At 69.3% G+C, this 54,946-nt stretch carries 58 protein-coding genes and 1 riboswitch (1 of these 59 cut by a window edge); of the genes, 13 read left to right on the top strand and 45 right to left on the bottom strand.

Annotation, left to right across the window (positions count from 1 at the left end):
- The first annotated feature begins 478 nt into the window (after positions 1–478).
- Positions 479–1,789: a CoA transferase gene (locus tag ACIOVG_RS14510; RefSeq protein ID WP_400874836.1), complete on the top strand. Its 1,311-nt coding sequence runs from the start codon at positions 479–481 to the stop codon at positions 1,787–1,789.
- Here ACIOVG_RS14510 and ACIOVG_RS14515 read toward each other — a convergent pair.
- From ACIOVG_RS14515 to ACIOVG_RS14530, 4 genes are read right to left on the bottom strand one after another with little or no spacing between them, the layout of a single operon-like run.
- On the bottom strand, positions 1,774–2,568 hold the full coding sequence (locus tag ACIOVG_RS14515; protein WP_400874838.1) for a DUF4184 family protein: 795 nt from the start codon (positions 2,566–2,568) through the stop codon (positions 1,774–1,776). The genes ACIOVG_RS14510 and ACIOVG_RS14515 overlap by 16 nt on opposite strands.
- A 57-nt stretch (positions 2,569–2,625) precedes the next feature.
- The gene (tyrS, locus tag ACIOVG_RS14520; RefSeq protein WP_400874841.1) at positions 2,626–3,927 is read right to left on the bottom strand and encodes a tyrosine--tRNA ligase; all 1,302 of its coding nucleotides are present in this window, start codon (positions 3,925–3,927) and stop codon (positions 2,626–2,628) included.
- 28 nt (positions 3,928–3,955) lie between these two features.
- Complete coding sequence (locus ACIOVG_RS14525; RefSeq protein WP_400874843.1) at positions 3,956–4,810, bottom strand: hypothetical protein; 855 nt, start codon at positions 4,808–4,810, stop codon at positions 3,956–3,958.
- Positions 4,807–5,451 carry a SatD family protein gene (locus ACIOVG_RS14530; RefSeq protein ID WP_400874846.1) on the bottom strand — a complete coding sequence of 215 codons (645 nt, stop codon included), beginning with the start codon at positions 5,449–5,451 and terminating at the stop codon, positions 4,807–4,809. The genes ACIOVG_RS14525 and ACIOVG_RS14530 overlap by 4 nt, the downstream gene beginning before the upstream one ends.
- A gap of 60 nt (positions 5,452–5,511) precedes the next feature.
- Between ACIOVG_RS14530 and ACIOVG_RS14535 the strand changes: the two genes are divergently transcribed.
- The gene (locus ACIOVG_RS14535; protein ID WP_400874849.1) at positions 5,512–6,102 is read left to right on the top strand and encodes a DUF1349 domain-containing protein; all 591 of its coding nucleotides are present in this window, start codon (positions 5,512–5,514) and stop codon (positions 6,100–6,102) included.
- A 199-nt stretch (positions 6,103–6,301) separates the two neighbouring features.
- Complete coding sequence (locus ACIOVG_RS14540; RefSeq protein WP_400874851.1) at positions 6,302–7,147, top strand: DUF559 domain-containing protein; 846 nt, start codon at positions 6,302–6,304, stop codon at positions 7,145–7,147.
- 176 nt (positions 7,148–7,323) lie between these two features.
- Here ACIOVG_RS14540 and argH read toward each other — a convergent pair whose 3' ends face one another.
- The 20 genes from argH to ACIOVG_RS14640 all read right to left on the bottom strand — a co-directional run bounded on the left by argH (position 7,324) and on the right by ACIOVG_RS14640 (position 30,303).
- Positions 7,324–8,754 carry an argininosuccinate lyase gene (gene argH / locus ACIOVG_RS14545; RefSeq protein WP_400874854.1) on the bottom strand — a complete coding sequence of 477 codons (1,431 nt, stop codon included), beginning with the start codon at positions 8,752–8,754 and terminating at the stop codon, positions 7,324–7,326.
- Positions 8,754–9,683 (bottom strand): ornithine carbamoyltransferase, encoded by a 930-nt coding sequence (argF, locus tag ACIOVG_RS14550; protein WP_400874857.1) that lies wholly within the window; start codon positions 9,681–9,683, stop codon positions 8,754–8,756. Before argF ends, argH begins: the two co-directional genes overlap by 1 nt.
- Positions 9,680–10,885, bottom strand: a complete 1,206-nt coding sequence (locus ACIOVG_RS14555; protein WP_400874860.1) for an acetylornithine transaminase — start codon at positions 10,883–10,885, stop codon at positions 9,680–9,682. Before ACIOVG_RS14555 ends, argF begins: the two co-directional genes overlap by 4 nt.
- Positions 10,882–11,781 (bottom strand): acetylglutamate kinase, encoded by a 900-nt coding sequence (argB, locus tag ACIOVG_RS14560; RefSeq protein ID WP_400874863.1) that lies wholly within the window; start codon positions 11,779–11,781, stop codon positions 10,882–10,884. The genes ACIOVG_RS14555 and argB overlap by 4 nt, the downstream gene beginning before the upstream one ends.
- Entirely contained in the window at positions 11,778–12,935 is a 1,158-nt protein-coding gene (gene argJ / locus ACIOVG_RS14565) for a bifunctional glutamate N-acetyltransferase/amino-acid acetyltransferase ArgJ (protein ID WP_400874865.1), read from the bottom strand. Before argJ ends, argB begins: the two co-directional genes overlap by 4 nt.
- A gap of 31 nt (positions 12,936–12,966) precedes the next feature.
- Positions 12,967–14,019 (bottom strand): N-acetyl-gamma-glutamyl-phosphate reductase, encoded by a 1,053-nt coding sequence (argC, locus tag ACIOVG_RS14570; RefSeq protein ID WP_400874868.1) that lies wholly within the window; start codon positions 14,017–14,019, stop codon positions 12,967–12,969.
- A 213-nt stretch (positions 14,020–14,232) separates the two neighbouring features.
- Positions 14,233–16,383 (bottom strand): bifunctional hydroxymethylpyrimidine kinase/phosphomethylpyrimidine kinase, encoded by a 2,151-nt coding sequence (locus tag ACIOVG_RS14575; protein WP_400874870.1) that lies wholly within the window; start codon positions 16,381–16,383, stop codon positions 14,233–14,235.
- A complete protein-coding gene (gene thiM, locus ACIOVG_RS14580) occupies positions 16,380–17,228 on the bottom strand; it encodes a hydroxyethylthiazole kinase (RefSeq protein ID WP_400874873.1) in 849 nt (282 codons plus the stop codon). Before thiM ends, ACIOVG_RS14575 begins: the two co-directional genes overlap by 4 nt.
- A riboswitch (TPP riboswitch) is annotated at positions 17,219–17,312 on the bottom strand. (Overlaps the previous gene by 10 nt.)
- 6 nt (positions 17,313–17,318) lie before the next feature.
- Positions 17,319–18,311: an NAD-dependent epimerase/dehydratase family protein gene (locus ACIOVG_RS14585; protein ID WP_400874876.1), complete on the bottom strand. Its 993-nt coding sequence runs from the start codon at positions 18,309–18,311 to the stop codon at positions 17,319–17,321.
- A 62-nt stretch (positions 18,312–18,373) separates the two neighbouring features.
- Positions 18,374–19,093, bottom strand: a complete 720-nt coding sequence (locus ACIOVG_RS14590) for a DUF402 domain-containing protein (RefSeq protein WP_400874878.1) — start codon at positions 19,091–19,093, stop codon at positions 18,374–18,376.
- A 65-nt stretch (positions 19,094–19,158) separates the two neighbouring features.
- On the bottom strand, positions 19,159–21,663 hold the full coding sequence (gene pheT / locus ACIOVG_RS14595; RefSeq protein ID WP_400874880.1) for a phenylalanine--tRNA ligase subunit beta: 2,505 nt from the start codon (positions 21,661–21,663) through the stop codon (positions 19,159–19,161).
- Positions 21,663–22,703 (bottom strand): phenylalanine--tRNA ligase subunit alpha, encoded by a 1,041-nt coding sequence (gene pheS / locus ACIOVG_RS14600; RefSeq protein ID WP_141871369.1) that lies wholly within the window; start codon positions 22,701–22,703, stop codon positions 21,663–21,665. Before pheS ends, pheT begins: the two co-directional genes overlap by 1 nt.
- 50 nt (positions 22,704–22,753) lie before the next feature.
- A complete protein-coding gene (locus tag ACIOVG_RS14605; RefSeq protein ID WP_247630678.1) occupies positions 22,754–23,674 on the bottom strand; it encodes an amino acid ABC transporter permease in 921 nt (306 codons plus the stop codon).
- Positions 23,671–24,327, bottom strand: coding sequence for an amino acid ABC transporter permease (locus tag ACIOVG_RS14610; protein WP_400874884.1), 657 nt, complete (start codon positions 24,325–24,327; stop codon positions 23,671–23,673). The genes ACIOVG_RS14605 and ACIOVG_RS14610 overlap by 4 nt, the downstream gene beginning before the upstream one ends.
- Positions 24,328–24,391: 64 nt before the next feature.
- Entirely contained in the window at positions 24,392–25,300 is a 909-nt protein-coding gene (locus ACIOVG_RS14615) for a glutamate ABC transporter substrate-binding protein (protein ID WP_247630680.1), read from the bottom strand.
- A gap of 46 nt (positions 25,301–25,346) precedes the next feature.
- Positions 25,347–26,096 carry an amino acid ABC transporter ATP-binding protein gene (locus ACIOVG_RS14620; RefSeq protein ID WP_400874887.1) on the bottom strand — a complete coding sequence of 250 codons (750 nt, stop codon included), beginning with the start codon at positions 26,094–26,096 and terminating at the stop codon, positions 25,347–25,349.
- Between the two features lie 362 nt (positions 26,097–26,458).
- Positions 26,459–27,421 carry a TAXI family TRAP transporter solute-binding subunit gene (locus ACIOVG_RS14625; protein ID WP_400874890.1) on the bottom strand — a complete coding sequence of 321 codons (963 nt, stop codon included), beginning with the start codon at positions 27,419–27,421 and terminating at the stop codon, positions 26,459–26,461.
- Positions 27,418–28,794: an ATP-binding protein gene (locus tag ACIOVG_RS14630; protein WP_400874892.1), complete on the bottom strand. Its 1,377-nt coding sequence runs from the start codon at positions 28,792–28,794 to the stop codon at positions 27,418–27,420. The genes ACIOVG_RS14625 and ACIOVG_RS14630 overlap by 4 nt, the downstream gene beginning before the upstream one ends.
- A gap of 3 nt (positions 28,795–28,797) precedes the next feature.
- The gene (locus ACIOVG_RS14635; RefSeq protein WP_400874895.1) at positions 28,798–29,469 is read right to left on the bottom strand and encodes a response regulator transcription factor; all 672 of its coding nucleotides are present in this window, start codon (positions 29,467–29,469) and stop codon (positions 28,798–28,800) included.
- A 24-nt stretch (positions 29,470–29,493) separates the two neighbouring features.
- Entirely contained in the window at positions 29,494–30,303 is an 810-nt protein-coding gene (locus tag ACIOVG_RS14640; protein ID WP_400874898.1) for a TrmH family RNA methyltransferase, read from the bottom strand.
- A gap of 57 nt (positions 30,304–30,360) precedes the next feature.
- Between ACIOVG_RS14640 and ACIOVG_RS14645 the strand changes: the two genes are divergently transcribed.
- Entirely contained in the window at positions 30,361–30,813 is a 453-nt protein-coding gene (locus ACIOVG_RS14645) for a DUF2809 domain-containing protein (RefSeq protein WP_400874900.1), read from the top strand.
- A gap of 8 nt (positions 30,814–30,821) precedes the next feature.
- On the opposite strand, the gene rplT is transcribed toward ACIOVG_RS14645, so the two are convergent.
- The 3 genes from rplT to infC form a co-directional block, all read right to left on the bottom strand.
- On the bottom strand, positions 30,822–31,208 hold the full coding sequence (rplT, locus tag ACIOVG_RS14650) for a 50S ribosomal protein L20 (RefSeq protein ID WP_247630686.1): 387 nt from the start codon (positions 31,206–31,208) through the stop codon (positions 30,822–30,824).
- A gap of 32 nt (positions 31,209–31,240) precedes the next feature.
- Positions 31,241–31,435 (bottom strand): 50S ribosomal protein L35, encoded by a 195-nt coding sequence (gene rpmI / locus ACIOVG_RS14655; RefSeq protein WP_017828564.1) that lies wholly within the window; start codon positions 31,433–31,435, stop codon positions 31,241–31,243.
- A gap of 73 nt (positions 31,436–31,508) precedes the next feature.
- The gene (gene infC / locus ACIOVG_RS14660) at positions 31,509–32,135 is read right to left on the bottom strand and encodes a translation initiation factor IF-3 (RefSeq protein WP_400876405.1); all 627 of its coding nucleotides are present in this window, start codon (positions 32,133–32,135) and stop codon (positions 31,509–31,511) included.
- 256 nt (positions 32,136–32,391) lie between these two features.
- Here infC and ACIOVG_RS14665 point away from each other — a divergent pair, with 256 nt between their 5' ends.
- The gene (locus ACIOVG_RS14665) at positions 32,392–32,787 is read left to right on the top strand and encodes a DUF1844 domain-containing protein (protein ID WP_247630687.1); all 396 of its coding nucleotides are present in this window, start codon (positions 32,392–32,394) and stop codon (positions 32,785–32,787) included.
- 180 nt (positions 32,788–32,967) lie between these two features.
- Here the strand turns inward: ACIOVG_RS14665 and ACIOVG_RS14670 are convergent, their stop codons facing one another.
- The 3 genes from ACIOVG_RS14670 to ACIOVG_RS14680 form a co-directional block, all read right to left on the bottom strand.
- Entirely contained in the window at positions 32,968–33,792 is an 825-nt protein-coding gene (locus ACIOVG_RS14670; protein WP_400874904.1) for an SseB family protein, read from the bottom strand.
- Complete coding sequence (priA, locus tag ACIOVG_RS14675; RefSeq protein WP_400874907.1) at positions 33,776–34,522, bottom strand: bifunctional 1-(5-phosphoribosyl)-5-((5-phosphoribosylamino)methylideneamino)imidazole-4-carboxamide isomerase/phosphoribosylanthranilate isomerase PriA; 747 nt, start codon at positions 34,520–34,522, stop codon at positions 33,776–33,778. Before priA ends, ACIOVG_RS14670 begins: the two co-directional genes overlap by 17 nt.
- 334 nt (positions 34,523–34,856) lie before the next feature.
- Positions 34,857–35,204: a hypothetical protein gene (locus ACIOVG_RS14680; RefSeq protein WP_400874909.1), complete on the bottom strand. Its 348-nt coding sequence runs from the start codon at positions 35,202–35,204 to the stop codon at positions 34,857–34,859.
- Here ACIOVG_RS14680 and ACIOVG_RS14685 point away from each other — a divergent pair.
- Complete coding sequence (locus ACIOVG_RS14685; protein ID WP_400874911.1) at positions 35,203–36,153, top strand: AAA family ATPase; 951 nt, start codon at positions 35,203–35,205, stop codon at positions 36,151–36,153. The genes ACIOVG_RS14680 and ACIOVG_RS14685 overlap by 2 nt on opposite strands.
- A 21-nt stretch (positions 36,154–36,174) precedes the next feature.
- Here the strand turns inward: ACIOVG_RS14685 and hisH are convergent, their stop codons facing one another.
- The 4 genes from hisH to ACIOVG_RS14705 form a co-directional block, all read right to left on the bottom strand.
- Positions 36,175–36,813 carry an imidazole glycerol phosphate synthase subunit HisH gene (hisH, locus tag ACIOVG_RS14690; protein WP_400874914.1) on the bottom strand — a complete coding sequence of 213 codons (639 nt, stop codon included), beginning with the start codon at positions 36,811–36,813 and terminating at the stop codon, positions 36,175–36,177.
- Positions 36,810–37,427 (bottom strand): imidazoleglycerol-phosphate dehydratase HisB, encoded by a 618-nt coding sequence (hisB, locus tag ACIOVG_RS14695; RefSeq protein WP_400874917.1) that lies wholly within the window; start codon positions 37,425–37,427, stop codon positions 36,810–36,812. The genes hisH and hisB overlap by 4 nt, the downstream gene beginning before the upstream one ends.
- Positions 37,424–38,518, bottom strand: coding sequence for a histidinol-phosphate transaminase (locus ACIOVG_RS14700; RefSeq protein WP_400874920.1), 1,095 nt, complete (start codon positions 38,516–38,518; stop codon positions 37,424–37,426). Before ACIOVG_RS14700 ends, hisB begins: the two co-directional genes overlap by 4 nt.
- 62 nt (positions 38,519–38,580) lie before the next feature.
- A complete protein-coding gene (locus ACIOVG_RS14705; protein ID WP_400874922.1) occupies positions 38,581–38,943 on the bottom strand; it encodes a LysM peptidoglycan-binding domain-containing protein in 363 nt (120 codons plus the stop codon).
- A 311-nt stretch (positions 38,944–39,254) separates the two neighbouring features.
- On the opposite strand from ACIOVG_RS14705, the gene lexA reads away from it, so the two are divergent.
- The 3 genes from lexA (at position 39,255) to ACIOVG_RS14720 (ending at position 42,894) form a co-directional block, all read left to right on the top strand.
- The gene (gene lexA / locus ACIOVG_RS14710; protein WP_400874925.1) at positions 39,255–39,941 is read left to right on the top strand and encodes a transcriptional repressor LexA; all 687 of its coding nucleotides are present in this window, start codon (positions 39,255–39,257) and stop codon (positions 39,939–39,941) included.
- A 71-nt stretch (positions 39,942–40,012) separates the two neighbouring features.
- On the top strand, positions 40,013–40,978 hold the full coding sequence (locus ACIOVG_RS14715; protein WP_400874928.1) for an arsenic resistance protein: 966 nt from the start codon (positions 40,013–40,015) through the stop codon (positions 40,976–40,978).
- A 50-nt stretch (positions 40,979–41,028) separates the two neighbouring features.
- Positions 41,029–42,894 carry a prolyl oligopeptidase family serine peptidase gene (locus ACIOVG_RS14720; protein WP_400874930.1) on the top strand — a complete coding sequence of 622 codons (1,866 nt, stop codon included), beginning with the start codon at positions 41,029–41,031 and terminating at the stop codon, positions 42,892–42,894.
- Positions 42,895–42,911: 17 nt separating this feature from the next.
- Here the strand turns inward: ACIOVG_RS14720 and smpB are convergent, their stop codons facing one another.
- From smpB to ftsE, 3 genes are all read right to left on the bottom strand, one after another.
- Positions 42,912–43,388 (bottom strand): SsrA-binding protein SmpB, encoded by a 477-nt coding sequence (gene smpB / locus ACIOVG_RS14725; RefSeq protein WP_247630698.1) that lies wholly within the window; start codon positions 43,386–43,388, stop codon positions 42,912–42,914.
- Positions 43,389–43,485: 97 nt separating this feature from the next.
- Complete coding sequence (ftsX, locus tag ACIOVG_RS14730) at positions 43,486–44,400, bottom strand: permease-like cell division protein FtsX (RefSeq protein WP_400874934.1); 915 nt, start codon at positions 44,398–44,400, stop codon at positions 43,486–43,488.
- Positions 44,397–45,476 (bottom strand): cell division ATP-binding protein FtsE, encoded by a 1,080-nt coding sequence (gene ftsE, locus ACIOVG_RS14735; protein ID WP_400874937.1) that lies wholly within the window; start codon positions 45,474–45,476, stop codon positions 44,397–44,399. The genes ftsX and ftsE overlap by 4 nt, the downstream gene beginning before the upstream one ends.
- Before the next feature lie 183 nt (positions 45,477–45,659).
- Between ftsE and ACIOVG_RS14740 the strand changes: the two genes are divergently transcribed.
- On the top strand, positions 45,660–46,775 hold the full coding sequence (locus tag ACIOVG_RS14740; protein ID WP_400874940.1) for a DUF2510 domain-containing protein: 1,116 nt from the start codon (positions 45,660–45,662) through the stop codon (positions 46,773–46,775).
- 192 nt (positions 46,776–46,967) lie between these two features.
- Positions 46,968–47,966 (top strand): DUF2510 domain-containing protein, encoded by a 999-nt coding sequence (locus ACIOVG_RS14745; protein ID WP_400874943.1) that lies wholly within the window; start codon positions 46,968–46,970, stop codon positions 47,964–47,966.
- Between the two features lie 55 nt (positions 47,967–48,021).
- Here ACIOVG_RS14745 and prfB read toward each other — a convergent pair whose 3' ends face one another.
- The 3 genes from prfB to ACIOVG_RS14760 form a co-directional block, all read right to left on the bottom strand.
- Positions 48,022–49,131, bottom strand: a complete 1,110-nt coding sequence (gene prfB / locus ACIOVG_RS14750) for a peptide chain release factor 2 (RefSeq protein WP_400874946.1) — start codon at positions 49,129–49,131, stop codon at positions 48,022–48,024.
- 64 nt (positions 49,132–49,195) lie between these two features.
- Positions 49,196–50,179 (bottom strand): hypothetical protein, encoded by a 984-nt coding sequence (locus ACIOVG_RS14755; RefSeq protein ID WP_400874949.1) that lies wholly within the window; start codon positions 50,177–50,179, stop codon positions 49,196–49,198.
- Positions 50,167–51,330: a sensor histidine kinase gene (locus tag ACIOVG_RS14760; protein ID WP_400874952.1), complete on the bottom strand. Its 1,164-nt coding sequence runs from the start codon at positions 51,328–51,330 to the stop codon at positions 50,167–50,169. The genes ACIOVG_RS14755 and ACIOVG_RS14760 overlap by 13 nt, the downstream gene beginning before the upstream one ends.
- A gap of 185 nt (positions 51,331–51,515) precedes the next feature.
- Here ACIOVG_RS14760 and ACIOVG_RS14765 point away from each other — a divergent pair, with 185 nt between their 5' ends.
- Both ACIOVG_RS14765 and ACIOVG_RS14770 read left to right on the top strand, forming a co-directional pair.
- Entirely contained in the window at positions 51,516–52,754 is a 1,239-nt protein-coding gene (locus ACIOVG_RS14765; protein ID WP_400876407.1) for an MFS transporter, read from the top strand.
- A 72-nt stretch (positions 52,755–52,826) separates the two neighbouring features.
- Positions 52,827–53,015: a hypothetical protein gene (locus ACIOVG_RS14770; RefSeq protein ID WP_141871340.1), complete on the top strand. Its 189-nt coding sequence runs from the start codon at positions 52,827–52,829 to the stop codon at positions 53,013–53,015.
- A 28-nt stretch (positions 53,016–53,043) separates the two neighbouring features.
- Here the strand turns inward: ACIOVG_RS14770 and ACIOVG_RS14775 are convergent, their stop codons facing one another.
- The 5 genes in view from ACIOVG_RS14775 to ACIOVG_RS14795 are tightly spaced (at most 47 nt apart) and all read right to left on the bottom strand, a layout consistent with a single transcriptional unit that may run on beyond the window.
- Positions 53,044–53,427 (bottom strand): hypothetical protein, encoded by a 384-nt coding sequence (locus ACIOVG_RS14775; RefSeq protein WP_400874955.1) that lies wholly within the window; start codon positions 53,425–53,427, stop codon positions 53,044–53,046.
- Between the two features lie 47 nt (positions 53,428–53,474).
- Complete coding sequence (locus tag ACIOVG_RS14780; RefSeq protein WP_400874958.1) at positions 53,475–53,930, bottom strand: TadE family protein; 456 nt, start codon at positions 53,928–53,930, stop codon at positions 53,475–53,477.
- Positions 53,899–54,300: a TadE/TadG family type IV pilus assembly protein gene (locus ACIOVG_RS14785; RefSeq protein WP_400874961.1), complete on the bottom strand. Its 402-nt coding sequence runs from the start codon at positions 54,298–54,300 to the stop codon at positions 53,899–53,901. Before ACIOVG_RS14785 ends, ACIOVG_RS14780 begins: the two co-directional genes overlap by 32 nt.
- 1 nt (position 54,301) lies before the next feature.
- On the bottom strand, positions 54,302–54,499 hold the full coding sequence (locus ACIOVG_RS14790; RefSeq protein WP_247630709.1) for a hypothetical protein: 198 nt from the start codon (positions 54,497–54,499) through the stop codon (positions 54,302–54,304).
- Between the two features lie 21 nt (positions 54,500–54,520).
- On the bottom strand, positions 54,521–54,946 hold the end of the coding sequence (locus tag ACIOVG_RS14795; RefSeq protein WP_400874965.1) for a type II secretion system F family protein. It continues 513 nt past the right edge of the window; the window shows 426 of its 939 coding nt (coding positions 514–939); the start codon falls outside the window, past its right edge — the gene reads right to left on this strand; it ends in the stop codon at positions 54,521–54,523.

Genomic DNA, 54,946 nt, shown 5'->3' on the forward strand with positions numbered 1-54,946 from the left:
CATTTGACAAGTGCACGCTGTTGAGTTCTCAAGGATCGGATGCTCCCACGACCCAGTCATCACAACCAGGCCCGAAGGGCAACTTCTCTATCTTACCCACCCGGCTCCGCATGTCAAATCGACGCGCCGTCCGGATCTGAAGATCCGAAGCGCAGTCAGAACGACCGCAGATGGGGTGGACCTCCCATTCTAGACGCAAGCGTCCGAACCTCTCAAGAGAGGATCTGAATCGGGAGTGGTTCTGCCACTTGAGGGGGGTGAGGCTCTCGGCCTCTCCGCTTCCCTGTGGGGCGAACAAGTAATAAGTTACGCGGATCCCGGGGTTCTGGCAAATCCGGGCGCACCCCCCGGGCGTGTCGTGCGTGAGCCCGCGACGGTTTCCCCGGATCAGGCGCGTTTTTCCGCCAGAACGCCGCCAGGAGTACGATCGCGCCATGCTCGCTCTCCCTCCTCAGCGCCTCCCCGAGACCGTCGCCCCATGACCGCCGGACGCCGCCTCCTCAGCCGTATCTGGAACGAGCTCGGCGCAGAACCGCACCTCATCCACGGTGCGCATCCGTCTCCCCTGCCGGTCCCGCTCCCATCCCGGCTCTCGGTCGGTGATCTCGCCTGGGCGAGCGTCGCGGCGGCAACCTGTGCCGCACGCCTCGATGCCGCGGCTCTCGACCCGCAGCGCATCGCCGCCGCGTACCGGAGCGACCGCGTCCTCACCATCGACGGTGCGGCTCCCCCCGTGTGGTCGCCCTTCTCCGGTTTCTGGCGCACTCTCGACGGATGGGTGCGCACGCACGGCAACTACCCGCACCACGCCGCCGGACTCCGCTCCGCCCTGGGATTGCCGGAGAGCGCGGGGGCGGATGAGGTCCGCGACGCGCTGGCGCTTCGCACGTCGTCGGATGCCGTCTCCGCGATCACGGCTGCGGGTGGCCTCGCCGTCCCCGTCGGGACGGAGGACCCCGCCCTCGATGCGGTCCTCCGATCCCGGCCGCTCCTCGACATGCGAAGAGTCGAGACTCCTGCGGCTCCCCCGCGGCGACGCACATCCCTGTCGCCGGTTCCCCCTCTCGACGGCATCCGTGTGCTCGACCTCACGCGCGTCATCGCCGGACCGGTGTGCACGCGCACGCTCGCTCTGCTGGGCGCGGACGTGCTGCGTATCGATCCGCCGCACCTGGCCGAACCGGAATGGCAACACCTCGACACCGGGCACGGCAAGCGCACGGCGCTCCTTGATGCGCGCTCCGCGATGATCCGCGAACTGCTCGCGGACGCGGATGTCGTGGTGCTCGGCTATCGGCCCGACGCACTCGATCGGCTCGGCCTCGCACCCGACGATCTGACCGAGCGGTATCCCGGCCTGGTGGTCGCACGGCTGAGCGCCTGGGGCGCCGAGCATCCCCGGCGCGCAGGATTCGACAGCCTCGTGCAGGCGGAGTCCGGGATCGCGTGGATCGAATCACCCGACGGCCACAGCCCCGGCGCACTTCCCGCGCAGGCGCTGGATCACAGCGCCGGCTATCTGCTGGCCGCCGCCGTGGTGACCCTGCTCCGACGTCGCGCGGACGAGGGCGGCTCCTGGCAGGTGCAGACCTCGCTGCGACGTGTGGCCGCCGAACTGCTCGGGATGCCGCGCCGAACGGAACCGGCGGAGGAGATCACGGTCGACCTCGCTCCCCACACGGCCCGATTCGAGGTGGCCGGCCGCGCGGTGGTCACGTCTGCCCCCGCGATCCCCGGGTTCGACTTCGCCGCACCGCGCCCGTGGGGCCAGGATCAGCCCCGCTGGTGAGGCCGCGATGACAGCGACAGGATCACGCACAGCACCAGCGTGATCGCTCCCCACAGCGCACAGGCAGGCGGGAGCACTCGGTACGCGAGGTGCTGCAGGGTGAACGCCTCGGTGAGCGGGCCGTAGACGGCGAGACCGATGAACCAGGCGGCGACGAGGATCACCGGAAGCGACACCCACCATGCGACGCGGACCGCGCTCGGCACGCGCTGCGCGGTGTCGGCACGAACGGCACTGCGCCGCAACCAGAACACCGCCCAGAGGCCGATGCCCGCGAGACCCAGCACGCTGGACCCGTACTGCAGCCACTTGTACCCGAGCAGCGAACCCCACATCTGGTCCAGGCCAGGGAGGATCTCCACACCCCAGCGCCCCTCATGCGTGAAGAGATCCCACAGGATATGCGACAGCACCCCGAGGACCAGCGATACCGCCAGCAGCAGCGGATACACGCGTGACTGCCCGATGCCGACCGCACGCCCGGCCGCCACCAGGCCGGAGTCGCTCCAGTCCGCGGGCAGGCGGCGAGCGATCCAGAGCGGGGTGAGCTCCGGAACCGCAGGGCGCATCACCACGCGCCAGACCAGGAAGAGCGCGAACGCCAGCACCGCGGTCCACACGACGTTCCCCGGGGTGTGGGTGAACGTGTAGTTCAGACCCACACCCCGGAGGAACAGCGGCAGATCCGGCGTCATCGCGCCGATCGCGATCGCGGCCGGCACCAGAGGCGTGCGGATGAACGGCAACGCGACGATCGCATGACTCGGGGTGAACGGCATCCGCTCTCCTCAGGGGTCGTCGCGCCGCAGCGCGCGGGAACAGCTACGCGGAGCGTGTCAGGCGAGGAAGACGCCGGCGAGGGTCTTCTTGCCTCGCCGCAGCACCGAGACTCCGCCGGGCAGGCTCCCCTGCACCGTGGCGGCTTCGTCTTCGACGCGCACGCCGTCGAGCGAGACGCCGCCCTGCGAGATCGCGCGCCGCGCCTCCGAGAGGCTCGACACGAGGGTGGTCGCCACCAGCGCTTCGACGACAGGAGTCCCCGCAGCGACGGTGGCGTTCGGCAACTCCTCCAGCGCCGTGCGCAGCGTCGCGGCGTCGAGCGCGGTCAGGTCACCCTGTCCGAACAGCGCCTCGGACGCAGCGATCACGGCAGCCGTAGCGTCGGCACCGTGAACGGTGACACACACCTCGAGCGCGAGACGCTTCTGCGCCGCACGCCGGAACGGCTCGGACTCGACCAGCGCCGCGTACTCCTCGATCTCGGCACGGCTCAGGAACGTGAAGACCTTGAGCCGGTCGATCACGTCGGCATCCGTCGTGCTGAGCCAGAACTGGTACATGCGGTACGGGCTGCACATCTCGGCGTCGAGCCAGATCGCGTTGCCCTCGCTCTTGCCGAACTTCGTGCCGTCGCTGTTCGTGATCAGCGGTGTGCCGATCGCGTGCGCCGAGACGCCCTCGGCCCGACGGATGAGGTCAGTGCCGCTGGTCAGGTTGCCCCACTGATCGGATCCACCGGTCTGGAGCACGCAGTCGTACTGGCGGTACAGCTCGAGGAAGTCCATGCCCTGCAGGATCTGGTAGCTGAACTCGGTGTAGCTGATGCCCTCGTCGGAGTTCAGACGCGCAGCGACCGCATCCTTCTTCAGCATCGTGCCGACGCGGTAGTGCTTGCCGATCTCCCGCAGGAAGTCGATCGCCGACATCGGCGCGGTCCAGTCGAGGTTGTTCACGATGCGCGCCGCGTTGTCGCCCTCGAAGCTCAGGTAGCGCTCGACCTGCGCGCGCAGGCGGCCGACCCACTCCTCGACGGTCTCGCGCGTGTTGAGCGTGCGCTCTGCGGTCGGACGCGGATCTCCGATGAGACCGGTCGAGCCGCCGACCAGGCCGAGCGGCTTGTGCCCGGCGAGCTGGATGCGACGCAGCGTCAGCAACTGGACGAGGTTTCCCAGGTGCAGGCTCGGCGCCGTCGGATCGAACCCGCAGTAATACGTGATGGGGTCTCCCGCGAGCAGGGCGCGCAGCGCCTCCTGGTCGGTGGACACGTGGACGAGTCCGCGCCACAGCAGTTCGTCCCACACGTTCTCGAACGTGGGGTCGATCGCCGGTACAGCGGTCGTCAAAGGGGTTTCAGACACGCGCTCCAGGCTATCAGCGCGCGACGCCTCAGCTGTGCGCCGACCACCAGACGAGGAAGGCCGCGCCGAGCGCGATCACCCAGCTGACGAGGCTGCCGACGAGGAAGTACTCGGCGCGCGCGCCCGTCTCGCCGTCGCGCGAGATCTCCGGGAACCGGACGATGCCCTTCGCCGCCAGCATCGCCGCGAGGATCGGGTAGGCGGCGGCGAGCGTGAGGATGAGAACGAGCATCCGCTCGAGCGGCCCGATCAGACGCCCGCCCTTGAACCCGGCACGCGGATCGGGAGCGGTCGTCGGTTCCGCGATGTGCGCGACCGGCGCCGGTGTCTCGGTTTCCGTTGCGGCCGAGTCGACGGCGGAGGCGGCTGAGGCGACGGATGCCTGCACGGCGGATGCCTGCGCGGCGGATGCCTGCACGGCGGTATCCGCGCGTGCCGAGTCGATCGGCCGCCAGGTGTGCTCGCCGTCGAGCGCGGCACGCACCACGAGGTTCGCCGACTCGAGCAGGAATGCCGCGAGTCCGAAGACCAGCATCGCGAGGTCGAACGAGACCTCGCCGAACGGGGACCGCAGATGCCAGATCTGGCCGATCAGGCCGGCATCCGCTCGCTCGCCCGTCCAGATCACCGCGCCGACGACCACGAGGGCCAGCAGCACGGCCGGCCAGAATCCCGCCGGCGATGGGCGATGGTCCGGCATGCACCAGATCCAGACCGCCCCGGCGACCAGCGCCGCGATCATCGGGAGCAGCGCATCGCTCACGCTGCCGAGAAGCAGGAGCACGACCGTGGTCGCGAGGTAGCCGATCCACCGACGCGGTGCGAACTGACGCACCAGATCGGCCGCGCCGATCGCCAGCAGGATGAATCCGGCGATGATCATGGCCTCTCCCCCCGCAGCGCGGTCAGTCCTTCGATCAGTGCCGCGGCACCTGCGCTGCGCAAGGACTTCGAGACGCTCGGCTGCGTGATGCCCTCCTGCTCGGCGAGCTCGCTCTGGGAGGCTCCGATCAGACGCCCATAGGTGAGGCGCCGCTCGCGCTCGTTCATCGAGCCGACCAGTTCGTCGCGCACGAGGAGATAAGCGTTGGATGCTCCGATCGTGCTGCTCATGACCTCATCCTGCCCGGGGGCACCGACAATCCAGGAGCGGGTGCGCGGAACGGCGCGGGGCTCGCGCGCATGCACGGTCTCGATCGCCTCACGTGCCGCCCACCACCCCGGCCCATCGGTCAGCGCTCCATGCGCGGAGTCCACAGCGCGGATGGCGCCGATGCCGATCCCGAACCGGAAGGCGATGCCGTCCGGCAGGGCCAGCTGGATCATGAGGAGCCCGGTCATGGCATCTTCGAGGTTCGCGTACACACCCTGCTGCTCATCCCCTACCGTGGGGGTCAGTGGTTGCGACGCGAGCGGTGTCTCGCGCTCGACACGGGTGATCGTGTCATCCAGCACCCGCTGTGCGGCGCCGCGATCGTCGAGCTTGCGGGAACCCACGATGTCGGCGATCACGGCGATGACCATGACATAACCGTATCACGACTACTTCTGGATTAATGCCTTATTTGGCTATAGTGTGTGTTCATGCCTGAATCGCACATCATCCCCTGGTCAGAGGGAGCGTGGACCCACGCCCCGCAGCACACCATCGAAACAGCGGACGCGCATCTCGACGTCACCGCCGTCGAAGGCAGCGACGCCTGGCGGCACACCGCCTACGGTTTCGTGCACGACACCGAGCACGCCCTCCTCACCCCGCTCGCGGTCGGCGAGGCGATCGACGTCTCGTTCCGAGCCCCCTGGGACGGTCAGTTCGATCAGGCCGGCGTCTTCGTGCGCATCGACGACGAGCACTGGGTCAAGACCGGAGTCGAGTTCGCCGACGGTCATCTCGGTCTCGGCGCGGTGGTCACCGACATCCGCTCGGACTGGTCGGTCGGCTACGTCGACGACTGGCTCGAGAGCGAGATCACGGTGCGCGTCAGCCGCTGGGCCGATGCCCTGATCATCCGCGCCAAGGCAGACGACGGCCCCTGGCGCCTGGTGCGCGTGGCACCGTTCTCCGGCGAGTCGGACGCCGCAGCCGGACCGTTCCTGGCAGCGCCCATGCGCGGCGATCTCACCGTGCGCTTCACCCGGTGGGAGCGGTCGGCCGCCGACGCCGACCTGCACTGAGCGCGGCCGGTTCGCCGGACGGATCACGGAGGACCCGACGGATCACGGAGCACATCCCGACGGATGCTCCGTGATCCGTCAGGAGGTCGGCGAACCGTCGGCATCAGCCGTCCTCCACACCGCGCCAGAGGAGAGGCTTCTCCCCCGAGCGCGGCTCCGACCCCGCAGCGCGTTCACTCTCCGGGCCAAGGTGGAGCGCATGCTCTCGGCTCACGACACCATCCGGAACCTCGGCGGGATCGCACGCGGAACCCACCTCCAGACGCTCGGCTTCACTCGACAGCACCTCGCGGATCAGGTGAAGCGCGGCACGATCGAGCGGGTGCGGCCGGGCATCTTCACGATCTCTCCCCTCGCCGAGGACGTCCGTGCCGCGCTCGCTCATGGAGGCGCTCTGACGTGTGTGAGCGTGTTGCGAGCCCACGGGATCTGGGTGCTCCCTGACGAGACAGAGCCGCACGTCTGGCTCGGTCCGAGTCAGCACGCCCTCGGGCATCCGGGGTGCCGGTGTCTGTCCCACTACTACGGCGGCACGCCGCCACTGGGGAGGGCGAGTGTCGAGCGTGCGCTGCTGCATCTGCGACGGTGCGCCGGCGATGAGGCGTTCTTCGCCGCATATGAATCGGCCTGGCGCACGGGAAGGCTGTCTCGCGCCGCGCGAGATCGGATTCGCGCAGCGCTGCCGCGAGTCGCGCGATGGCTGATCGATCTCGCTCGCCCCGACGCGGACAGCGGTCTGGAATCGCTTCTCCGGCTTCGACTCCACCTGCTCGGCATCCGACTCGATCGTCAGGTGGAGATCGACGGCGTCGGCAGAGTCGACTTCGTCATCGCCCGCAGGATCATCCTCGAAGCAGACGGCGAGGAGAACCATGGGTCACCGGACAAACGTCATCGTGATCGGGTGCGGGATGCCATCGCATCCCGACTCGGCTACGAGACTCTCCGGTTCGACTACGCGCAGATAGTCCATGACTGGCCCACGGTGCAGGCAGCCATCCTCGGCGCGATGCGACGGGGCAAGGGAACTCCCGTGTCGGCGTGACGGATCCCACACCGGTGTGACGGATCACGGAGAGGATGACGGATCGCGGAGGATTTCGCGGAGATCCTCCGTCGGATCGTTACCCCCTCCGTGATCCGTCAGCCGTCAGCCGACAACCGTCCGCCGACAACCAGCCGTCGACCACCACGGATCGACCGGGCCGCGAACCGTCGTGTCTACAGTCCGAGGGCGTGCGCCGCAGCCTGGGCGCGAGCCACGAGCTCGGCACGCTGCTCGGCCACCCGCACCGGAGCGGTTCCGCCGGCACCCGTGCGAGAGGCGACGGACCCCTCGATCGTCAGCACCTCGCGCACCTCGGACACCAGGTGCGGCGACACAGAGAGCAGCAGCTCGTCGGAGGCATCCTCCAGGCCGATGCCGTGCTCCTCGCAGGCCCGCACGAGCGCGCCGGAGATCTCATGCGCGTCGCGGAAAGGGACCCGCCGCTTCACGAGCCACTCCGCGACATCCGTTGCGAGCGAGAACCCCTGTGGGGCGAGCTCGGCCATGCGCGCGGTGTCGAAGCGCAGCGTCGCGATCATGCCCGCGAATGCGGGAAGCACGACCTCGAGCGTCTGCACCGAGTCGAAGACCGGCTCCTTGTCCTCCTGCAGGTCGCGGTTGTACGCGAGCGGCAGTCCCTTGAGCGTGGCCAGCAGCCCGGACAGGTTCCCGATGAGGCGACCCGACTTGCCGCGCGCGAGCTCGGCGATGTCCGGGTTCTTCTTCTGCGGCATGATGCTCGACCCGGTCGAGTAGCCGTCGTCGAGGGTGACGAACCCGAACTCCCGCGTGTTCCAGAGGATGATCTCCTCCGACAGGCGCGACAGGTCGATGCCGGTCATCGCCGTGATGAACGCGAACTCCGCGACCACATCGCGGGCCGAGGTGCCGTCGAGCGAGTTCTCGGCGGGGCGGTCGAGGCCCAGCTCCGTCGCCACGAGCGCGGGGTCGAGGCCCAGCGTCGAACCGGCCAGCGCTCCCCCGCCGTAGGGCGAGACGCCCGCGCGACGGCGCCAGTCGACGAGGCGCTCGAGCTCACGCACCAGCGGCCAGCCGTGCGCCTGCAGGTGGTGGGCGAGCAGCACCGGCTGCGCATGCTGCAGGTGTGTGCGCCCCGGCAGGATCGCGGCGGGGTGCGCTTCGGCCTGGGCCACGAGCGCGTCGATCACCCGCAGGATGTCGCGGGCGATCACCCGCGCATGGTCGATCAGGTACATGCGCACGAGCGTGGCGATCTGGTCATTGCGGCTGCGGCCGGCGCGCAGGCGTCCGCCCAGCTCCGGTCCCAGCTCGACGATCAGCGCCTGCTCCAGCGCGCCGTGCACGTCCTCATCGGTCGGCGCGGGCTTCAGGGTGCCGTCTGCGACCTTGCGGGCCACGGCATCCAGGCCTTCGTGCATGCGCTGCGCCTCGTCGGCCTCCAGGTACCCGGCGGCGGCGAGTGCCGTCGCATGGGCGTGGGAGCCGGCGATGTCGTACGGGGCGAGGATCCAGTCGAAGTGGGTCGAGCGGCTGAGCTCCACCAGCTCCGGCGACGGTCCGGTCGCGAACCGGGCACCCCAGAGCGCGCCCTCGTTGGTTCCTTCGTGCGTGGCGTCGGTCATCAGTCGCCCTTCTTGCGGAGCAGCCAGACCAGCAGCGCCTTCTGGGCGTGCAGGCGGTTCTCCGCCTCGTCCCAGACCACGCTCTGCGGGCCGTCGATCACACTGGAGTCCACCTCGTACCCGCGGTCGGCGGGGAGGCAGTGGATGAAGATCGCTTCGGAGTCGGCCAGAGCCATGGTCTCCGGGGTGACCTTGTAGGAGCCGAGGTCGCGGATCCGCGCCAGCTTCTCCTCTTCCTTGCCCATCGACACCCAGGTGTCGGTGACGATGACGTCTGCTCCCGCCGCGGCTTCGACCGGATCGGTGTAAAGCGTGATCGAGCCGCCGGTCTCGGCGGCCCGACGGTCTGCGTCCTCGATCACATCGGCGCGCGGCGCGTAGTCGTCCGGCGAGGCGATGCGCACGTGCATGCCGGCGGTGACTCCGGCGAGGGCGTAGGAGTGGGCCATGTTGCTCTGCCCGTCGCCGAGGAACGTGAGGGTCAGCCCCTTCAGCTCGCCCTTGTGCTCGCGGATCGTCAGCAGATCGGCGAGCAGCTGGCACGGGTGGAAGTCGTCGGAGAGGGCGTTGATGACCGGGACGCGGGTGCCGCGGGCCATCTCCTCCAGTCCGGACTGCGCATACGTGCGCCACACGATCGCCGCGACCTGGCGCTCGAGCACACGAGCGGTGTCAGACGGGGTCTCCTTGCCGCCGAGCTGGCTGTTCGCCGTCGAGATGATCAGCGGCGAGCCGCCCAGATCGGCGATGCCGACCGCGAACGAGACGCGGGTGCGCGTGGAGGACTTGTCGAAGATGACCGCGACGGTCTGGGGGCCGGCGAGGCTCTTGTCAGCCCAGCGGTCCTTCTTCAGCTCCAGCGCGAGCTCGATGATCTCCGCCTGCTCGGCGGGAGTCAGGTCGTCGTCGCGCAGCAGGTGGCGGGTCATGCGGAAACCTTTCCGGGGAGGGATGCCTGGACGTCGGCGAGCACGGCCGTGAACAGCTCACGGAACTCGCTCAGCTCGGCGTCGCCGATGGTGAGAGCCGGTGCGATGCGCACGGTCTCGGGGTTGGCGGCGTTCACGATCAGACCGCGCTCCTGCGCCGCGGCGACCACGGCACCGGCGACAGGCTCCGACAGCGCCACGCCGATCAGCAGCCCGCGACCGCGCACCGCGGTGATCAGCGGAGAGTCGATGCCGAGGATGATGTCGCGCAGCTCGACTCCGCGCTTGGCGGCGTTCTCGACCAGTCCGGCATCCTCGATCTCGGCGAGGACCGCGTCGGCGACCGCCGTCGCCAGCGGGTTGCCGCCGAACGTGGAGCCGTGGGATCCCGGTGTGAACAGCGCGCTCGCCGACCCGTAGGTCACGAGCGCACCGATCGGGAAGCCGCCGCCGATGCCCTTGGCGAGGGTGATCGCGTCGGGGGTGATGCCCTCGTGGCTGAAGCCGAACCAGGCGCCGGTGCGACCGGCTCCGGTCTGGATCTCGTCCACGATCAGCAGTGCGCCGTGCTTCAGGGTCAGTGAGCGGGCGGCCGCGAGGTAGCCCTCCGGCAGCTCGACCACGCCGGCCTCGCCCTGGATGGGCTCGACGATGACAGCAGCCACGCGGTCGTCCATCGCGGCTTCGAGCGCCTCGACCGTCGCCGGGATGTGCTCGACGCCACCGGGCATCGGCTCGAACGGTGCACGCATCGACTCCTTCGCCGTGAGGGCGAGGGACCCCATGGTGCGACCGTGGAAGCCGTTCTCCAGCGCGATGATCCGGGGGCGTTCCGTGCCGCCGTGCAGGCGCGCCAGCTTGAACGCGGCCTCGTTGGCCTCGGCGCCGGAGTTCGAGAAGAACACGCGGCCGTCGATGCCGGCACCGGCGAGGCGCTTGAGGCGCGCGGCGAGGGCGAGCTGCGACGGCGTCGCGAAATAGTTCGAGACATGCGCGAGCGTCGCCGCCTGCCGTGACACGGCCTCCACGAACACGGGGTGCGCGTGGCCGAGCGAGGTCACCGCGATACCGGCGAGGAAGTCGAGGTGGCGTCGTCCGTCCGAGTCCCAGAGGTAGGAGCCCTCACCGCGGGTGAGCAGCGCGAGGCGCGGCCCCGCGTTGAGCACCAGATCGCGGTCTGCGTCGTCCTGCCAGATGGTCATCCTGCCACCACTTCCGTTCCGATTCCCTTGTTGGTGAAGAGTTCGACGAGCACCGAGTGCGGCACTCGCCCGTCGATGATCGCAGCGGCGTCCACGCCGTTCTCGACTGCTTCGAGGCACGCGCGCATCTTCGGGATCATGCCCGACTCGAGGCTCGGCAGCATCTCGATGAGAGCCGTGGAGGTGAGGTGCGACACGAGCGAGTCCCGATTGGGCCAGTCCGCGTAGAGCCCCGGCACATCTGTGAGGATCACGAGCTTGCGCGCGTTCAGCGCCACAGCGAGCGCTGACGCTGCGGCATCCGCGTTGACGTTCAGCGAGTGTCCTGGATGGTCGAGGTCCGGCGCGATGCTGGAGACCACGGGGATACGGCCGGCGGCCAGGTGGTCGAGCACCGGGGTGGGGTCCACTTCCACCACGTCGCCGACGCGGCCGAGGTCGATCTCCTCTCCGTCGATCATCACGCCGCGACGACGGCCGCCGAACAGACCGGCGTCCTCACCGCTGAGTCCGGTGGCGATGGGTCCATGGGAGTTGATCTTGGTGACCAGCTGCGGGTTGACCTGTCCGGTGAGCACCATACGCACGACGCTGATCGCCTCGGTGTTGGTGACCCGGTAGCCGCCCTTGAACTCGCTGGGGATGTCGAGCCGCTGCAGCATGTCGGAGATCTGCGGGCCTCCGCCGTGCACGACCACCGGCTGGACTCCGACATAGCGGAGGTAGGCGATGTCCTGCGCGAACGCGTCCTGCAGCTCCTCCGAGACCATGGCGTTGCCGCCGTACTTGACGACCACGATCTGATCGCGGAACTTCTTCAGCCACGGCAGCGACTCGATGAGGGTCGTGGCCTTCTGCGCCGCGACCTCGGCAGGCGTGTCCTGGATGTCCGTCATGAGGCGTACGCGCTGTTCTCGTGCACGTAGTCGTGCGTGAGGTCGTTCGTGAGGATCGTCGCGGTGGCCTCGCCGACGCGCAGGTCGATCAGCAGGTGCGTGGCACGCGGGGTGAGGTCGACCTCCTCGCGCGGACGGTCCGGGCCTCCGGCGGTGCACACGCGCACGCCGTTCATCGACACGTCGACGTCGTAGGGGTCGAACTGCGCTCCCGTGGTGCCGATGGCCGCGAGCACGCGACCCCAGTTCGGGTCGTTGCCGAAGATCGCGGCCTTGAAGAGGTTGTTGCGGGCGACCGCGCGACCGACCTCCACGGCATCCTGCTCCGAGACGGCGCCGACGACCTCGATCGTGATGTCGTGGCTCGCACCCTCCGCATCGCCCTGCAGCTTGACCGCGAGCTCCTGCGAGAGCTCGACGAGCGCTGCGGTGAACTCCTCGAGGTCGGGCTTCACGCCGCTCGCGCCGTTCGCGAGCAACGTGACCTGATCGTTGGTCGACATGCAGCCGTCGGAGTCGAGACGGTCGAACGTGCGTCCGGTCGCGGCGCGCAGGGCGGCATCCGCCTCGAGCGCTTCGAGGTCGGCGTCGGTCGTGATCACGACGAGCATGGTCGCGAGCCCCGGCGCGAGCATGCCCGCGCCCTTCGCCATGCCGCCGATGCTCCAGCCGTCGCGGCTGACGACCGCGGTCTTGGCGACGCTGTCGGTGGTCATGATCGCCTCCGCCGCGAGGTCTCCCCCGTCGGTGCTGAGTGCGGCGATCGCCTGCGCCGTGCCGTCGAGCACCTTGGCACGGAACTCGCCGTCGCCGACGCCGATGAGCCCGGTCGAGCACACCAGCACGTCTCCGGCGCTGACGCCCAGGAGCTCTGCCGCCTTCTCGGCCGTCTGGTGCGTGGTCTGGAAGCCGAAGCTCCCGGTGAAGCAGTTCGCCCCGCCGGAGTTGAGCACAACGGCCTCGACGATCCGATCGGCCACGGCCTGCTGCGACCAGATGATCGGGTTGGCCTTGGCGCGGTTGCTCGTGAACACCGCGGCGCCGACCTTGCGCGGTCCGCGGTTGACGACGACGGCGACGTCGGGCTTGCCCGTCGACTTGAGTCCCGCGACGACTCCGGCTGCTTCGAACCCGGCCGGGGCGGTGACGCTCACAGCGACACCTCGATGATGAGTGCCTCGATGGTCATGGTGCGACTCCGTTGATTGAGAGGGCGCGGTCCTCGGGAAGCCCGAGCGCGATGTTCATGGACTGGATGGCGGCGCCGGCGGTGCCCTTGACGAGGTTGTCGACGGCCGTGACGACGGTGACGCGGTTGGCGGCGCGGTCGATCGCGAGACCGATCAACGCCGTGTTCGCCCCGAGCACGTCGGCTGTGCGCGGGAAGCTGCCCTCGGGGAGCAGGTGCACGAAGGTCTCGCCGTCGTATGCGTTCTCCCAGGCCTCGCGGATCTCGGCGTCGGTGACGCCCGCGACGATCGGGGCGGTGGAGGTGGCGAGGATGCCGCGCGACATCGGCACGAGCACCGGGGTGAAGGAGATGCGGATGCCGTCAGGGGCTGCCCCGGTGGATGCGGCGAGCGCCTGCCGGATCTCGGGGATGTGCCGATGCGTGCCGCCGACCGCATAGGGGTTGGCAGTACCGAGGATCTCGCTGGCGAGCAGGTTCGGCTTCAGGCTCTTACCCGCCCCCGATGGGCCGACCGCGAGCACCGAGACGATGTCGCCCGGATCGATCACACCGGCCGCGACGCCGGGCGCCAGGCTCAGGCTGACCGTGGACGCGTTGCAGCCGGGGGCCGCGATCCTGGTCGCACCGCGGAGGGCGTCACGTTGCTTCGCTCCGCCGACGGGAAGCTCGGGCACGCCGTAGGTCCACGGCTCATGGAAGGCTCCGCCGTAGAACGCGTCCCATGCGCTCTGGGAGGTCAGCCGATGGTCGGCTCCCGCATCGATCACGAGCGGGGTGTCGCCGAGCGCGTCGGTGTACTGGCCAGACTGCCCGTGCGGCAGCGCCAGGAACACGATGTCGTGCCCGGCGAGGATCTCGGGGGTGGTGTCCTGCAGCGTCAGGCCCGCGAGCGAGCGAAGGTGCGGCTGATGCTGGATCAGCGGCTGCCCCGCGTTCGAATGCGCGGTGACGGTGCGGATCTCGATGTCGGGATGACTGGCGAGGAGGCGCAGAATCTCGCCGCCTGCGTAGCCGGATGCGCCGGAGACGGCGACGGAATACGTCATGTTTCTACCTTAACGGTCGGGGTGAGGTGGCCGAGGCGGCGACACCGGCACTCGACCGCCGGCAGGCGGGAGCGCAGGGTCGCCTAAAGTCGGCGGTCGCCCCGGCGTCGGCGCACCACGATGACGCTCGGAACGAGCGTCAGAGAAGCGGATGCGGCCGAAGGCATGCCGCGACGATAGCGCGCCTTCCGCCGCATCCGCAAATCTGGCCCGTCATGTGGCGTCGCGCGTGCTCCCCGGTGCCGCGAAGAAGTCCCGCTCGTGTGCGCTGGACAGGTCGAACGCGCGCTGCATGCGGGCGCGGGTCGCGTCGTCGGCCCTCGCGGCGGTGTCTGTGACGTACGCGACCGCCTGCGCCGTCGCCTCCGCGAACGCAGGGTCGGCGTAGGTCGCGAGCCACGAGGCGTAGGGATGGTCCGGATCCTGCGGACGGCTGCCGAACGCCCCGGCGTGCAGCCGCTCGCCGAGGTCGGTGTAGAGCCAGAAGCACGGCAGGATCGCGGCGATCAGCTCGGGGTACCGGCCGTCGAACGCGGTGGCGCGCAGATGGTCGAGGTACGCCACCGTGGCCGGCGCGGGCTCTGCGGCGAAGGTCGCCGCCGTGACCCCCTGGGCAGGAGTGAGCCACGAGGCGTGCAGCTCCAGCTCCCCGACGATCGAGCCCTGAGCGGACTGCGCCCAGAACGCCTGCTCCGCGGACGTCGGGGCCAGCCGCGCGGCCTCCGCCAGCACGCGGGCGTACTCGCGCAGGTACAGCGCGTCCTGCGCGAGGTAGAAGACGAACGGCTCCCGCTGCAGCGTGCCGTCGGCGAGCGCGCGGATGAAGGGCAGCGCGTCGATCTCGGCCCTCGTCTCCGCGATGCCATCCCACCACGCGGCGGCCACGTCCGCGGCCGGCGGACGGGTCGTCAGCCCCCCGCGGTTCCAAAGTCCTGCGAAGTGGTGGACGGGTCCGTGTCCCCGGCCCACATCGAGAGCGCTGCTCTCTCGGAGCGACTCCCGCAACCAGGAGCGTGCGTGCGCGACGGCCGCGGCGGGATCCAGTCCGCGCGCGAGCAGGGTGGCGATCGCAGAGGACAGGGAGCATCCGGTGCCGTGCGTGTTCACGGTGTCGATGCGCGCACCGGCGAACTGCTGCCGGATGCCGGCTGCCGCGTCGATGAGGGCGTCCGGCGCCTCCTCGGCATCGGGGTGCCCGCCCTTGACGAGCACCGCTGCTCCGATCTGCGTCGAGAGCGCGTCTGCGGCGGCCAGCGCATCCGCCCAGTCGTGGATCTCCCGCCCCACGAGCACCGCGAGCTCGGCGAGGTTCGGCGTCGCCACGTGGGCGCGCACGAGCAGCTCCCGCAGCGCCGATTCCGCCGCGGTGTCCAGAAGCCGGTCGCCGCTGGTGGCGACCATGACCGGGTCCACCACGACGATCGGGGGACGGACCGCGTCCAGCCACGCGATCACGGTGCGCACGACCTCGGCATCCGCGAGCATCCCGATCTTGACGGCGTCGATGACGATGTCGTCCGACAGCGTGTCGAGCTGCTGCCGCAGGAAGTCCGATGGCGGGACGTGGATGGCACGCACTCCCTGAGTGTTCTGCACCGTCAGAGCCGCGATCGCTGCCATGCCGTATCCGCCGTTCGCGGCGATGGACTTGAGATCGGCCTGGATGCCGGCACCGCCGGAGGGATCGCTGCCGGCGATCGTGAGCACCCGGGGCACCGAGGCCGACTGCCAGCGTCGACGGAACTCCGCCGCCGCCGCAGCCGGAGCCTCTGCGGCGCAGAGCGCCGACACCACCGCGATCCCGACAGCCCCCGCCGCACGCAGCGGCTCGATGTCATCGATCCCGACGCCGCCGATCGCGACGCAGGGCAGGGGGCTGGCCTCCACGAACTCCCGGAACCCCTGGATGCCGAGGGCCGGCGGGTGGTCGGGCTTGGTGAGCGTCGGACGGATGACACCGACGCCGAGATAGTCGACTGTGCCGGCCGGGAGCGCGCGGACCGCGTCGAGGTGCTCCGGTGCATTCGCGGTGAGGCCGATCAGCGCGTCGGGGCCGAGCTCCTGGCGCGCCCGCAGCACCGAGGCATCGCCCTGCCCGAGATGCACGCCGTCGACTCTGGATCCCTGAGCCCGCGCCGCGACCGCGGCGTCGAGGCGGTCGTTCACCACGAGCAGCGCGCGACCGTCGATCACTGCCGAGAGTGCGAGCAGCTGCTCCACGACGTCACCGTCCGACGCGTGCTTCTCGCGGAGCTGAACGATGCGCACGCCGCCGTCGACCGCCTCCCGGACGGTCTCGACCACACCGCGTTCGCCGCACAGCGCCGCATCGGTGACCAGGTAGAGCGAGAGGTCGGCGCTCACCGGCTGCTCTCCTCGACGCGCGCGGCGGTCACGAGGTCATCCGGCTGCACGCCGGCGAGGGCATCGAGCAGAGCGACCGCGAAGCTGCCGGGTCCCACCGACGCCGCGGCAGCGCGCTCTGCGGCGATCGTGTACACGAGCGTGGCGGCCGCGACGGCGCCGAGCGCGGAGATCCCGGTCGCGCGGGCGGCCCCGAGGAAGGCCGCCATCACGGCGCCGAGCGCACAGCCCCCACCGGTGACGAGCGTGAGCTGCGGATCGCCGTTCGCGATGCGGATCACGCGCTCCCCGTCGGTGATCAGGTCGACCGGTCCGGAGACGGCGACCACGCTGCCGTACCGGTGGGCCAGTGTGGCAGCCGCGTCGGCCGCATCATCCGTGCTGTCGGTCGCGTCCACCCCGCGACCGCCGCCGCTGAGTCCGGCGAGCGCGAGAATCTCCGACGCATTGCCGCGCACAGCGGTGGGACGCAGCGCCACGAGCTCCTGCGCCAGGGCGGTACGCACCGGCAGCGCGCCGATCGCGACCGGATCGAGCACCCAGGGAGTGCCGGCGGCCGACGCTCCCGCTGCGGCCTCCCGGCTCGCGGTCCGCTGCTCGGGCGTAGGAGTGCCGAGGTTGATGAGCACGCCGGAGGCGACACCGGCGAACATGCCGCTCTCCCCCACGATGTCGACCATCGCCGGAGCAGCACCGACGGCGAGGAGCACGTTCGCGGTGAAGCCCGTGACGACCGCGTTGGTGATGCAGTGCGTCAGGGGCGGAGCGGCTCGCACCCTCTGGAGCAGCACCACCGCCTCGGATACGACGACGGAATCGGACGATGGACGCAGACGATCGCTCAATGCGACATCCCTTCGCTAGTACGAACTAGATCAGGTTCGACGGGTCTGTTCTCAGCCGCGGTCGCGGCACCCCGTGTCACTGATCGCAGTCTAGCGAAGGGGCGGTTCTGCTCGGGTGAGTCCGGCCAGCAATGCACGTTCGTCTTCCCGCGCGAGGCCTGCGCGCCGCTCGCGGTCGACGCCGCGCGCGATCTCATCGGCCACGACACGGGCGATCGTGTCGTCGATCGACCGCAGCACTCCCCCCGTCCGGTGGAACGCCGCGTTCGATCGCGTCATGAACCCGGTCATGTCGGCAGGCAGCCACAGCGGCAGGGACCTCTCCCCCGCCCAGTACGCGACGCCGTGGTCTGCGAGCCAGTCATCGTCGCCGACGACAGTCTCACCACGGTGGCCGGCCGCATTCCGGATGCGCAGGAGCACCTCCCGCAGCGGATGCCGGTCGCCGACCGCGTTCACCGCACCCCTGACTCCGGCCGACGATGCCGTGACCACGTAGGCGGCGAGATCGTCGACGTCGATCACCTGCGTCGCGCGGCCCTCGAGCGGTGGCAGGAGCACCCGATCGCTCCCGGCCCGCGCGAACGCCGCCGCCCAGTAGCCGAAGCGGTCGCTGGGGTCGCCGTCGCCGACGATCAGCCCAGGGCGCACGATCAGCGCCCGGTCGCCGAGGGTGCGCACGTGCTCCTCGGCGGCGACCTTCTCTGCGGCGTAGTCGTAGGCGTCGCCGGGCACGGCTGCCTGATGCACGGGAGCGGATTCGTCGGCGCCCGGGGTCGCTTCATCCGCGTAGACAGACACCGACGAGACGTACGTCCATCGGCGCGCACGTGCTCCGAGCGCGGCCACAGCGGCAGCGACGTGATCGGCCCGCGAGGAGACGTCGACCACGTGATCCCAGTCGCGCGCGAGCCGGTCGTACGCATCGGAGCGGTCACGGTCACCGCGCACGAGGGTCACTCCCGGCGGCTCCGGCCGTTCGCCACGGGCCAGGCAGGTCACCGCGGCCCCGTCATCCGCCCAGCGGCGGGCGATCCGCCCGGAGAGCCAGCCGGTTCCCCCCAGGATCAGCACGTCCGTCATGCACCCATGACACCAGCATCCGTGGCCGCGGGGAAGTTCTTCCGCTCAGAGCAGAGGGATCGTCACTCAGCGGTGGGAAGCTCGTCGATGCCGGCGAGCCGCGGGACGGTCCAGGTCGGATCCGGCCGCCAGTCGCGCCATTCGGCGTCGAACGGCCAATCCCCCGCACGGAACGACGCGATGGCCGCATCCGCGTGGCGCTCGATCTGCGCGGCCTGCTCCGCGCTGAGACGCCCCTGTTCGATCGCGGCGACGACCTCGTCCTCGTCCTTCAGGTGGATTCCCCCGTCTGCATCGATCTCCACATCGAGGATGTGATCGGATGTGTACGTGTCGTGATCGGTGCGCAGATGCGCGTTCTCGAGATTCACGTACCAGCCCGCGAACTCCCATTCCGGACCGGTCATGTCGCTCCAGAACAGCCACACGGACCACGCGGCACCTGCCGGGGCGATCCGCAGGATGCCGTTGCCCCACCACTCCTCGACGACGCGCCTGCGCGGTTCGAGCCAGCGCCGGTCGAGCGGCACACTGCGCACCCGCTGACCGTCCGCCGCGCCCTGGCCCTCCTGCAGGGTTCCTGCAGCCAGCCACGCGACCAGACCACGTTCGTCGTCGCGCACCACCCGCATCGGAGTGATCGTCGACGGCTCCCCCTGCTGCCAGCCCGGCTTGCGGTAGTGCCAGTCGATCTGTGCACCGGGCGCGAGGAACGGCCCCTCGCCCAAGGGGCGTACGCTCTCGGGCACGGCCGCCGGGGTGCTCTGCGGAAGGATGCTCATCCCGTCACGCTACCCCGGTCGGCCTGCGCCGTCGGTGCGATTCCGCCGCCTGCCCCTGGTGCTGCTCAGTCCCGGATCGCCGCGCCGAAGCGCTCGGCTGCGACCGCGACACCGGCGAGCTTCGCTTCGGACGCCTCCGCCGACGTCAGCGTGCGATCGTCGGCGCGGAAGCGCAGGGCGAACGTCAGGCTCTTCGAGCCGGCGGGAACACCCTCGCCGCGGTAGTCGTCGACGAGCCGCACGGACTCGAGCAGGGCGCCGGCGCCCTCGGCCAGAGCGGCGCGGACATCGCCGGCGGCCACATCCGCGGGAACCGTGAGCGACACGTCCTGAGTGGCTGCGGTGAAGGTCGACAACGACTCGGCGACGACCCGGCGTCCCGCCAGCGACAGGATCAGGTCGAGGTCCAGCTCGAGCACGATCGCCCGTCCTGGCAGATCGGCGTCGTCCGAGACCACGGGATGCAGCTCACCGACGTAGCCGACCTCGGCGCCGTCGACCTGCAGGGTTCCCGTGCGTCCGGGGTGCAGAGCGGCCCGCTGAGACTGCACGACGTCGATCTCGACACCGGCGGCGCTCGCGATGACCCGTGCGGCGTCGAGCGCCTCGGACAGACCCGCAGGCTCGGCCGGACGGCCGGGCTGACGCGCCACGATGTTGCCCGTGAGCAGCAGCGCGAGGTGGCGGTGCTGCGGCGGGATCGAGGCGTTCAGCGCGGCGAGGGTCTCGTCAGAGGGCCGCACGCCCAGCGGCGGGACGTCGTCGGTACCGTAGGTCACGCCCGGCTCCGGCAGGAACACCGCGCCGCTCTCGAAGATCGCGAGATCCGTGAGCCCACGAGCGATGTTGCGATGCGCCGTCTGCAGCAGGCCGGGCACCAGCGAACGACGCAGGAACGGCGCCTGACCGTCGAGCGGGTTCGCCAGACGGATGCTGGGCAGGTGCTCGCCGGACGCGGAGCCGTGCAGGTCGTTCTGCGCCTCGGTCGTGAACGGGAACGCCGGGGTCTCGACGAAACCGGCGGCCGCGAGCGCGTCGGCGACCCGGCGGCGGCCCTGCTGCAGCGGCGTGAGGCCGCGGCCGGACGGCGGCGTCGGCAGCACCGAGGGGATGCGGTCGAGTCCGTGGATGCGAGCGACCTCTTCGGCCAGTGTCCACTTGTCGGTCAGGTCGGGGCGCCAGGTGGGCGGGATGACCGTCCACCCCTCGTCAGCTTTCTCGACCTCGGCGCCGATCGTGGTCAGCGCGCCGGTGATCTCGTCGTCGGTGTAGTCGACGCCGATGAGGCCCTGTACGAAACCGGCGGGCAGCTCGATCTCGGCGACGAAGACCTCGGCGAACAGGGCGCCCCCCTCGTCGGTGAGCGTGCCGCCCGCCAGCTCGACCATGAGGTCGGCGGCGCGGCGCGCGGCGACGAACGGGATGAGCGGGTCGACACCGCGTTCGAAGCGCTTGGACGCCTCGCTGGGCAGCTTGTGCCGACGGGCGGTGCGAGCGATCGTGACCGGGTCGAACGTCGCGGCCTCGATCAGCACGTTCGTGGTGGTCTCGCTCATCTCGGTCGTGCCGCCGCCCATGACGCCGGCGAGACCGATGGGGCCGGAGCCGTCGGTGATGAGCAGGTCCTCGACGTGGAGCGCGCGCTCCTGTCCGTCGAGCGTCGTCATCTTCTCACCGGGCGTCGCACGACGCACCGTGATGCCGCCGTCGAGCTTGTCGAGGTCGTAGCCGTGCAGGGGCTGCCCCAGTTCGAGCATGACGTAGTTCGTGATGTCGATCAGCACGCCGAGCGAGCGCATGCCGGCGAGCGTCAGCCGCGCGATCATCCACGGCGGGGTGGGACGCGAGGGGTCGACACCGCGCACCACGCGCGTGACGAACTCGCTCGCACCGACGCGGCCGCGCACCGGCGCGACGTCGTCGACGACGGTCGTGTGTCCGCTGCCCGGCTGCAGCTCCGCGAAGTCGCGCTCGGCGGGGTCGCGGAACGTCGCTCCGGTCGCGTGCGAGTATTCTCGAGCGACACCGCGCAGCGAGAACGCGTAGCCGCGGTCGGGCGTGACGTTGATCTCGACCGCGACGTCATCGAGCCCGAGGAGCGCGATCGCGTCGGTGCCGACGGGAGCGTCGATGCCGAGGTCGGAGAGCACGACGATGCCGTTGTGCTCATCCCCCAGCCCGAGCTCGCGGGCCGAGGCGATCATGCCGTCGGACACGTGACCATAGGTCTTGCGCGCGGCGATCGGGAAAGGTCCGGGAAGCACGGCTCCCGGCAGGGTCACGACGACCTTGTCGCCGGCGACGAAGTTGTGCGCGCCGCAGACGATACCGCGGATGCCGCCGTGCTCCTCGCCCACGTCGACCTGGCACCAGTTGATGGTCTTGCCGTTGGACTGCGGCTCGCCCTCCAGCGAGACGACCTGTCCGACGACGACGGGACCGGAGATCTCGAAGCGGTGCACGTCCTCCTCTTCGAAGCCGACCGTCACCAGCGCCGAGAGGACATCCTCCGGCGCGGCATCCGGTGCCACATCGACGTACTCACGCAACCACGAAAGCGGGACGCGCATCACACCACCATCCCGTACTGCTCGCTGAAACGGACATCGCCCTCGGCCATGTCGCGCATGTCCTGCACATCGCTGCGGAACATGAGTCCACGCTCGATGCCCATGCCGAACGCGAAGCCGCTGTACACCTCGGGGTCGATCCCGGCTGCACGGAGCACGTTCGGGTTGACCATGCCGCAGCCGCCCCACTCGATCCAGCGCGCGCCGCCCTTGAAGGTCGGGTGCCACAGGTCGAGCTCGGCGGAGGGCTCGGTGAAGGGGAAGTAGTTGGTGCGGAAGCGCGTCTTGGCCTCGGCGCCGAAGAGCTGCTTCGCGAAGTGATCCAGGGTGCCCTTGAGGTGCGCCATCGTGATGCCCTTGTCGATCACGAGGCCCTCGAACTGCGTGAAGACGGGCAGATGCGTGGCGTCGAACTCATCGGTGCGGTACACGCGACCGGGGCACAGCACGTAGATCGGCACCTCGCGGTCGAGCATCGAGCGCACCTGCACGGGGCTCGTGTGCGTGCGCATCACGAGGTGACGAGAGGTCGGGTCGACGTAGAACGTGTCCTGCTCCTGGCGGGCGGGGTGATCCACGTCGAAGTTGAGCGCGTCGAAGTTGAACCACTCGTGCTCGAGCTCCGGTCCCTCTGCGATCTCCCACCCCATGCCGACGAAGATGTCGCAGACCTGGTCCTGCAGGAGCGTGAGCGGATGCCGGGCGCCGACCCGGGTGCGCGAGGGCACGGCCGTGATGTCGATGCGCTCGGCCTCGAGGCGCGCGGTGACCTCGGCGGCCGCGAGTTCGGCCTCCTTCGCCGCCAGCGCCTGCGTGACCTGACCGCGGCCCTGGCCGACGAGCTTGCCGAACGCGGCCTTGTTCTCGGGGGCGACCTGACGCATCGACGCGTTCAGGACCGCGAGCGGCGATCCTTCGGCGACGTGCGCGGCACGAACGGCTTTGAGCTCGGCGGTGTCGGCGGCGGCACCGATCGCGGCGAGCGCTGCGGCGACGGCCGCTTCGACGGCTTCTGGGGTGATCTCGGGAGACTCAGACACGAGATAGGAGTCTACCGGCGCGGGGCGACGGGGTCAGACGAGCACACCCGTCAGATGCCCGGAGTCGGAGTCCCTCCGAACCCACTACCACCGCGCTGCAGGGTGATGAGCTCGGTGTCGGTCCCGTCCTCGTGCGTGCGCGGATCGCCACCGGCCGCGATGGCGCGGACCTTCGGCGAGCGCCGCGTGCGGATCTCGACCCAGCGCGCGATCCCCGAGAGGATCAGGCACATGATGATGTAGATGCCGCCGATGACGAACGCGGACTGCAGGATCGGACGTCCCTGCTGCGAGGTCAGCTGCTTGGCGTAGTACAGCAGCTCGGGGTACGTGATGATGAAGCCGAGCGCGGTGTCCTTCATCGTGACGACCAGCTGGGCGACGATGACGGGGAGCATGGCCCTGATCGCCTGCGGGAGCAGGATCAGGCGCATGACACCGCTCTTGCGGAGACCGATCGCGTAGCCGGCTTCCTTCTGTCCCCGTGGGAGGGATTCGATGCCGGCACGCAGCACCTCGGCCAGCACCGATCCGTTGTAGGCCATGAGCGCGATGACGACGGCCCAGTACGGGTCCATCTTCACCCCCACGACGGGGAGCCCGTAGTACAGCAGCATCATGAAGACCAGCACGGGGACAGCGCGGAAGAGCTCGGTGATCGCTGTCACGGGGAGGCGCACCCAGGCGTGCTCGGAGAGCCGGCCGATCGCGAGCACGAATCCGAGGACGATGCTCAGCACGGCGGCGAGTGCGAACGCGGCCAGAGTGTTGCCGAGCGCCTTGAGGATGCCCATCCACACGTTCGAGAACGTGAAGACGTACCACTTCTCGGCGGAGAACTGCCCGGTCTCGAACATCCGCAGGATCACGAAGCCGACGATGGCGAGCACCACGGCGACCGTGACGATGGCGAGGATGCGGTTGCGGGCGATCGCCCGGGGTCCGGGGACGTCGTACAGTACGGAGCTCATCGCGCGATCCTCCATCGGTTCTCGAGATGGCGTTGCAGCCAGCTCATCAGCAGGACCAGCACCACGAACACCACGGCGACCCAGAGCAGGACCTCCATGGGGTTCCCAGGGCGGTCGGCGGAGTCGTTGATCGTGGACCGGAGGGCCGCGAGCTCGGCGATCGAGAAGCCCGCCGCGACGGTGGTGTTCTTGAGGAGCGCGATGAACACGCTCATCATCGGGGGCACCACCGAGCGGAAGGCCTGGGGAAGGATGACCAGCGTCATCACCTGCCCGAACGGCAGTCCGATCGCGCGAGCGGCTTCGGCCTGGCCCACCGGGACGGTGTTGATGCCGGCCCGCAGCACCTCGGCGACGTACGTCGCGGTGTAGATGCCGATGGCGAGGATGCCGAGCACGGTGTTCGACAGATCAGGCAGCCCGAGCTGCGGGTAGCCGAACACGAAGAAGAAGAAGACGAGGGTCAACGGGGTGTTGCGCACGATGTTGACGTACAGCGTGCCCACGCTCCGGGCGATCGGGATCGGTGAGACGCGCATGGCGCCGACGATGATGCCGAGCACCAACGCGATGATGCCGCCGATGAAGAAGACGAGCAGCGTGTTGCCGATCGCCTTGCTCCACAGGTCGAGGTTGCCGAAGATGACGTCCACGCCACCCTCCCTTCTTCAGGCTGGGTGGGGCGGCCTCCGCGGAGGAAGGCCGCCCCGTGTCAGATCAGTACGCGTCGACCGCCGGCTGCTCGACCTTGATGCCGGAGGAACCGAGGTTCTTGTCGAAGATGGCCTGCCAGATGTCGCCGCCGTCGGTGAACAGCTCGTTGATGTGTGCGCGCAGCACGTCATCGCCCTTGGCGAGTCCGACGCCGTAGTTCTCCTCGGTGAACAGGCCGCCGGTGACCTTGACGTCGTCCGGGTACTGGGCGGCGTAGCCGATCAGGATCGCCTGGTCCGTGGTGACCGCGTCGACCTTGCCGTCGATCAGGTCCTGGACGCAGGCGGAGTACAGGTCGTACTCCTGCGTCTTGATGTCGGGGAAGTTCGCCTTGATGTTCTGGATCGGCGTGGAGCCGGTCGCCGAGCAGACGGTCTTGCCGTTGAAGTCCTCGAGCGCATCCGCGTCGTCCGCATCCGCCGCGACCAGGAGTCCCTGACCGGTGACGAAGTAGGGACCGGCGAAGTCGATGAGCTCCTTGCGCTTGTCGTTGATCGAGTAGGTGCCGACGTAGTAGTCGATGTCACCGTTCACGATGGCCTGCTCGCGGTTCGCGGAGGCGATCGGCTTGAACTCGATCTTGTCCTCGCCGTAGCCGAGCGAGGCGGCGATCCAGCGGGCGATGTCGACGTCGAAGCCGGTGCGCTCCCCCGAGGTGACGTCGAGGTAGCCGAGACCGGGCTGGTCCTCCTTGACGCCGATGACAACCTTGTCGCGCTCCTTGATGGCGTCGAACGTGGGGCTGCCCTCGAGGTTCACGTCGCTCGCGACCTCGAACCAGGTGCTGTCCTCGCCGCCTTCGTCGCCGGTGCCTGCTCCGGGGCTCGACGGCGTGCCGCTGTTGCAGGCCGTGAGTGCCAGCAGCGCCGTGGCTGCGATTCCGATGCCTGCCAGTGTCCGTGTGCGTCGCATGTGCGTCTCCTTCGTGTGCTGTGTGTGCAGGGTCTGTGGGGTGCGATCAGTGCGTGAGGAGCTTCGAGAGGAAGTCCTTGGCGCGGTCGCTCTTCGGGTTCGTGAAGAACTCCTCCGGCGTGGCCTCTTCCACGATCCGGCCGTCGGCCATGAAGACCACGCGGTCGGCCGCCTTGCGGGCGAATCCCATCTCGTGGGTGACGACGATCATCGTCATGCCGTCGCGCGCGAGGTCGACCATCACGTCGAGGACCTCGTTGATCATCTCGGGGTCCAGTGCGCTGGTCGGCTCGTCGAACAGCATCACCTTGGGCTGCATCGCGAGTGCACGGGCGATCGCCACGCGCTGCTGCTGACCGCCCGAGAGCTGAGCGGGGAGCTTGGAAGCCTGCTTCGCGATGCCCACACGCTCGAGGAGCACCATGGCCTCCTTCTCGGCATCCGCCTTCTTCAGGCCGCGGACCTTGATCGGGCCGAGCGTGACGTTCTCGAGGATCGTGAGGTGGGCGAAGAGGTTGAACGACTGGAACACCATCCCGACATCCGCCCGCAGGTTCGCGAGACCCTTGCCTTCGGCAGGGAGCTCCTTGCCGTCGATGCGGATCGAGCCGCTGGTGATCGTCTCGAGCCGATTGATGGTGCGGCAGAGCGTCGACTTGCCGGAACCGGACGGGCCGATCACGACCACGACCTCACCGGAGTTCACCGTGAGATCGATGTCGGTCAGTGCCTGGAAATCGCCATAGTGCTTCTGGACGTTCTCTACCACGACGAGGGCCGTATCTGAGGTCATCATTTCTCCAAACTAGCCACGTGGTGTTGCCCGCTCCACACAAACGGGACGAGATTTACACGTTCGTAATGCCGAGGACGTCGGTGATCCGCGTGCAGGCACAGGTGTCCCGCGGACCGTCCCTCACGGGCCGCGGGACCCCCGCAGCTGGTGCGATCGTCCCCCTGGCGTCGCGGTCCAGCATGCGCCCGACCGGGCGCGAGCACGACAGGTTCGAGGGAGGGAGAACACCGCTGCCTTGACGTGCGGCACGGACTCATGGACATCGGGATTCTCCGTCGAATCGAGCGTGATCGACATCAGAGTGACAGAGCCCGAGCGCTCCGTGAGAGTTCTTGAGTATTTCTTGAGGACTGAACGCGCGCTCAGCGCCGAGTCTCTCGGTAGTACTCCACCGCACCCGGGTGAAGATCGACCGGCGAGGTGAAGATCGCCTGCCGTCTGTTCAGCAGCGCGGCGGCGGGAACCTCGGTCGCGATGCGCGAACGGGCATCGAACAAGGTCCTGAGCACGTCGCGCACCACCGCATCGGGTGTGGCGGACGCGGTGATGAGGTAGTTCGGCACGGCCATCGTGGGTGACGGTGCCGTGAGTCCGTAGGTGCCGGCCGGGAAGTCCGCGGTGCGATAGACATCCGAGTAGCGATCGTTGACCGCGTTGACCCACTCCTGCTCCACCGGCAGCAGCCGTACCGGCAGGTCGGACGCGAGATCCTGGATGCCGGGGGTCGGGAGCCCACCCACCCAGAAGAAGCCGTCGATCTCCGACGCCTCCATCGCGCGGATCGAGTCCTGCAGATCCAGCTGCGGGTTCTGCACCGACCCCACATCCACACCCGCGGCGTCGAGCACGCGGCGGGCGATCACGTTGACCCCCGAGCTCTCCGCGCCCAACGACACGGTCTTCCCGGCGAGGTCCGGGATGCCTTCGACATCCGAGTCGGCACGCACCACGATGTGCACGTACTCGTCGTACAGGCGCGCCACCGCGCGCACGGGGAGCGGTTCCGGGAAGGCCCCGACACCGGCCACGGCATCCGCCGCCGCATCCCCCTGCGCGAAGCCGAGCAGCGCCTCTCCGCTGCCCACCTGCAGCAGGTTCTCGACGGAGCCGTCGGTCTCCTCCACGACCGCGTGCACCCCGAGCGTCTCCGAGAGCTCGGCGGCGATGTGACTGCCGTAGTCGAAGTACACGCCGGTCGAACCGCCTCCGGCGATCACGGCCGTGCCGTCTCCCCATTCGCTCGCCCGCTGCGTGCACGCGCTCAGCGCCAGCAGCAGCATGGTCGCCGTGATCAGCGCGAGGAGCCGTCGTCCTGTGCTTCTCATGCGATCACCCCGTCCGGCACCCGCAGCGCGACCATCAGCCCGCCGCCGTCGGGCGAGGAGACCGAGAGTTCCGCACCGATCGACGAGAGCAGGTCGGTGGCGATCGCGAGCCCCAGACCGGAGCCCGGCGTGTCGCCGCTGTCGGCGCTGCGCCAGAAGCGGTCGGTCGCGGAGCCGACCTGGTCTTCGGGAAGCCCCGGGCCGTGGTCGCGAACGGTGATCACGGCCGTATCGGCATCGCGATGCGCGCCGACCTCGATCGTGCCACCATCCGGGGAGAACTTGACGGCGTTGTCGATCACCGCATCCAGCGCGCTCTCCACGATCGTGCGATCCGTCACGCTCACGACGGCGTTCTCGCCGACGGTGCGGAACACGATGCCGCGCTGGGCGGCCACCTCGCGCCACGCATCGGCACGCCGAGCGGCCACGACCGCCAGATCGACGGCGGAGAACATCGAGTCCGCCTGCCCTCGACGTGCGAGCCCGAGCAGCGTCTCGAGGATGCGCGCCATCCGACGCCCTTCCTCACGGGTCTCCTCCACATCGCCCTGCCACTCCGGACCGAGGCCCGTCGACAGGTGCTCGACGCGCAACAGCAGAGCGTTCAGAGGGTTGCGCAGTTCGTGCGAGGCGTTGAGCGCGAACTCCTGCTGCCGGGCGAGCACCCGCTCGATCTCCCCGGCCATCCCGTTGAAGACGCGGGTCATCCGCCGCAGCTCCGGCGGGCCGGTGTCCTCGGAGACCCGCGCGTGCATCTCGCCGCGCTCGATCGCGATCATCGCCTCGTCCAGGCGTCGCACCGGCGAGAGCACCCAGCGCGCCAGCTGGAAGACGAGCAGGACGCCCAAGATGATCGACACGACCGCGATCGCGCCGAGCACCAGCATCTGCTGCAGGATCGCGGCGCGCGGCGCCTCGACGTCAGCCGTGATCATGACCGCGCCGATCACGTCGCCGTCATCGAACACCGGCTCCACCATGCCCGTGTCGGGGATCACCCAGGGGAACGCGGGCTCCGGCGCCTCCGCTCGCCGCCCCGACAGCGCCAGGCGCACGCGCTCCGCCTCGTCATCCGCCAGCACTTCGAGATCGGGATCGCTCGTCGCCCATGCCGCACCGGTGAGGTCGAACACGACCACCTCGATCCCGTACACGTCCTGGAAGCGTCTGGCTTCGCCCTCGATCACGGTCGCGCTGCCCGAACTCAGCGCCTGCCTGGCACTGGTGACGAAGTAGCCGAGATCGCCGAGCTGCTGGGTGTACAGCGCCTGCTGGATGCTCCGCGCCGCGCTGAGCCCCGTGGCTCCTCCCAGGGAGAGCAGGATGGCGATCAACGGCACGAGGAACACGATGACGAGGCGGGTGCGCATCGCTCAGGCGCCCGCCAGCCGGTAGCCGACTCCTCGTACGGTCTCGATGAGCGTGCGTTCGCCGGTCTTGCGGCGGATCGCCCCGACATGCACTTCGAGCGAATGCCCGAATCCGCGCCAGTCGGTGTTCCACACCTCGCGGATCAGACGCTCCTTCGGAACCGCGACGCCGGGATAGCGCGCGAGCACCGCGACGATGTCGAACTCCTTGCGGGTGAGCTCGACCGGCACGTCCTCCACGATCAGCTGTCGAGCGACGAGGTCGATCTGCACGTCGCCGTCGTGCACCACGACGCGCGCATCCGAGTCGGGCCGGACCGCGCGCGATCGTCGCGTGACCGCCTCGATCCGGGCGAGCAGTTCATGCACGTCATAGGGCTTCACGACGAAGTCATCGGCACCGGCTCGCAGTCCCTTGATGCGTTCGGTGACCTGACTCCGTGCCGTGACCACCACGATCGGCACGTCGGAGCGACCGCGGATCCGTCGGCACAGATCGATGCCGTCCACGTCGGGCAACCCCAGGTCGAGCAGCACCACCTCGGTGTCGGCGTCCAGGAGCTCCAGCGCCTGGGAACCGTCCGCAGCGCGAACGGTCGCATAGCCGGACCGTGCGAGGAAGGCGTCGAGAGCGGCGGCGACGCGTTCGTCGTCCTCCACGATCAGAATCCTCATCGATCCTGGCTCTCGTCCCGCAGCTCAGCCCGCAGCAGCGCGCTGGGCGAAAGCACTCTCGTACAGGCACACGCTGGCGGCGGTCGCCAGGTTCAGGGACTCGGCACGACCGAAGATCGGCAGCTTCAGCACGCGGTCGGCGAGTTCCAGGGCCGTGTCCTCCAGCCCGCGAGCCTCATTGCCGAACAGCCAGGCGGTGGGCTCGGCCAGCACGCCCTCCGCCCGCGCCGCGAGCAGGTCGTCGCCCTTGACATCGGCCGCAAGGATGCGGAGCCCGGCGGCATGGGCACGGTCGACGACGTCCGCGAGGTCACCGGCGACCGAGACGGGCAGGTGGAACAGCGATCCAGTCGTGGCCCGCACGACCTTGGGGTTGTAAGGGTCGACGGTGCGGCCGGTCAGCACGACGGCATCCGCACCGGCGGCATCGGCCGCGCGGATGATGGTGCCGAGGTTGCCCGGATCGCGCACCTCCTCGCAGATCGCGACGAGACGGGGACGGGCGGCGAACACGTCGCGCACCGATGTCGGCATCTGCCGGACCACCGCGATCAGTCCCTGCGGGGTGACCGTGTCGGCCATCGCGTTCAGCACGTACTCGGTGACGTACTCGACGTCGATGTCGGCCTCCGCGGCGTTCGCCCGGATGTCCGGATGCTTCTCCCATCCGGTCGGGGTCGCGAACAGTTCGACGATCGACTCCGGCCGGTAGGTGAGCGCTTCACGCACGGCCTGCGGACCTTCGAGAAGGAACAGGCCTGTCTCTGTGCGCGCGCTGCGCTTGGTCAGCTTCGCGACAGCACGGACTCGGGGGGACCGGGGGTTCTCCAGCACGATCACAGTCTAGGGAACGCAGAGGTCCTTCTCGTGCCATCGGGATAAGGTGCGTGCATGACGACGGATGCCGCCGCGCCGCGGACCCGCCGACGGCTCATGCTCGCGGGGCTCGCCGCCACGACCGTGGGGGTGGGACTGCTCGCGCATCGGTCGATCGATGGCGTCGTGGGCGATGTCGTCGGCGATGCGCTGTACGCCGTGCTCGTCTATCTGCTCGCAGCCTTCGTCGCGCCCCGTGCGCGTCCGCTGCGGTCGGCCGTCGTCGCCTTCACGATCTGTGCGGGGATCGAGCTGTTCCAGCTCACCGCGCTCCCCCGCATCTGGGCGGCGGAATTCCCTCCGATCCGCCTGGCGCTGGGCACCGGCTTCGACCCCCGCGACCTCGTCGTCTACGCCGTCGCGGTCATCGCGGCCGCCGGCGTCGACGAGGTCATCGCTCGTCGACGGGTGTCGAGAACATCCGGAAACGCCGCAGGGCGCCCTCCCGAAGGAGAGCGCCCTGCGTGAAGAGGTGCTTACGCAGCCGACTTCGGAGCGTTGACGTCGGAGGGCAGAGCCTTCTTCGCCGTCTCCACCAGCGTGGCGAAGGTCGCCGCGTCGTTGACCGCGAGGTCGGCGAGCATACGACGGTCGACCGTGACACCCGCGAGGCCGAGGCCCTGGATGAAGCGGTTGTAGGTCATGCCGTTCTGGCGGGCCGCGGCGTTGATGCGCTGGATCCACAGACGACGGAAGTCGCCCTTGCGCTTGCGACGGTCACGGTACGAGTAGACCAGCGAGTGGATGACCTGCTCTTTGGCCTTGCGGTAGAGGCGCGAACGCTGACCGCGGTAACCCTTGGCGCGCTCGAGGATGACCCGGCGCTTCTTGTGGGCGTTTACTGCCCGCTTGACTCTTGCCATTTTCCTATGTTCCTATTCGTGCGTCGGGCGCGTCAGCGGCCGAGAAGCTTCTTGGCGACCTTGGTGTCAGCCTTCGACAGCACCTGGTCCTGGTTCAGACGACGGGTGCGACGGCTCGACTTGTGCTCGAGGTTGTGGCGCATCCCGGCCTGCTGCTTCTTCAGCTTTCCGCTGCCGGTGATCTTGAAGCGCTTCTTAGCACCCGAGTGGGTCTTCTGCTTCGGCATCTTCTCTTCCTTCGTCATGCGCCTTCTCAGGCGACGTTGTCAACCCGCGGTGCGGGAGTCTGGGGGGCGGGTGTCACTCCGCAGGAGCCTGAGCCGGAGCATCCGACTCGCTCTTGGCGTCACGGGCAGCCTGCTTGTTCGCGGCGCGCTGTGCTTCACGCACGGCGTTCTGCTCCTGCTTGGCCTCGGACTTGCTCTTCAGCGGAGCGACGACCATGACCATGTTGCGGCCGTCGATGGTCGGGTTCGACTCGACGGTGCCGAACTCGGCGACGTCCTCGGCGAACTTGCGCAGCAGACGCACACCCTGCTCCGGGCGCGACTGCTCACGACCGCGGAACAGGATCATGGCCTTGACCTTGTCGCCGGCCTTGAGGAAGCCCTCGGCGCGCTTGAGCTTGGTCGTGTAGTCGTGCGCCTCGATCTTCAGACGGAAACGGACCTCTTTGAGGATCGTGTTCGCCTGGTTGCGACGAGCTTCCTTTTCCTTCTGGGCGGCCTCGTACTTGAACTTGCCGTAATCCATGATCTTGACCACGGGCGGCTTCGAGTTGGGGGCGACCTCAACGAGGTCGAGGTCGGCTTCCTGCGCAAGGCGCAGCGCCGCCTCGATGCGGACGACGCCGATCTGCTCACCCGCGGGGCCGACGAGGCGGACCTCGGGGACGCGGATGCGCTCATTGGTGCGGGGATCGCTGATGCGGAACTCCTTAGACGATGTGTTTCGGCCACCGTGACGCTCTCTGCATCACGGGCGAAATCGGAATCGTCCCCCACCCACCGGCATTCAGACGCCGGCTCCGCACCCTACCTGCCGGTTCCCTCGTACGAGCGGAGCCGGTGGAGTGCAAGACCCGGTAGCCTTGAACGGCAAGCGCGGGTGGGAAGTGAATCCTCTTTCGGTCCAGAGCATAACGCTCGGGAGCCCGGCATAGTCTAACAGAAAGCAAGGCGAAGTGACGACTCAGGGCCACGAGGCAGACCGCGAACGCGAAGAGCGCTGGGCACGGCAGGAGGAAGCAGCAGCATCCGCCACCCGCGACATCGCCGATGTTCCGGCCGTCGAGGTGATCACCACCGCCGCCGTGCACCTCATGAGCGCGGCCGCCGTGAAGCTCGGCCTGGCCGACGAACCCGACGCTGCGGCGCAGCTCGATCTCGACGAGGCGCGCAAGCTCATCAACGCACTGGCCGGCCTCATCACCGCCGGCGCCCCGGAGATCAGCGACATGCACGCGCGTTCGCTGCGCGACGGTCTGCGCTCCCTGCAGCTCGCGTTCCGCGAAGCGTCCGTCATCCCCGACCCGATCGGCAAGGGGCCGGGCGAGAAGTGGACGGGGCCGGTCAACTAGGTACGTGGGGTTGCACGGGCCGGGACGTCGCTTCACTCGCAGCCCTTCGTCTCGCGACGCTCGCTCAGGAACCACGGGGACCCTCCCGCTTCGCGGGCCCCTCCCGATGCTCACTCCCGCGACGTCCCGACCCGCTCCACGGTCGCCCTCGTCGAGGCCGGTGGAAGCAGGAGAAGGCGGCTAGGCGCTGCGGCGGAGCTTGACGGTCAGGGAGTCCGCGAGGACGGCGATGCGGTCGTCGGCCGCCCAGCGCTGAGCCAGCCGGGAGAGCACGGCATCGAGCACCTCTCGCTCCAGGCCGTCGACCAGTTCGAGGACCACCACGAGCTCAGGGCCGCGGAGGCGGGCATCCGGGTCGCCCGCGGCCACCGCCACGTCGATCACGGCGAGCTCGTGCGCGACGCTCTCCTGCAGCGCGGTGTAGACCTCGGCAGAGAGGAAGCTCGGCTCCCAGGCATGCCCCTGGGCGATCGCCCAGACCGCGGGTCGCCGGAAGACGAACTCGGTGTCGGACGTCGGATCGAGCACGATGAGGTCGGTGTCCTCCGCGGACGCCGCGAGGGCAGCCCGAAGCGCCTCGACCGGGATCGGTCGCGCCGTGGGATCCCACTTCTGCATCGCCTCGACGGAGGAGAACACCGGCTGCACGCGGCGCCCGTCCGGAGCGGCGACGGTCACGATCGACAGCTCCTGCGTCTTGTCGACGGCGAGCCCGCTCGGCGCGATGCCCTCCTCGCCCTTCTCGGCGATCAGCGGGATCAGCACCCGAGCGGAACGAAACGCGTCGACGACCTCCACCTGGCTGCCCTGTCCTGCCCGGAAACGCAGAAGCGCGGCGAGCAGCGCGGGGTCGGCTGAGCCGTCGTCCGCCGCATGCGGATTCGACTCGAAGCTGCGGCCCTCCCACGGGACACCCGCGGAGTCGCCGTGGTTCGCGGCACCGTGACCGTGATCGCTGTGACCGTGGTCGCCGTGCCCGCAGGCGTCGTCAGTCCCCTGCGACATCCAGCGCCTCGGCCAGCGTGAACGCGCCGGCGTAGAGAGCCTTGCCGACGATGGCGCCTTCGATGCCGAGCGGCACCAGCTCGCGGAGAGCCGCGATGTCATCGAGGTTCGAGATTCCCCCTGACGCCACGACCGGCTTCGGAGTGCGCGAGGCGACCTCGCGCAGCAGTTCGATGTTCGGTCCACGCAGCGTGCCGTCCTTGGTGACGTCGGTGACGACGTAACGGCTGCATCCGGCGTCCTCGAGGCGCTCGAGGACCTCCCAGAGGTCGCCGCCCTCCTTGGTCCAGCCGCGCGCTGCGAGCGTCGTGCCGCGCACGTCGAGGCCCACCGCGATCGCCTCGCCGTAACGTCCGATCACGTCAGCGGCCCATTCGGGGTTCTCGAGTGCTGCGGTGCCGAGGTTGATGCGGGTCGCGCCGCTCTCGAGAGCCGCTTCGAGCGTCGCGTCGTCGCGGATGCCGCCGGACAGCTCGATGTTGACGCCGCGGTACTGCTTGATGACCTTGCGCAGGATGGGAGCGTTGCTTCCGCGTCCGAACGCGGCGTCCAGATCGACGAGGTGGATCCACTTCGCGCCCTGCGCGACCCACTCCCCTGCGGCATCCAGCGGATCGCCGTAGCTGGTCTCGGTACCGGCCTCGCCCTGCGTGAGGCGAACGGCCTTCCCGCCGGCGACGTCGACGGCCGGGAGAAGCGTGAGAGAGGGAGACTGCGCGAAGTCGTTCATGGGTTCCTAAGGTGAGGATTCAGATCAGCGGTCCGAGCACACCCGTCACGGACGCACGAGAACCGAGGGTATCGCGACCCCGGTCGCCCTCCAAATGCGCGAGGGATGCGACCGAAACGCACGGGATAGGCTGAGGCATGATGTCCGGACCGCACGAAGAAGCCATACCGGGTTCCGGCGCGCGTCGACGCAGCGAGCAGCCCCCTCTCGTCGAGTCGGTTCCCCTCTTCTCGACCGACGCCCCCGCAGTCCCTCCGCGCCCGACCACGACCCCGGCGCCTCCGGCTCACCCGCCGTACCGGCGCACCCGCGCAGAGGCCCGCGAAGAACGTGATCAGCAGATCACCGCACCCCCGCAGCCGGTGCCGCCCGCCCCCGCCTCGCCGCCGGCCCCCGCCTCCGCGCCCGTCGTGCCTCGCGCGCCCGCATCGCCCCCTCCGGTCACGGCGGCGCCCGACGCGGCGCCCACCGACACCGTCCCACGCCTCCCGGTGACTCCGCGCACGGCAGCCTCGCCGACGCAGACCGCGCCCGCGCCCCGGGTGCCGGCCCCCGCGACGCCTGCATTCCCGGCGCCCGCTGCCCCCGCGCCTTCCTCGCCTGCACCGGCGCCCGCGGCCGCGGCACCCGCCGCCTCCGCGCCGACTCCTGCGTCGTCCCCGTCCGCCGCACCGACGTTCATGGCGCAGGACTCGCACCCTGAGCGGCGGGTGCGCGAACGGGACTCCTTCCTGCAGACCGAGCGCCCCGAGGAGCCTGCCCGTGAGGGCGCCCGCGGCGCCCTCAACCGTCTCGGCCTGCGCATCCGCCCTTCCGCGGACGAGCAGTCGGCCAGGGATGACGAACTCGCGGTGAGCCAGCACTGGCCCGGTCCGCGCACGATCGCCGTCGTGAACGGCAAGGGCGGCGCGGGCAAGACGCCGACGACCATCCTGCTCTCCGCCGTGTTCGCCCGCTACGGCGGTGCCGGAGTGCTCGCCTGGGACAACAACCAGACGCGCGGCACCCTGGGGTGGCGCACCGATACCGGAGCGCACGATCGCACCCTGCTCGAGCTGCTCCCGGAATCGCAGCGGCTGCTGGGCACCGGTGCCCAGTCCGCCGACCTCGCGCATTTCATGCACCACCAGCCGCGGGAGAAGTACGACGTCCTGCGTTCGAAGCCGATCAGGCTCGCGCACGAGAACCGGTTGAGCCCGACCGATGTCGATGCGATCCACTCCGTCGCGGCGAAGTTCTACCGTCTGATCGTGATCGACTCCGGCAACGACGAGTCGGACCCGATGTGGTTGCGCATGATCGACCACGCGGACCAGCTCGTGATCGCGACCACGACGCGTGCAGACCACGCCGAAGCGGGCGCCCTGCTCATCGAGGCGCTCGAGGAGCGCGACGAGAGGTCCGCCCGCCTGGCGCGTCAATCCGTCGCAGTCGTCTCGCTGGCGGATCCGAAAGCCACGGCCGCGGAGGTCGAACACGTCACGAACGGGTATCGCTCGCTGTCACGAGAGGTCGTCAGCATCCCGTTCGATCATGAGATGGTCGACGGCCCGCTCCGTTACGGCGCTCTCCACAAGCGCACTCAGCGGGCGTGGCTGTCTGCCGCAGCGGCCGTCGCCCGCGGGTTCTGAGCGGGCGGACGTTCTCCGGGATCAGCGGAGGCTGCCGATCCAATTGCGCAGGAGCTGGATGCCGGCCTCTCCGGACTTCTCCGGGTGGAACTGCGTGGCAGACAGCGGCCCGTTCTCCACGGCAGCGAGGAACGGATCACCGTATGTGGTCCAGGTCAGCACCGGCTGCGGGAACGGCGGGATGACGTCGAGCTCCCAGGACTGAGCACCGTAGGAGTGCACGAAGTAGAAGCGCTCCTCCTCGATGCCCTGGAACAGCACGCTGTCGTCGCCGGGGCTGACCGTGTTCCATCCCATGTGAGGGAGGACGGGGGCGTTGAGCTCCGTGACGGCGCCCGGCCATTCACCGAGGCCCTCGGAGTCGACGCCGCGCTCGACACCGCGCTCGAAGAGAATCTGCATGCCGACGCAGATCCCGAGCACGGGGCGACCGCCGGCGAGACGACGGTCGATGACCTCGTCCCCTCCGTGCGCGTGCAGGGCATCGCGTACCGCGGCGAACGCACCCACACCCGGCACGACCAGACCATCGGCCTCGAGCGCCTCCGCGCGGTTGCGCGTGAGGACCGCATCGGCGCCCGCCGCAGCGAGTGCCTTGACGGCGGAGTGGACGTTGCCCGACTCGTAGTCGAAGACAGCGACCTTCGGGGTGCGTGTCACAGTGCGCCCTTGGTCGAAGGGATGCCGTCGACGAGCGGGTCGAGAGCCTTGGCCTGACGGAATGCCCGTGCGAACGCCTTGTACTCCGCCTCGGCGATGTGGTGCGGGTCACGGCCGCCGAGCACGCGGACGTGCACGGTGAGGCCGGCGTTGAACGCGATGGCCTCGAAGGAGTGGCGCACCAGGGAGCCGGTGAAGTGACCGCCGATGAGGTGGTGCTCGAAACCGACCGGCTCTCCCTCGTGCACGAGGTACGGACGCCCGGAGATGTCGACGACCGCCTGCGCGAGCGCCTCATCCAGCGGAACGAGGGCATCGCCGTAGCGGGAGATGCCGGACTTGTCGCCCAGCGCCTCGAGGATCGCCTGGCCGAGCACGATCGACACGTCCTCCACGGTGTGGTGGGCGTCGATGTGCGTGTCGCCGGATGCCCGCACCGTGAGATCCGTCAGCGAGTGCTTCGCGAAGGCGGTGAGCATGTGATCGAAGAACGGCACCGAGGTGTCGATGCGGCTGGCGCCGGTGCCATCGAGGTTCAGTTCGAGTTCGACGGTGGACTCCGACGTGCCGCGCACGCGGCTCGCGGTGCGCGGGGTCAGGGCGAGGCTGCTCATGATGCCGAGTCTATCGAGGCCAGCGCATCGAGGAACGCCGTGGTCTCGGCCTCGGTGCCCGCGGTGACGCGCAGGTGACCGGGGATGCCGACGTCGCGGATCAGCACGCCCTGGTCGTAGAGCTTCTGCCAGGTGGCCTTCGGATCGGCCACTCCGCCGAACAGCACGAAGTTGCTCCATGATTCGTGCGGCGTGTAGCCGAGCGCCTCGAGGGTGGCGGTGATCCGGTCGCGCTGCTCGACGATCTCGTCGACCATTCCGAGCATGACATCGGCGTTGCGCAGCGCGGCGACGGCGGCAGCCTGCGTCAGCGCGCTCAGGTGATAGGGCAGCCGGACCAGACGCAGTGCATCGATGAAAGCGGGATCTGCCGCGAGGTACCCGACCCGCGCGCCCGCGAAGGCGAACGCCTTGCTCATGGTGCGCGAGACGGCCAGACGCGGCCTGCCGTCCAGCAGCGAGAGCGCGGACGGGGCCTCACGCGGGGCGAACTCCTGGTAGGCCTCGTCCACCACGACGATGCCGCGGGCGGCCTCGTACACGGCCTCGACCACGTCGAGGCTCAGCGGAGTGCCGGTCGGGTTGTTCGGCGAGCAGAGCAGCACCACGTCGGGATCGACGTCCCGCACCTGGGCGGCCGCCTCCTCTGGGGTGATCGTGTAATCGGGCTGTCGCGTGCCGGCAACCCAGCGGGCCCCGGTCCCCTGCGCGATCAATGGATACATCGAGTACGTCGGAGCGAACCCGAAGGCGGTGCGCCCCGGTCCGCCGAACGCCTGCAGAATGTGCTGCAGAACTTCGTTCGAGCCGTTTCCCGCCCAGATCGCGTCCGCCTCGAGACCGTGCCCCAGGTAGGTCGCGAACGCCTCACGCAAGGTGGTGAACTCGCGGTCGGGGTAGCGATTCACATCGCGGATCGCGACAGCGATCTCATCGAGGATGTCGCTGGCCACCTCATCCGGGATCGGATGCGTGTTCTCGTTCACGTTGAGGGCGATCGGAAGCGGCGCCTGTGGGGCACCGTACGGGGCCAGCCCGCGCAGGTCGTCACGGAGCGGCAGGTCATCGAGTGAGGCGGTCACCCTTCCCATGCTAGAACGCTCGGCGGTGCGCGGTGATCGTTATGGCAGAGGACCGGCGGCGCGGATCGCGTTCAGTTCGTGTACTGGGTCGGGATCGACAGCGTCTGACCGATCTGCAGCTCGCCGGTCTGGAGGACGTTCAGCCGGCTGATCTCACCGATGACCTCGCGCGGGTCGGCTGTCGGCGCGATCTCGCTCGCGATCGACCACAGCGTGTCTCCGGGGAGGACGGTGACCGTCTCGAAGCTGACCGTTCCGGTGCTCTCATTCGAGGCGAGTGCGCTGCCGCCGCTGATCGCAGCGAACGCGATGCCGACGGCAAGAGGCACAGCGGCGAGGGCGAGAAGCACGCGGCGACCGCGAACCGTCAGCCGAAGACGCGTCGCCGGACGGGCCGGGATGACTGCTGCAGTGCTGAAGGTGATGGTGCTCATGGTGTGCTCCTCTGCGTCGCCCCCGTTGTCGGGAGGATCAGCCACCCGCCGCGAGGGCCGATGGAAGTTGGCGTAGCGTTCGCATCCTGCACTCGGCCGGGAGGGCTGGATGCGAAGCTACGTTCCGAAGATATCTTCGAGTTCGAACATCTGTCAAGCTTTCTTCGAAACCACATCCGCCAATCTGCCGACACGCTCGAACAGATCTTCCAGATCCGCATGATTCTCGGATACGGTTTCGATACGAACACCCCACCACGGGCCTCCGACATTCGAAGAGCAGCGTCGGAAACGTGCACCGAAGGAGCATCATGAGCGAGAACTCAGCCCCCGAGCCGGAGGCACCGCGCACGCGCCGTCGGAAGAGCCTGAGCCCCAAGCAGATGGCGATCCTCGAGGTCATCCAGACCTCGATCGCCCAGCAGGGGTACCCGCCGAGCATGCGCGAGATCGGCGACGCGGTCGGGCTCAAGTCGCTCTCCAGCGTCACCCACCAGCTCGGGCAGCTCGAGCTGAGCGGCTACCTCCGTCGCGACCCCGGCAAGACCAGGGCCATGGAGGTTCTGATCGATCTCCCCGGCTCCAGCACGGAGAACCCTGCCGATGTGGCGACGCCGGTCGGCGACGCAGCGCTCGTCCCCCTCGTCGGACGCATCGCCGCCGGCGTGCCGATCACGGCGGAGCAGCAGGTCGAGGAGATCTTCCCCCTCCCCCGTCAACTCGTCGGCAAGGGCGACCTGTTCATGCTCAAGGTCTCCGGGGAGTCGATGATCGACGCCGCGATCTGCGACGGCGACTGGGTCGTCATCCGCTCGCAGAACAGCGCCGAGAACGGCGAGATCGTCGCGGCGATGCTGGACGACGAGGCGACCGTCAAGACCTTCCGTCGTCGCGACGGCCACACCTGGTTGCTGCCGCGCAACTCCGCGTTCGAACCGATACTGGGCGACGAGGCCACGGTGCTCGGCAAGGTCGTCGCCGTGCTCCGCGCCGTCTGACCCTCGACCGCACACTCCCTCGACGCGAGGTTCGCCGGCGCGACTCCGTCACCCTCGTACAGTGGGAGGCCATGGCTGAGACGACGCGCACCCCGTGGCTGGAGCGACATCAGGTCGCTCTGTATCTCGCGGCCATCCTGATCGGTCTCGGTCTCGGCCTCGCCGTTCCCGGGAGCGGGTCCCTGGAGCTCGCGATCGAACCGGTGCTCGGACTGCTGCTGTTCGCGACCTTCCTGTCGGTGCCCTTCCGCCGGGTCGGGGAATCCCTGCGCGACGCCGGATTCCTCTGCGCGCTCGGGGTGCTCAACTTCGTGCTGGTCCCGCTCGTCGTGTACGCCCTGTCCCGCTTCGTGGCAGACGACAACGCCCTGTTGCTCGGCATGCTCCTCGTGCTGCTCACACCGTGCGTCGACTACGTCATCGTCTTCACGAGGCTCGCGGGCGGGGCTGCGTCGAAGCTGCTCGCGGCCGCTCCGCTGCTCATGCTGGCCCAGATGCTCCTGCTGCCGCTGTATCTGCTGCTGTTCCTCGGCTCGGATGCCGCCCCGCTGATCGACGCCGCTCCGTTCATCCGGGCGTTCGTGCTCCTGATCCTCCTTCCGCTGAGCGCCGCCGCCCTCGTGCAGACGCTGGTCCGCCGATTCCCGCTCATGCGGGCGATCGAGAGCGGGCTGCTCACCGCGATGGTGCCGCTGATGATCGCGACGCTGATGGTCGTCGTCGCGTCACAGGTGCGCGGGGTGGGTGCGCAGTTCGGCGCGCTCGCCCGAGTGGTGCCCCTCTACATCGCCTTCGCGGTGGTCCTCGTCGCGCTCGGCATCCTCGTCGCGCGCATGACCCGCCTGGATCCCGCGTCGTCACGCGCGCTGACGTTCAGCGGGGTGACGCGCAACTCACTGGTGGTGCTCCCCCTCGCACTGGCGCTTCCCCCGGCCCTCGCGCTCGCACCGCTCGTGGTGGTCACCCAGACGCTGGTGGAGCTCGTCGTGATGGTCGCGCTGGTCCGCATCCTGCCCCGACTCCTCCCGCAGCGCTGAGCGCCGCCTCCGTCGCCGTCTCCGTCTCCGGGCACGAATAGGCTCGACGTATGACTTCGCCCTACGGGTCCTGGCCCTCTCCCTTCTCGGCGGCATCGGTCGCCGGCTCATCACCGCGCATCGACGGAGCGCGGTTCGTGGGAGACGAGATCTGGTGGGGCGAGTCCGTCCCGGCCGAAGGCGGGCGCGTCACCGTGCGGTCGTCGACGGGACGGGAGGTGCTGCCCGGCCCCTGGAACGCGCGATCGCGGGTGCACGAGTACGGCGGAGGCGCCTGGACCGCCGATCCCGACGGCATCCTGTACTTCGTCGACGCCACGGATCAGCGCGTCTACCGTCTCACCGCGGATGGCGAGCCGATGCCGCTGACACCCGAGGGGCCGGCGCACGGGGGTCTGCGGTGGCAGCACGGCCGCCTGCTCGCGGTGCGCGAGGATCTGACATCCGAGCCGCACCGGCGCGCGATCGTGATCATTCCGCTGGACGGCTCCGCGTCCGACGACGCGTCGGCGATCCAGACGATCGCCGACGGCGCCTCCTTCTTCGCGCATCCTGCCCTCTCTCCCGACGGCTCGCGGATCGCGTGGGTCGAGTGGAGCGAAGGGCGCATGCCGTGGGATGCCGCCGCGCTGCGGATCGCCACGGTGGACGGTGGCGCGACGGCCACGATCCCCACTCTGGCCGCACTGCAACCCGAGTGGATCGCCGACGACGCACTGCTGTATGCCGATGACCCCTCGGGGCGCTGGCTCCTTCACCGCCTGAGCCTGGACGACCTGACCCCGCGCGGCCCTGCCGAGGTCGTCGCTCCCGCCGACGCCGACACCGGCTACGGGCTGTGGGTGCTGGGCAACCGGTGGTTCCAGCCGCTCGGCGACGGCCGCGTCGTCGCGGTCCGCACGAACGGCCGCGACCGCGTCGTCGTGATCGACGCCGACGGCGGGAGCCGTGAACTCGACGTGCCGTGCGACGGACATGTGAGCGTGGACGACGTCAGCGGCAGCCGCGTGCTGATCTCCGGCAACGGCTCGCACGTGAGCCCCGGCCTGTGGCGCGTGGACGTGGACTCCGGCGAGGTGACGGCCGTACGCGGTGGCGCTCCGACGGACCCCGCGTGGATGCCCGCTGCGCAGCAGCTCGACATCGACGGCGCGCACGGACCGGTGCACGCCTTCGCCTATGCGCCGGCGAACCCGGATGTCACGGCCCCCGACGACGAGCTCCCGCCCTATGTCGTGCTCGTGCACGGCGGACCGACCGCGCATGTGACAGGTGCGGCGTCCGCGGCGATCGCGTTCTACACGAGCCGCGGCATCGGCGTGCTCGATGTGAACTACGGCGGCTCGACCGGCTACGGCCGTGCCTACCGGGAGCGGCTGCACGGTCAGTGGGGCGTGGTCGATGTCGACGACGTGATCGCCGCAGCGCGCGGTCTCGCCGACGTCGGTCTCGCCGATCCCGACCGGATCGCGATCCGCGGCGGCTCGGCCGGCGGCTGGACCGTGCTGTCCGCCCTCGTGCGCGGAGGCGCGTTCGGCGCCGGTATCAGCCGCTACGGCGTCTCGGACCTGCGGATGCTCGTCGAGGACACCCACGACTTCGAGGCCCACTACATCGAGAGCCTCGTGGGTCCCCTGCCGGAGGCGGAGCAGCTGTACATCGACCGCTCCCCGCTCTCCTCCGCATCACGCATCGCCGTGCCGGTCCTGCTGCTGCAGGGTGAGGACGACCGTGTCGTGCCACCGTCGCAGTCGGCGGCCATCCGCGATGCCCTGGCCGCGCGTGGGATCGATCACGAGTACGTGCTCTACCCCGGCGAGGGGCACGGCTTCCGTCGCGCAGAGACCGTGATCGATGCGCTCGAGCGGGAGCTGACGTTCCTCGGTCGCGCGTTCGGGTTCAGCCCGCGGCTCTGACCCCGGGGCCGGTCGGGTTACTCCCCGACGCGGTTGCGGAGTCGCATGGCCCGATCGGCCTCGCGGGTGTCCTGACGCTCGCGCAGCGTCTGACGCTTGTCGTACTCGCGCTTGCCCTTCGCCAGCGCGATCTCGACCTTGGCCCGGCCATCCGAGAAGTAGAGCTTGAGCGGGATCAGCGTGTATCCGCCGGCCGAGACGGCGTGCGCCAGCTTCGCGATCTCCTCGCGGTGCAGCAGAAGCTTGCGCACGCGCTTGGCGGTGTGATTGGTCCAGTGACCCTGGGAGTACTCCGGGATGTGCACCGAGTCGAGGAAGACCTCATTGCCCTTGATGAACGCGTACCCGTCGCTGAGGTTCGCACGCCCCTGGCGCAGTGACTTCACCTCGGTGCCCGTGAGCACCATCCCCGCCTCGTACGACTTCTCGATGGTGTAGTCGTGACGTGCGCGACGATTGGTCGCGATGACCTTCTCCCCGCGTTCCCTGGGCATGATGCTCTCCTGTGTGTCGATGAGCTCAGCGACATGGAACGGCTGAGCAGCCTTTCAGTCTATACCGAGCTCGGAGCGCACCCTCGACCCGGTCGGGTCAGGTGCGCAGCCAGCGTCTGATCGCGAACCCGGCCGAGAGCGCGGCGAGAGCGATGCCGATGCCGATCAGCACCGGGACCACGAGGGTCGCATCCTGCATCGTGATCCACGTCGTGATGAACGGCACTCTGCCACGGAGGTATCCGTTGACACCGAAGTGCACACCGGCGACCACCGCCGCACTCGCGAGCGCGGAGCCGAGGAACGCCGCGAACACGCCTTCGAGTACGAAGGGGGTCTGGATGAATCTGTTCGACGCGCCGACCAGCCGCATGATGCCGATCTCCTTGCGCCTCGCGTAGGCGGACAGCCGGATCGTGGTCGCGATGAGCAGCGTCGCCGCGATCAGCATGAGCACCGCGATGCCCACCGCGATGTACGTCGCGACCGTGAGCGCGGAGAAGAGCGGTTCCAGATACTGGAGTTGGTCCTTGACCTGCTCCACGCCCGCCTGGCCGCTGAAGGCCTCGGCGAGCACCGGGGACTGGCCCGGATCCTTCATCGTGACGAAGAACACCTCGAAGGCCTGATCCGGCGTGAGCACGCTGGCCTGGTCGGCACCGAGCTGCTCGACGAGCTTGGCGTAGGTGTCTTCCTTGGTGTCGAACGTCATCGAGCTGATGAGCGGTGAGAGCGCGTCGCCCTCGAGCTGCGCCCTGACGGCTTCCACCTGCTCCTCGCTGGCGGCGCCGTCGACACAGGTGTCGGACTCCGAGACCGCGGAGCACATGTACACGGCCACCTGCGCGCGCTCGGCCCAGTAGCCGCGCATGACGCCGATCTGGCCCTGCATCAGGATCGCCGCTCCCACGAAGGTGAGCGAGACGAATGTCACCAGCACGACGGAGATGACCATCGAGATGTTGCGGCGGAGGCCCCCGAGGGCTTCGGCGAGGATCAGACCGATTCTCATGAGGTCGGCCCCACTTCTTCGTCGTCACCGTCGGAGAGTCCCAGACGATCGGCGACACCGAGCTCGGCGACGTCCACCTGCGGCAGGACGATCGGATGCGTGCGCGGACCGACCGTGGCCGGTGGCTCGGCGGGTGCCGGGCTCGGGGCCACGACAGGCTCCGGGGGCACGACGGCATCCGCGGGAGGCGTCTGGGTGACGGCGGCGGGAGCTGCGGCCGGCGCCGGCGTCGGCGAGGCGGCGGCCTTGCGCTGCTCGCTCAGCTCCTCGGCCAGCGCGGCCCGGACCATGGAGAGGTCGGCCGTCTGGCGCTGCACCTCCTGCACCGCGGTGAGCGCGGCGACAGCGGCGGCACCGCGCACCTCGGCGGGGACGAGTCGCGGGATGTTCGAGGTGTCGCCGTATCCGCCGTGCACCTCGTCGCGCACCATCTCACCGTCGCTGAGCTCGATGACACGGCGCTGCATCTGGTCGACGAACCCCGCTTCGTGGGTCGCCATCAGCACGGTCGTACCGCCCGCGTTGATGCGGGCGAGCAGCTGCATGATGTCGACCGAGGTCGCCGGGTCGAGGTTGCCCGTCGGCTCGTCGGCGAGGAGCACCTGAGGACGGTTGACGAGGGCGCGCGCGATGGCGACACGTTGCTGCTCGCCACCGGAGAGCTCGTGCGGCATCCGCTTCTGCTTGCCGTCGAGCCCGACCAGCGCAAGCGCCTCGGGGACGGCCTGCTGGATGAAGCCGCGCGACGATCCGGTGACCTGCAGCGTGAACGCGACGTTCTGGTAGACCGTCTTCGACGGAAGCAGCCGGAAGTCCTGGAACACCGAGCCGATGTGGCGCCGGAAGTACGGGACCTTGCGGTTGGCGAGCGAGCGCAGGTCTCTGCCGAGCACCGCGACCCTCCCGGAGGTGGGGACGTCCTCGCGCAGGATGAGCCGCAGGCAGGACGATTTGCCGGAACCGGAGGCACCGACGAGGAAGACGAACTCCCCGCGCTGCACCTCGAAGTCGACTCCGGACAGAGCGGGCTTCGACGTCCCGCGGTAGCGTTTCGTGACGTTCTCGAACCGAATCATGGCGCTACGAGCCTAAGCGCGCCTCTTCGGCTGGCCGCGAGCGACACCCCGCACGGTGCGTCCGTCTCCGCATCCGATGGGTATTGCTCCCCATAGGAAACTCCCTGCCACGTCACGGGCCCCTGTTAACATGAGGGTGCCGGTGACGTATTCACGGCCGGCCCATTGCTTCTAGGGGGAACCATGACGACACCTGCAGGTTGGTACGACGACGGATCCGGACGTCAGCGCTGGTGGGACGGCCAGCAGTGGACCGAGCACTTCGCTCCGGAGGCCGCAGCGCCCGAGGCCGAGTCCGCCGCAGCCGATGTCCCCGCAGCCGATGCATCGGCATACGAAGCACCGGCCGCCGAGGAGCCGTCGATCGACGACACCGTCATCCGCCCGACCGACGAGGCCGCCGTCACCCCGGCGGCGCAGGACTCGTCCGTACCGCCGGAGACTCCGCTCGGATCATCCGACCCGGCCACGTTCGCCGATCAGAGCGCGACCGCAGCGACGACGCCGCTCGACGACGGTGCCGCCTACGCCGCACCTGCAGCGCCGATCTACCCCGCTGCCGCGCCGGGCCAGCCCGCGACGGGCTATCCGGGTTCCGCCCCCGCATACCCGGGCTCCGCCCCGGCATATCCGGGCGCATTCACGGCGGACCCGACCGGCTACCCCGCGGCCGCACCCTACGGGCAGGTCTCTCCCGAAGGACCGAAGAAGATCTCGGTCCTGGGACTGGTCGGACTCGGACTGGGGGCGCTGGGCACGATCCTGGTCTTCATCCCGGTCATCGGCTTCATCGGCTTCATCCTGCTTGCCGCCGGCTTCATCGTCTCGCTCGTCTCGCTCTTCCTCAAGGGGAAGAAGTGGCCGGGCATCACGGGACTGGTCCTCGCCGTGGTCGGCACGATCATCGGAATCGTGATGTCGTTCGTGTACCTGTTCGCCTTCGCGCAGGGCGTCAGCAGCGAGATCGACAACCTCCCCAGCTCCTCGCCGTCCGTCGAGGCGACGGAGCCCGGCGAGACCGCTGTTCCCGACGACGGCGCAGACACGGGGACTCGCCCGACCGCGGACGAGGTCGCTGTGGGCCTCGCCGCCATCATCGGCGCGACGCCCGGCGCTGACGGCTACACCGATGCGCAGATCTCGTGCATCGCTGAAGTCTTCGTCGCCTCCGACCTCGACGATGACACTCTGCGTGTGATCGCGGAGAGCGATGGCACACTCACCGACCTCGACGCCGCGACCGGCGTTGCCGAGGTGTTCGGCGATACCGAGGCGATCACCGCCTGCTTCGTCGGCTGACCACGCGCCGCACGATCAGAAGGCCCCGGGAGCGCTCCGCTCCCGGGGCCTTCGTCATGCTCACCGTGTCTGCTGGCATGCCACCCGCCGGTACCGATACCGTCGTCGTGACAGACCAGCTCTGCCGGTGACTGCGAGCGGTCAGGAATACCGCCCCGCGCACCACGGCCGAGAGAACAACGGAGACGCTCGATGACAACACCTGCCGGCTGGTACGACGACGGCTCCGGGAACCGACGCTGGTGGGACGGAGACCAGTGGACGGAGCATGTCGTCGTGGCTCCTCACCCCCCGGCTGCTACCGCGGCTGAGGTCGAGGTCACCCCGGAGCCGGTCACGCCGCCGTTCGCGGCACCTTTCGAGCTTCCGTCGGCCACACCCGCGCACGCGTCGTCTCCCGGCTCCTCCCCGGGCGCATACCCCGGTGCATACGTCGGTGGCGCCTACCCCGACGCGCACCCCGCGTTCTCTCCGCAGCAGACGCCGCCGCGCCAGATGTCCGTGCTCGGGCTGATCGGCCTGGTAGCCGCCGTGGTCGGCGTCGTTCTGGCCTGCATCCCGCCGCTCGCGCTGATCGGATGGGTCGTGCTCGGGCTCGCGTTCATCGCGTGCATCGTCTCACTGTTCCTCCCGCAGGCGAAGTGGCCGGGCATCACGGGCATCGGGGTGAGTGTGCTCGGTGCGATCGTGGCAGGTTCCATCGCCCTGGTCACTCTGGGAATCAATTCGATCGCTGAGGCAGGCGAGACCGGTTCCTGGCCCGGCGACCGTGCCCCCTCGGAGGACTCCGCGAGCGGCGATCCTGCCGACATCGAGGGCGCAGAGATGGTCCCCTTCGACGAGCTCGCGGTCGGCGATTGCCTGCCCTTCGTGGATTACACCGGCGATGACCCGATCTTCGAACTGCCCGTCGTCCCCTGCGACCTGCCGCACACCGACGAGGTGTACTTCATCTACCAGCTCGACGACGGCGAGTTCCCCGGTGATGACACGCTCTTCGAAGGGGCCTGGGACGGCTGCGTCGCCCAGTTCGAGTCGTTCACGGGCATCGCGTACGAGGATTCCGTCCTCGACTTCTACAGCTACCAGCCGACCGAGTACTCCTGGACGAGGGCGAACGACCGCACCGTCCAGTGCATCATCTTCAGCTACGAGGACGTGACGGGAACACTCCGGAACGCCCGGTACTGACACGACACACGAAGAAGGCCCCGGAGGGTTCCGGGGCCTTCTTCGTGTCTCGAGATCAGTCGTCGCTGGGACGCTTGCGCCAGCGGATGCCGGCCGAGATGAAGTCGTCGAGGTCGCCGTCGAACACGGCCGCGGGGTTGCCCGACTCCTGGCCGGTGCGCAGGTCCTTCACCAGCTGCTGACCGTAGAGGAAGTACGAGCGCATCTGGTCACCCCAGCTCGCGGTGATGTTGCCGGCGAGCTCCTTCTTCTTCGCTGCCTCCTGTTCCTTCTGCAGCAGCAGGAGGCGTGTCTGCAGCACGCGCATCGCGGCTGCGCGGTTCTGGATCTGCGACTTCTCGTTCTGCATCGACACCACGATGCCGGTCGGGAGGTGGGTGAGGCGCACGGCGGAGTCGGTCGTGTTGACCGACTGCCCACCGGGACCGGAGGAACGGAACACGTCGACGCGGATGTCGTTCTCGGGAATGTCGACCTCGGTGGCCTCTTCCATGAGCGGGATGACCTCGACAGCGGCGAACGACGTCTGGCGCTTGTCCGCAGAGCCGAAGGGGCTGATACGCGCGAGGCGGTGCGTGCCGGCCTCGACCGAGATCGTGCCGAAGGCGTAGGGCGCATCGATCTCGAAGGTGGCGGACTTGATGCCCGCGCCCTCGGCGTACGAGGTGTCCATGACCTTGACGGGGTACTTATGCCGCTCGGCCCAGCGCAGGTACATGCGCATGAGCATCTCGGCGAAGTCGGTGGCGTCGTCGCCGCCGGCACCCGAGCGGATCGTGATGATCGCGGCGCGGTCGTCGTACTCGCCGTCGAGCAGCGTCTGCACCTCGAGCTGGTTGATCAGGTCGGTGAGGGCGGCGAGCTCGGCCCGCGCCTCCTGCGCCGAGTCCTCATCGCCCATCTCGTTGGCCAGGCCGACGAGCACCTCGAGGTCATCGAGGCGCTGGGCGATGCCGGTGATCCGGGCGAGCTCGGACTGCCGGTGGCTGAGGGCGCTGGTCACCTTCTGGGCGTTCTCGGTGTCATCCCAGAGATCGGGCGCGCCGGCCGCTTCGCTGAGCCGCGCGATGTCGTCGCGAAGTCGGGAGACATCGACGACCTCGCTGATGTCGCCGAAGGTGTGCCTGAGCGCCTGGATGTCGGCGGAGAGATCGAGTTCGAGCATGATATCCGAGCCTATCCTGCCGTGGACTTCTGCGCCGCCTGTTCGCGCAGAGCCGGAGAGCCCGTCACCGGACGGCAAGCTCGAGGCGCCGATGGTCCGTCCCCGTGTCGATCACGACGCTGAGGGCCTCCACCTCTCGCGCTCCCGATGAGATCACGACCGAGCCCTCCGCGACATCGGCGAGCACGGCGGCCACCTCCCTGGCCGCGCGGTCACTGATCCGCGGCGCATCAGGGACGTGGTTCGCGAGGATCGCGACCCGCACTCCTCGCCTCCGCGCCACGGCGGCGGCGTCGGCGATGGCGGGATGGTGCAGGCGCGGTGAGCGGATGCGATCTCTGATCGTGCCTTCCCGCGCGGTCAGCTCGGTGAGGAAGTCCTCGTCGATGGAGTCCGCATCGCGCAGCCGCTCCAACACGTCCTCCACCTCTCGCGTGATCGCACCGAGCTCCGCGCGATACTGCTCCGCGGCCGCACGTGCGGCGGCTCCCCTGCGCGCGCTCTCGGCCGCCTCGGAACGGTGTGCTCGCTCCCGCGCGACCATGGTGCGCAGCGTCAGCCGCCAGATCACTCCGACGATGCCCGACATGATCGGAATGCTGACCATGGCACCGATACCCGATGCCGACTGGTCGGTGAGGCTTCCCCACCCGACGATGAGCGCGAGCTGCGCGGCGAGCCCGAATCCGCCGATCGCCGGATTGCCGCGCCCGATCTGCAGCGCGACGAGGTAGGAGGCGAAGTCGATGACCCAGGTCGCGCCCGCCTGATCGACGACGGTCAACATCAGCGCCGTCGTGGTCAGCGTCGCCGCCGGCACTGCCCAGGCCCGCAGTCCGCGCAGCGGCTCGTCACTGCGATACGTCAGCACGATCGCTCCCAGCACGGCGACGAGCAGCGCGGCGAGGTATGCCGGAGCCGACGGTGCGAACCGCCCCTCGATCACCCCCTGCACGATGCCGCAGCACCACACCGCGATCATCGCCCAGCGCGCACCCCTCGTGGCGAGCCCGGCCGCCCCCGTACCGCTCGGTGTCACCGCGTCCATGACAGAGACACCTCCGTACCCGCGCCCGGAGCGGACACGATCTGCGCGCTCCCCCCGACTTCCTCGACGCGGCGGATGATGCTGTCGCGCACCCCGAGACGCTCCGGAGGCACCGTCGCGATGTCGAAGCCGGCCCCGTCGTCGCGAACGATCACGCGGATATGGTCGTGTGCGAACTGCGCGTCGACGAACACGCGTTCTGCACCGGAATGACGTCGTGCGTTGCGGATCGCCTCGGAGACGGCGGCCGACACCTCCTGCACGACGTCGGCAGGGAGGGAGCCCGCTCGATCGTCGACGCGCAGCTCCACCGACGAGAAGCGCGCCGCGCGCAGGCGGATCTCCTCCGCCGCCTGCGCGGTGTCGATGACCGCGCCCGCGTGTGCGTCGCCATCCGAGTCGGCCGAGTCCCTGAGCACGAGGAGTGCGTGCGCTGCTTCGTCCTGGAGCTCGCGGGGCGCGGCGCCCCGGAACAGCGCGGCAGCCGCGAGCACCGAGAGCACCTCGTCGTGCACCAGACGCTGCAGCTCCGCGTTGCGTTCGGCTTCCGCCTCCTGCCGCGCCTGGCGTTCAGCAGCGAGGCGCGCGTCCTCCTCCAGCCGCCGCAACTGCGTCAGCCGCCCTCGGATGCCGATGAAGATCACCACGAAACCGATATTGCTGACGTGGATCGGAGTCGCCGCAGCGATCACCTCCGGTACGGCCCCGGTGAAGATCCACGCCGAGAGCGCGACGGACACACCGGAGAAGACGGTGAGCGCAACCGCCACGAGAGGCCGGAAGAGGAGCACGAGTAGGGTGACGGATCCAGGTTCGATCATCCACACCCAGGGCACGACGCCCTCGGCGGGGCCGTTGTAGGCGAGGAACGACAGCAGCTGCAGCGTGATGACCGCGGCCGGGATCACCGCCCAGAGCGTGCGCAGCGCCGTCATCGGCAGCACCCGTCCCCCGATCGCGAGCACCACGAAGAGTGCGATGCAGATCCACGACGCCGCTTGCCACCAGGTATCGAACAGCCCTGCCTGCGCGAAAGACAGCGGCGCTGCCTGCGCCCAAGCGCCGACCATCGACCCGAGTGCGATCAGCCAGCCGACCTGTCGATCCGTGCGGGGTTCAGATGCGCGCTGCTGTGAAAGCCGATTCCCCACCGGCTGCCTCCTGTACTTCTCCCGCCGATCAGTTTCGCGCATCCGGCGTCGACAACCAATATGCAATCCGCGCGCGGACCTTCTCCTCACGTGCACGACCGAGCACGCGGCGCGGCTGAGACGATGTCGCGGAGTAGCCTCGGAGTGTGAGCGGCGCGTCGACGATCCTGAGACAGTTCGGGCCGATGGTGTACCTCCCGACCGTGCTCTTCTCCCTCGGCGAGGGCGCCGTGATCCCGCTGATCCCCGTGATCGCCGCGCGGATGGGGGCCGATGTCGCCTTCGCCGCCCTCGTGGCATCGGCACTGGTGGTCGGGCAGCTGTGCGGCAATCTGCCCGCCGGCTGGGCCGTCGCCCGCATCGACGAGCGCTTCACGATGGTGATCGCCGGGCTGGTGTCGATGGTGGCCGCCGCGGGGATGATCTTCGCCCCCTCGATCGGCGTGCTCGCGGCCTCCGTCTTCCTGCTCGGATTCTGCGCCGCCGCGTTCGGGCTCGCGCGTCATGCGTTCATGACCACCCGGGTGCCTGTGGCGTTCCGGGCCAGGGCGCTGTCGCTGCTCGGGGGCAGCTTCCGCCTGGGCATCTTCATCGGCCCGTTCGTGGCGGCAGGACTCCTGCAGCTCTTCGACGCGGAATCGGCCGCGATCTGGTTCTTCGTGGGCTGCCTGGTGCTGATGGTGCTTCTGGTGCTGTTCGGCCCGGATCCGGAGAAGGACATCCCGCCGATCACCCGCCCGTCTGCGCGGTCGTTCATCGAGGACTCCGGCGAGCCGGTGAGCGGTGCGATCCCGACCGTCGAACGCGCAGGCATCTTCCGCACCATGTGGCGGCAGCGTGCCGTGCTCGGCCGGCTCGGACTCGCGGCGGCGTCGCTCTCGGCGGTGCGGTCGGCGCGCCAGGTCGTGCTCCCGCTGTGGGGGCTGTCGCTCGGGCTGGATGCCTCCACGATCGCCCTGGTGGTCGGAGTGTCCGGTGCGATCGACTTCGCCCTGTTCTACGCCAGCGGACAGGTGATGGATCGGTTCGGACGCCTCTGGGCCGCGATGCCGGCCATGGTGCTGATGGCCGCCGCGTTCCTCGCCCTCTCCTTCACGCACGACGGTGATGGGGCCGTGCTCTGGTACGGCATGTTCGCGGCGATGCTCGGCGTCGGCAACGGACTCTCCAGCGGCATCCTGCTCACGCTCGGCGCCGACGTCGCTCCCAAGCGCGACCCCGCGCCGTTCCTGGGGTCGTGGCGGACGCTGACGGATGCCGGCGGTGCGATCGCCCCGCTGCTGATCTCCGGGATCATCGCGATCGCCTCGCTGCCGATCGCCGCCGCTGCCATGGGCGTCGTCGGGCTGCTCGGGGCCGCGGGGTTCCTGCGGTGGATCCCCCGCTTCGTGCCGCGGCCGAAGCCCGGCATCGACGCGGGCTGAGCGCGCCGACAGGACGACGGCGTTGCGATGACCTCGTCCTGCTGAGAGAGTGGCAGTTCAAGGAGGCCGACCATGGAGCCACACCAGCAGGAATTCAGTCAGATGCCCGGCATCAACGACAATCCTCTCGGCGCCTCCTTCCGCCAGCTCTCCGAAGAGGACACGAAGCCGCGTGCGATGCTCTGGTCGTCGATCAGTGTCGGGCTGCTCGTCGTGGCGGTCGGTGTGTACTTCCTCGGCGATTGGCTCGGTTGGTTCTGAGCGGAGCCGCATCCCGCTCGACGCCCCGTCACCGCAGCGCCGTGCGGCTCGTGGCGGTGGCCTCCAACGGAACCCCGTCCGGGACGAAGGGCGCGAACAGCGGCGGATGCCACGGCGCTGCCAGAGTCACGCGGGCGGAGACGCCGTCCGGGGTGTCTGCGGCGACGAGACTCGCATCGCCGGGCAACACGGCGATCAGCGCCACGGCCTGCTCTCGCACCCCGGCGTCGGTCAGCTCGGCCCGCACGCTCTCCCCCTCGACCACCAGCGTGAAGCCGTCGGCTCCGGCGAGCGCGGCGGCATCGGCGACGGCATCCAGTCTCTTCTGCGCGATGTAGAGATCGGTGGCGCAGACACAGACGAAGAGCAGCGCCAGAGCGAGGAGCACGTACCCGAGGGTGAGCAGCAGCACGCTGCCCTCCTCTCCCCCGCTCTCGGCCCTCGCCGGCTCTGGAATCCTCACTGCGCGCCCCACAGCCGTGACACCTTCTGCACCGCCGACGCCTCCACCGGGATCGACAGCGCGCGGTCGAGTCCGAACACGGCAGGGACGAACGGGAGCCTGACCCGGGTGCCGATCGTCACGGTGACCGTGGTTCCCGACGACGGGCAGTCCGCACCCGCCGGCTCGCACACCACTGAGGCCAGCACGCCGTCCGGATCGAGTCCGTACTCCTCGGTGATCCCCTCCAGCACCGCATCCCCGCGGACGGCAGCACTGTCGGCATCCGACGCCAGTGCGATCACCCGCGCGGTGTGCCGCGCGGCAGCCTCGGCGCCGAGCGTCTGCTCCTGGATCACACCGAGCACGATCACCAGATAGACGAGAGGCACCAGCAGGATCACTCCGACCGTGATGAACTCCAGCGCCGCAGACCCGTCGTCATTCGTCGCCCAGGCTCTCCTCCGGCGCATGCGCCTCGACCTCCAATCCGTAGGGGATACCGAGCAGCCCGATCACCGGCAGGGTCGTGCGCACCCGCACGTCGATCGTGGCTTGCCCCTGCGCATCAGAGCGCTGGACGCTGATCTCCTCGGCATACTCCGCTCCGACGGCTCGCGTGATGGCGATCCGGGTGCGCTCCGCTCCGTCCGCAAGAGTCGTATCGGCGAGCGCCGCGTAATACGCGCCCTCGACAGCCGAGTCGTGCACAACATTGCGCACGTAGACAGCAACCGCAAGCTGCAGCACCGCGAGCGTGAGCACCGTGAGCAGCGTTCCCACGAGGAGGAACTCCACCGGACTCGACCCGCGGTCGTCGGAGAACGCGCGACGAACGCTCACCTCAGAGCCCGGAGACCCGTTGGATGGCCTGCTCGAACAGGGCCGACAATGCCGGCCCTGCGACCGCCCAGATCAGCACAACGAGGCCCGCAGTCATGAGAGTCACGAGCACCCATCCGGGCACGTCACCGCGCTCATCTTCGGCAAGGTCGCGCAGCCGGGCAATCGCATCCGTCCGCCAGCGTCGAAGGGTCGTCATGGTCTTCCTTTCTCGGAGCGGTCAGCTGATGCCGAGCCGCAAGATGAACAGGCCGGGGTAGATCGCGAACAGGACCGACAGCGGCAGGATGAGGAACACCAGCGGCAGGAGCATCAGGATCTCCTTGCGTCCGGCCTGCTCGATGAGCGTGCGCTTCGCGTCCTCCCGCGCATCTCCGGCCTGGGCGTGCAACACCCCGGCCAATGGTGCTCCGCGCTCGAGGGCCGCGATCACCTGGTCGACCGCGCGCGTCAGCCCTGGCAGCTGCAACCGGGTGGCCATCGCGGCGAGCGCCTCCGCGAGCGGCGATCCGGTGTTCACCGCGAGCACCACCTGGCGCAGCTCGCCGGTCAGCTCCCCCGATCCGACTGTGGTCACTCGGCGCAGCGAATCGAGGAAGCCCTCGCCCGCGGAAAGGCAGAGCGACAGGAACTCCAGCATCGTCGG

The sequence above is a fragment of the Microbacterium sp. NPDC087591 genome (assembly GCF_044743625.1).
Taxonomy (GTDB): domain Bacteria; phylum Actinomycetota; class Actinomycetes; order Actinomycetales; family Microbacteriaceae; genus Microbacterium.

What these genes read in the sequence shown, in the direction of transcription:
- ACIOVG_RS14745 (WP_400874943.1), top strand. Translation starts at nt 46,968, where the DNA reads ATGACAACACCTGCCGGCTGGTACGACGACGGCTCCGGGAACCGACGC.
- prfB (WP_400874946.1), bottom strand. Translation starts at nt 49,131, where the DNA reads ATGCTCGAACTCGATCTCTCCGCCGACATCCAGGCGCTCAGGCACACC.
- ACIOVG_RS14670 (WP_400874904.1), bottom strand. Translation starts at nt 33,792, where the DNA reads ATGTCGCAGGGGACTGACGACGCCTGCGGGCACGGCGACCACGGTCAC.
- ACIOVG_RS14715 (WP_400874928.1), top strand. Translation starts at nt 40,013, where the DNA reads ATGGCTGAGACGACGCGCACCCCGTGGCTGGAGCGACATCAGGTCGCT.
- rpmI (WP_017828564.1), bottom strand. Translation starts at nt 31,435, where the DNA reads ATGCCGAAGCAGAAGACCCACTCGGGTGCTAAGAAGCGCTTCAAGATC.
- ACIOVG_RS14530 (WP_400874846.1), bottom strand. Translation starts at nt 5,451, where the DNA reads ATGGTCATCGCCGTGATCGCCGACATCGTGGGTTCCCGCAAGCTCGAC.
- ACIOVG_RS14765 (WP_400876407.1), top strand. Translation starts at nt 51,516, where the DNA reads ATGGTGTACCTCCCGACCGTGCTCTTCTCCCTCGGCGAGGGCGCCGTG.
- ACIOVG_RS14615 (WP_247630680.1), bottom strand. Translation starts at nt 25,300, where the DNA reads ATGCGACGCACACGGACACTGGCAGGCATCGGAATCGCAGCCACGGCG.
- ACIOVG_RS14620 (WP_400874887.1), bottom strand. Translation starts at nt 26,096, where the DNA reads ATGATGACCTCAGATACGGCCCTCGTCGTGGTAGAGAACGTCCAGAAG.
- ACIOVG_RS14755 (WP_400874949.1), bottom strand. Translation starts at nt 50,179, where the DNA reads ATGGACGCGGTGACACCGAGCGGTACGGGGGCGGCCGGGCTCGCCACG.
- ACIOVG_RS14780 (WP_400874958.1), bottom strand. Translation starts at nt 53,930, where the DNA reads ATGCGCCGGAGGAGAGCCTGGGCGACGAATGACGACGGGTCTGCGGCG.
- smpB (WP_247630698.1), bottom strand. Translation starts at nt 43,388, where the DNA reads ATGCCCAGGGAACGCGGGGAGAAGGTCATCGCGACCAATCGTCGCGCA.
- pheT (WP_400874880.1), bottom strand. Translation starts at nt 21,663, where the DNA reads ATGCGCGTCCCGCTTTCGTGGTTGCGTGAGTACGTCGATGTGGCACCG.
- lexA (WP_400874925.1), top strand. Translation starts at nt 39,255, where the DNA reads ATGAGCGAGAACTCAGCCCCCGAGCCGGAGGCACCGCGCACGCGCCGT.
- ACIOVG_RS14515 (WP_400874838.1), bottom strand. Translation starts at nt 2,568, where the DNA reads ATGCCGTTCACCCCGAGTCATGCGATCGTCGCGTTGCCGTTCATCCGC.
- ACIOVG_RS14740 (WP_400874940.1), top strand. Translation starts at nt 45,660, where the DNA reads ATGACGACACCTGCAGGTTGGTACGACGACGGATCCGGACGTCAGCGC.
- ACIOVG_RS14720 (WP_400874930.1), top strand. Translation starts at nt 41,029, where the DNA reads ATGACTTCGCCCTACGGGTCCTGGCCCTCTCCCTTCTCGGCGGCATCG.
- ACIOVG_RS14680 (WP_400874909.1), bottom strand. Translation starts at nt 35,204, where the DNA reads ATGAACGTCGGTGCGGCGGACGGGGACGACGCAGGAGTCGGCGCGGAG.
- ACIOVG_RS14770 (WP_141871340.1), top strand. Translation starts at nt 52,827, where the DNA reads ATGGAGCCACACCAGCAGGAATTCAGTCAGATGCCCGGCATCAACGAC.
- ACIOVG_RS14605 (WP_247630678.1), bottom strand. Translation starts at nt 23,674, where the DNA reads ATGAGCTCCGTACTGTACGACGTCCCCGGACCCCGGGCGATCGCCCGC.
- ACIOVG_RS14525 (WP_400874843.1), bottom strand. Translation starts at nt 4,810, where the DNA reads ATGATCATCGCCGGATTCATCCTGCTGGCGATCGGCGCGGCCGATCTG.
- ACIOVG_RS14510 (WP_400874836.1), top strand. Translation starts at nt 479, where the DNA reads ATGACCGCCGGACGCCGCCTCCTCAGCCGTATCTGGAACGAGCTCGGC.
- ACIOVG_RS14555 (WP_400874860.1), bottom strand. Translation starts at nt 10,885, where the DNA reads ATGACCATCTGGCAGGACGACGCAGACCGCGATCTGGTGCTCAACGCG.
- ftsX (WP_400874934.1), bottom strand. Translation starts at nt 44,400, where the DNA reads ATGAGAATCGGTCTGATCCTCGCCGAAGCCCTCGGGGGCCTCCGCCGC.
- argH (WP_400874854.1), bottom strand. Translation starts at nt 8,754, where the DNA reads ATGACCGACGCCACGCACGAAGGAACCAACGAGGGCGCGCTCTGGGGT.
- ACIOVG_RS14685 (WP_400874911.1), top strand. Translation starts at nt 35,203, where the DNA reads ATGGCGCAGGACTCGCACCCTGAGCGGCGGGTGCGCGAACGGGACTCC.
- argF (WP_400874857.1), bottom strand. Translation starts at nt 9,683, where the DNA reads ATGACCCGCCACCTGCTGCGCGACGACGACCTGACTCCCGCCGAGCAG.
- ACIOVG_RS14630 (WP_400874892.1), bottom strand. Translation starts at nt 28,794, where the DNA reads ATGCGCACCCGCCTCGTCATCGTGTTCCTCGTGCCGTTGATCGCCATC.
- ACIOVG_RS14700 (WP_400874920.1), bottom strand. Translation starts at nt 38,518, where the DNA reads ATGGGAAGGGTGACCGCCTCACTCGATGACCTGCCGCTCCGTGACGAC.
- hisB (WP_400874917.1), bottom strand. Translation starts at nt 37,427, where the DNA reads ATGAGCAGCCTCGCCCTGACCCCGCGCACCGCGAGCCGCGTGCGCGGC.
- rplT (WP_247630686.1), bottom strand. Translation starts at nt 31,208, where the DNA reads ATGGCAAGAGTCAAGCGGGCAGTAAACGCCCACAAGAAGCGCCGGGTC.
- argB (WP_400874863.1), bottom strand. Translation starts at nt 11,781, where the DNA reads ATGACGGACATCCAGGACACGCCTGCCGAGGTCGCGGCGCAGAAGGCC.
- ACIOVG_RS14635 (WP_400874895.1), bottom strand. Translation starts at nt 29,469, where the DNA reads ATGAGGATTCTGATCGTGGAGGACGACGAACGCGTCGCCGCCGCTCTC.
- argC (WP_400874868.1), bottom strand. Translation starts at nt 14,019, where the DNA reads ATGACGTATTCCGTCGCCGTCTCCGGCGCATCCGGCTACGCAGGCGGC.
- ACIOVG_RS14590 (WP_400874878.1), bottom strand. Translation starts at nt 19,093, where the DNA reads ATGAGCATCCTTCCGCAGAGCACCCCGGCGGCCGTGCCCGAGAGCGTA.
- ACIOVG_RS14790 (WP_247630709.1), bottom strand. Translation starts at nt 54,499, where the DNA reads ATGACGACCCTTCGACGCTGGCGGACGGATGCGATTGCCCGGCTGCGC.
- ACIOVG_RS14535 (WP_400874849.1), top strand. Translation starts at nt 5,512, where the DNA reads ATGCCTGAATCGCACATCATCCCCTGGTCAGAGGGAGCGTGGACCCAC.
- ACIOVG_RS14540 (WP_400874851.1), top strand. Translation starts at nt 6,302, where the DNA reads ATGCTCTCGGCTCACGACACCATCCGGAACCTCGGCGGGATCGCACGC.
- priA (WP_400874907.1), bottom strand. Translation starts at nt 34,522, where the DNA reads ATGAACGACTTCGCGCAGTCTCCCTCTCTCACGCTTCTCCCGGCCGTC.
- ftsE (WP_400874937.1), bottom strand. Translation starts at nt 45,476, where the DNA reads ATGATTCGGTTCGAGAACGTCACGAAACGCTACCGCGGGACGTCGAAG.
- ACIOVG_RS14645 (WP_400874900.1), top strand. Translation starts at nt 30,361, where the DNA reads ATGACGACGGATGCCGCCGCGCCGCGGACCCGCCGACGGCTCATGCTC.
- ACIOVG_RS14585 (WP_400874876.1), bottom strand. Translation starts at nt 18,311, where the DNA reads ATGACGGACGTGCTGATCCTGGGGGGAACCGGCTGGCTCTCCGGGCGG.
- ACIOVG_RS14625 (WP_400874890.1), bottom strand. Translation starts at nt 27,421, where the DNA reads ATGAGAAGCACAGGACGACGGCTCCTCGCGCTGATCACGGCGACCATG.
- ACIOVG_RS14705 (WP_400874922.1), bottom strand. Translation starts at nt 38,943, where the DNA reads ATGAGCACCATCACCTTCAGCACTGCAGCAGTCATCCCGGCCCGTCCG.